Annotated in this window: 52 protein-coding genes and 1 other RNA gene (1 of these 53 running past the window's edge); 6 read left to right on the top strand and 47 right to left on the bottom strand. The window is 60.2% G+C overall.

Features of this window, described 5'->3' with window-relative positions:
- Positions 1-91: 91 nt before the first annotated feature.
- The 5 genes from E5K02_RS20600 to E5K02_RS20580 form a co-directional block, all read right to left on the bottom strand.
- On the bottom strand, positions 92-1249 hold the full coding sequence (locus E5K02_RS20600) for a PIG-L family deacetylase (RefSeq protein ID WP_135397450.1): 1158 nt from the start codon (positions 1247-1249) through the stop codon (positions 92-94).
- Positions 1250-1524: 275 nt separating this feature from the next.
- A complete protein-coding gene (locus tag E5K02_RS20595; protein ID WP_135397448.1) occupies positions 1525-2037 on the bottom strand; it encodes a hypothetical protein in 513 nt (170 codons plus the stop codon).
- 62 nt (positions 2038-2099) lie between these two features.
- On the bottom strand, positions 2100-3650 hold the full coding sequence (locus E5K02_RS20590) for a serine hydrolase (RefSeq protein ID WP_135397446.1): 1551 nt from the start codon (positions 3648-3650) through the stop codon (positions 2100-2102).
- Between the two features lie 183 nt (positions 3651-3833).
- Positions 3834-4493 (bottom strand): cytochrome b/b6 domain-containing protein, encoded by a 660-nt coding sequence (locus E5K02_RS20585; protein WP_135397444.1) that lies wholly within the window; start codon positions 4491-4493, stop codon positions 3834-3836.
- Positions 4494-4547: 54 nt separating this feature from the next.
- On the bottom strand, positions 4548-5777 hold the full coding sequence (locus tag E5K02_RS20580; protein WP_135397442.1) for a pyridoxal phosphate-dependent aminotransferase: 1230 nt from the start codon (positions 5775-5777) through the stop codon (positions 4548-4550).
- Between the two features lie 123 nt (positions 5778-5900).
- Here E5K02_RS20580 and E5K02_RS20575 point away from each other — a divergent pair, with 123 nt between their 5' ends.
- Both E5K02_RS20575 and E5K02_RS20570 read left to right on the top strand, forming a co-directional pair.
- On the top strand, positions 5901-6431 hold the full coding sequence (locus E5K02_RS20575; protein ID WP_135397440.1) for a DinB family protein: 531 nt from the start codon (positions 5901-5903) through the stop codon (positions 6429-6431).
- Positions 6432-6586: 155 nt separating this feature from the next.
- Positions 6587-8062, top strand: a complete 1476-nt coding sequence (locus E5K02_RS20570; RefSeq protein WP_135397438.1) for a L,D-transpeptidase scaffold domain-containing protein — start codon at positions 6587-6589, stop codon at positions 8060-8062.
- 289 nt (positions 8063-8351) lie between these two features.
- On the opposite strand, the gene E5K02_RS20565 is transcribed toward E5K02_RS20570, so the two are convergent.
- The 13 genes from E5K02_RS20565 to E5K02_RS20505 form a co-directional block, all read right to left on the bottom strand.
- Positions 8352-8807: a helix-turn-helix domain-containing protein gene (locus E5K02_RS20565; RefSeq protein WP_135397436.1), complete on the bottom strand. Its 456-nt coding sequence runs from the start codon at positions 8805-8807 to the stop codon at positions 8352-8354.
- Positions 8808-8845: 38 nt separating this feature from the next.
- A complete protein-coding gene (locus tag E5K02_RS20560; protein ID WP_135397434.1) occupies positions 8846-10132 on the bottom strand; it encodes a sugar MFS transporter in 1287 nt (428 codons plus the stop codon).
- A 41-nt stretch (positions 10133-10173) separates the two neighbouring features.
- Positions 10174-10932 carry a GDSL-type esterase/lipase family protein gene (locus E5K02_RS20555; RefSeq protein ID WP_135397432.1) on the bottom strand — a complete coding sequence of 253 codons (759 nt, stop codon included), beginning with the start codon at positions 10930-10932 and terminating at the stop codon, positions 10174-10176.
- Between the two features lie 29 nt (positions 10933-10961).
- Complete coding sequence (locus E5K02_RS20550) at positions 10962-12440, bottom strand: glycoside hydrolase family 30 protein (RefSeq protein ID WP_135397430.1); 1479 nt, start codon at positions 12438-12440, stop codon at positions 10962-10964.
- 82 nt (positions 12441-12522) lie between these two features.
- Positions 12523-14652, bottom strand: a complete 2130-nt coding sequence (locus E5K02_RS20545; protein WP_135397428.1) for an RICIN domain-containing protein — start codon at positions 14650-14652, stop codon at positions 12523-12525.
- A 130-nt stretch (positions 14653-14782) separates the two neighbouring features.
- Positions 14783-16282 carry a glycoside hydrolase family 30 protein gene (locus E5K02_RS20540; protein WP_240737377.1) on the bottom strand — a complete coding sequence of 500 codons (1500 nt, stop codon included), beginning with the start codon at positions 16280-16282 and terminating at the stop codon, positions 14783-14785.
- A 67-nt stretch (positions 16283-16349) separates the two neighbouring features.
- On the bottom strand, positions 16350-17459 hold the full coding sequence (locus E5K02_RS20535) for a T9SS type A sorting domain-containing protein (RefSeq protein WP_135397426.1): 1110 nt from the start codon (positions 17457-17459) through the stop codon (positions 16350-16352).
- A 51-nt stretch (positions 17460-17510) separates the two neighbouring features.
- Positions 17511-18938 carry a glycoside hydrolase family 30 protein gene (locus E5K02_RS20530; RefSeq protein WP_135397424.1) on the bottom strand — a complete coding sequence of 476 codons (1428 nt, stop codon included), beginning with the start codon at positions 18936-18938 and terminating at the stop codon, positions 17511-17513.
- 175 nt (positions 18939-19113) lie between these two features.
- On the bottom strand, positions 19114-20559 hold the full coding sequence (locus E5K02_RS20525) for a RagB/SusD family nutrient uptake outer membrane protein (RefSeq protein ID WP_135397422.1): 1446 nt from the start codon (positions 20557-20559) through the stop codon (positions 19114-19116).
- A 24-nt stretch (positions 20560-20583) separates the two neighbouring features.
- The gene (locus E5K02_RS20520) at positions 20584-23820 is read right to left on the bottom strand and encodes a SusC/RagA family TonB-linked outer membrane protein (RefSeq protein ID WP_135397420.1); all 3237 of its coding nucleotides are present in this window, start codon (positions 23818-23820) and stop codon (positions 20584-20586) included.
- A gap of 389 nt (positions 23821-24209) precedes the next feature.
- Entirely contained in the window at positions 24210-27014 is a 2805-nt protein-coding gene (locus E5K02_RS20515; protein ID WP_135397418.1) for a substrate-binding domain-containing protein, read from the bottom strand.
- A gap of 139 nt (positions 27015-27153) precedes the next feature.
- A complete protein-coding gene (locus E5K02_RS20510) occupies positions 27154-27885 on the bottom strand; it encodes an MOSC domain-containing protein (RefSeq protein ID WP_135397416.1) in 732 nt (243 codons plus the stop codon).
- Positions 27886-27956: 71 nt separating this feature from the next.
- A complete protein-coding gene (locus E5K02_RS20505) occupies positions 27957-28256 on the bottom strand; it encodes a DUF3817 domain-containing protein (protein ID WP_135397414.1) in 300 nt (99 codons plus the stop codon).
- A 203-nt stretch (positions 28257-28459) separates the two neighbouring features.
- On the opposite strand from E5K02_RS20505, the gene E5K02_RS20500 reads away from it, so the two are divergent.
- Positions 28460-29152, top strand: coding sequence for a ferritin-like domain-containing protein (locus E5K02_RS20500; RefSeq protein ID WP_135397412.1), 693 nt, complete (start codon positions 28460-28462; stop codon positions 29150-29152).
- A 73-nt stretch (positions 29153-29225) separates the two neighbouring features.
- Here E5K02_RS20500 and E5K02_RS20495 read toward each other — a convergent pair whose 3' ends face one another.
- Positions 29226-30152, bottom strand: coding sequence for a bestrophin family protein (locus E5K02_RS20495; protein WP_135397410.1), 927 nt, complete (start codon positions 30150-30152; stop codon positions 29226-29228).
- Positions 30153-30367: 215 nt separating this feature from the next.
- On the bottom strand, positions 30368-31195 hold the full coding sequence (locus E5K02_RS20490) for a M12 family metallopeptidase (RefSeq protein WP_135397408.1): 828 nt from the start codon (positions 31193-31195) through the stop codon (positions 30368-30370).
- A 118-nt stretch (positions 31196-31313) separates the two neighbouring features.
- On the opposite strand from E5K02_RS20490, the gene E5K02_RS20485 reads away from it, so the two are divergent.
- On the top strand, positions 31314-31754 hold the full coding sequence (locus tag E5K02_RS20485) for a hypothetical protein (protein ID WP_135397406.1): 441 nt from the start codon (positions 31314-31316) through the stop codon (positions 31752-31754).
- A 107-nt stretch (positions 31755-31861) separates the two neighbouring features.
- On the opposite strand, the gene E5K02_RS20480 is transcribed toward E5K02_RS20485, so the two are convergent.
- The 5 genes from E5K02_RS20480 to dnaX form a co-directional block, all read right to left on the bottom strand.
- On the bottom strand, positions 31862-32614 hold the full coding sequence (locus E5K02_RS20480; protein ID WP_135397404.1) for a hypothetical protein: 753 nt from the start codon (positions 32612-32614) through the stop codon (positions 31862-31864).
- Between the two features lie 63 nt (positions 32615-32677).
- Positions 32678-33469, bottom strand: a complete 792-nt coding sequence (locus E5K02_RS20475) for a DUF4145 domain-containing protein (RefSeq protein WP_135397402.1) — start codon at positions 33467-33469, stop codon at positions 32678-32680.
- 71 nt (positions 33470-33540) lie between these two features.
- Positions 33541-34806 carry an NADP-dependent isocitrate dehydrogenase gene (gene icd / locus E5K02_RS20470; protein WP_135397400.1) on the bottom strand — a complete coding sequence of 422 codons (1266 nt, stop codon included), beginning with the start codon at positions 34804-34806 and terminating at the stop codon, positions 33541-33543.
- 146 nt (positions 34807-34952) lie between these two features.
- Complete coding sequence (locus tag E5K02_RS20465) at positions 34953-37994, bottom strand: M16 family metallopeptidase (protein ID WP_240737375.1); 3042 nt, start codon at positions 37992-37994, stop codon at positions 34953-34955.
- A gap of 360 nt (positions 37995-38354) precedes the next feature.
- Positions 38355-40505: a DNA polymerase III subunit gamma/tau gene (gene dnaX / locus E5K02_RS20460; RefSeq protein WP_135397398.1), complete on the bottom strand. Its 2151-nt coding sequence runs from the start codon at positions 40503-40505 to the stop codon at positions 38355-38357.
- Positions 40506-40638: 133 nt separating this feature from the next.
- Between dnaX and ssrA the strand changes: the two genes are divergently transcribed.
- Positions 40639-41009, top strand: a transfer-messenger RNA (tmRNA) gene (gene ssrA / locus E5K02_RS20455).
- A gap of 116 nt (positions 41010-41125) precedes the next feature.
- On the opposite strand, the gene E5K02_RS20450 is transcribed toward ssrA, so the two are convergent.
- The 13 genes from E5K02_RS20450 to E5K02_RS20390 all read right to left on the bottom strand — a co-directional run bounded on the left by E5K02_RS20450 (position 41126) and on the right by E5K02_RS20390 (position 52430).
- A complete protein-coding gene (locus E5K02_RS20450) occupies positions 41126-41392 on the bottom strand; it encodes a hypothetical protein (RefSeq protein WP_135397396.1) in 267 nt (88 codons plus the stop codon).
- A 63-nt stretch (positions 41393-41455) separates the two neighbouring features.
- Positions 41456-42232, bottom strand: coding sequence for a T9SS type A sorting domain-containing protein (locus E5K02_RS20445; protein WP_135397394.1), 777 nt, complete (start codon positions 42230-42232; stop codon positions 41456-41458).
- 53 nt (positions 42233-42285) lie between these two features.
- Complete coding sequence (locus E5K02_RS20440) at positions 42286-43194, bottom strand: hypothetical protein (protein ID WP_135397392.1); 909 nt, start codon at positions 43192-43194, stop codon at positions 42286-42288.
- 4 nt (positions 43195-43198) lie between these two features.
- On the bottom strand, positions 43199-43711 hold the full coding sequence (locus tag E5K02_RS20435) for a hypothetical protein (RefSeq protein WP_135397390.1): 513 nt from the start codon (positions 43709-43711) through the stop codon (positions 43199-43201).
- On the bottom strand, positions 43704-44525 hold the full coding sequence (locus tag E5K02_RS20430) for a baseplate J/gp47 family protein (RefSeq protein ID WP_135397388.1): 822 nt from the start codon (positions 44523-44525) through the stop codon (positions 43704-43706). The genes E5K02_RS20435 and E5K02_RS20430 overlap by 8 nt, the downstream gene beginning before the upstream one ends.
- On the bottom strand, positions 44525-47758 hold the full coding sequence (locus E5K02_RS20425) for an Ig-like domain-containing protein (RefSeq protein WP_135397386.1): 3234 nt from the start codon (positions 47756-47758) through the stop codon (positions 44525-44527). The genes E5K02_RS20430 and E5K02_RS20425 overlap by 1 nt, the downstream gene beginning before the upstream one ends.
- 4 nt (positions 47759-47762) lie before the next feature.
- On the bottom strand, positions 47763-48068 hold the full coding sequence (locus E5K02_RS20420) for a hypothetical protein (RefSeq protein WP_135397385.1): 306 nt from the start codon (positions 48066-48068) through the stop codon (positions 47763-47765).
- A complete protein-coding gene (locus E5K02_RS20415) occupies positions 48065-48373 on the bottom strand; it encodes a hypothetical protein (protein WP_135397383.1) in 309 nt (102 codons plus the stop codon). Before E5K02_RS20415 ends, E5K02_RS20420 begins: the two co-directional genes overlap by 4 nt.
- Positions 48370-48564 (bottom strand): hypothetical protein, encoded by a 195-nt coding sequence (locus E5K02_RS20410; RefSeq protein WP_135397381.1) that lies wholly within the window; start codon positions 48562-48564, stop codon positions 48370-48372. Before E5K02_RS20410 ends, E5K02_RS20415 begins: the two co-directional genes overlap by 4 nt.
- Positions 48565-48566: 2 nt before the next feature.
- A complete protein-coding gene (locus tag E5K02_RS20405; RefSeq protein ID WP_135397379.1) occupies positions 48567-48989 on the bottom strand; it encodes a hypothetical protein in 423 nt (140 codons plus the stop codon).
- Positions 48986-49954 (bottom strand): hypothetical protein, encoded by a 969-nt coding sequence (locus tag E5K02_RS20400; RefSeq protein ID WP_135397377.1) that lies wholly within the window; start codon positions 49952-49954, stop codon positions 48986-48988. The genes E5K02_RS20405 and E5K02_RS20400 overlap by 4 nt, the downstream gene beginning before the upstream one ends.
- Positions 49954-50583, bottom strand: coding sequence for a DUF6046 domain-containing protein (locus E5K02_RS20395; RefSeq protein ID WP_135397375.1), 630 nt, complete (start codon positions 50581-50583; stop codon positions 49954-49956). The genes E5K02_RS20400 and E5K02_RS20395 overlap by 1 nt, the downstream gene beginning before the upstream one ends.
- Positions 50583-52430, bottom strand: coding sequence for a tape measure protein (locus tag E5K02_RS20390; RefSeq protein ID WP_135397373.1), 1848 nt, complete (start codon positions 52428-52430; stop codon positions 50583-50585). Before E5K02_RS20390 ends, E5K02_RS20395 begins: the two co-directional genes overlap by 1 nt.
- 55 nt (positions 52431-52485) lie before the next feature.
- Between E5K02_RS20390 and E5K02_RS25655 the strand changes: the two genes are divergently transcribed.
- Positions 52486-52647: a hypothetical protein gene (locus E5K02_RS25655; protein ID WP_167856511.1), complete on the top strand. Its 162-nt coding sequence runs from the start codon at positions 52486-52488 to the stop codon at positions 52645-52647.
- Here E5K02_RS25655 and E5K02_RS20385 read toward each other — a convergent pair.
- The 9 genes in view from E5K02_RS20385 to E5K02_RS20350 are tightly spaced (at most 28 nt apart) and all read right to left on the bottom strand, a layout consistent with a single transcriptional unit that may run on beyond the window.
- Positions 52644-52946 carry a hypothetical protein gene (locus E5K02_RS20385; RefSeq protein ID WP_135397371.1) on the bottom strand — a complete coding sequence of 101 codons (303 nt, stop codon included), beginning with the start codon at positions 52944-52946 and terminating at the stop codon, positions 52644-52646. The two genes, E5K02_RS25655 and E5K02_RS20385, sit on opposite strands and share 4 nt — an antisense overlap.
- Entirely contained in the window at positions 52937-53371 is a 435-nt protein-coding gene (locus E5K02_RS20380; RefSeq protein ID WP_135397369.1) for a hypothetical protein, read from the bottom strand. The genes E5K02_RS20385 and E5K02_RS20380 overlap by 10 nt, the downstream gene beginning before the upstream one ends.
- 12 nt (positions 53372-53383) lie before the next feature.
- Complete coding sequence (locus E5K02_RS20375; RefSeq protein WP_135397367.1) at positions 53384-54583, bottom strand: DUF2586 family protein; 1200 nt, start codon at positions 54581-54583, stop codon at positions 53384-53386.
- Positions 54583-54708, bottom strand: a complete 126-nt coding sequence (locus tag E5K02_RS26095; RefSeq protein WP_262709874.1) for a hypothetical protein — start codon at positions 54706-54708, stop codon at positions 54583-54585. Before E5K02_RS26095 ends, E5K02_RS20375 begins: the two co-directional genes overlap by 1 nt.
- 28 nt (positions 54709-54736) lie before the next feature.
- Complete coding sequence (locus E5K02_RS20370) at positions 54737-54973, bottom strand: hypothetical protein (RefSeq protein ID WP_135397365.1); 237 nt, start codon at positions 54971-54973, stop codon at positions 54737-54739.
- Complete coding sequence (locus E5K02_RS20365; protein ID WP_135397363.1) at positions 54939-55196, bottom strand: hypothetical protein; 258 nt, start codon at positions 55194-55196, stop codon at positions 54939-54941. The genes E5K02_RS20370 and E5K02_RS20365 overlap by 35 nt, the downstream gene beginning before the upstream one ends.
- The gene (locus E5K02_RS20360) at positions 55193-55795 is read right to left on the bottom strand and encodes a hypothetical protein (protein ID WP_135397362.1); all 603 of its coding nucleotides are present in this window, start codon (positions 55793-55795) and stop codon (positions 55193-55195) included. Before E5K02_RS20360 ends, E5K02_RS20365 begins: the two co-directional genes overlap by 4 nt.
- Positions 55792-56076, bottom strand: coding sequence for a hypothetical protein (locus tag E5K02_RS20355; RefSeq protein ID WP_135397360.1), 285 nt, complete (start codon positions 56074-56076; stop codon positions 55792-55794). The genes E5K02_RS20360 and E5K02_RS20355 overlap by 4 nt, the downstream gene beginning before the upstream one ends.
- A 2-nt stretch (positions 56077-56078) precedes the next feature.
- A protein-coding gene (locus E5K02_RS20350) for a DUF5675 family protein (RefSeq protein WP_135397358.1) crosses the window boundary here: on the bottom strand, positions 56079-56273 show its 3' end. It continues 210 nt past the right edge of the window; 195 of the gene's 405 nt are visible here — the last part of the coding sequence; its start codon lies off the right edge, out of view; its stop codon occupies positions 56079-56081.

Here is a 56273-nt window from a genome sequence, read left to right as displayed (position 1 = left end):
TGCGCCTGGTGCACGAAAGCGCCACGACTCCAGCCCTCACCACGTGCTGCTTGACGTTCTATTCGGCAAGGTGCTGGGCGCTGCCGGAGCCCTACGCGTACTGATGAACCGGCGGGGGCGAAGCGGCCACCCTCGCGTGCTGGCGGCGCGTGACGTACAGCCCGGTCAGAAAGCCCCCGAGCAACAGCACGGCATAAATCAGCAGGTGCACGTTGTTGAAGTGGCGCTTATGGAAGGTAATGTATTCGCTGACCCGGTCCATGGTTTGCATCACCAGGTTCTGGTCGGCATCGGAATGGCCGGGCGGCGACAGAAACTCCATGGTAAACAGGCTGGCCGTGGTGGTAGAGGCCGGTAAGCCCTCAAACGAAGGCAGCGTGCTCGACTGCAAACTCAGCGGGTCGAAGTAGAGCCGGTAGTAGTTTTTGCCGATAAAGTTTTTGTGCCACGGCTCCCAGGTGTTGTCGTAGCCCGCGTCGATGGTTGCGTTGACGGCCAGGGCAAACAGGGCCGATTCGTTGAGCTTTTCCTCGTTCGACAGGTTTTCGGGGTACATGCCCGTGGCGTAGCCTTGAAACAGCTTGATTTTGGCTTTCAGGCCGTGGCAGGCATCAATGGCAATAGCGCCGGCATTGCGGTGGTCGGGGTGGTCGTCGGGGTTGTAGCGGGCATCGGGGTCCAGGGCATTCAGGTTGAAATGATCTACGGCCTGGGTTTCCTCCTCCATGATTGCCCGCACCGTTTCCACCAAGTTGGCCCAGGTCGGATAAAGCGTCTTGCCGTCGATGGTGCGCAACGGGAGCGGGCCGCGGTGCATCTGGTCGAGGTGGGTCGTGCTCTGCCAATCCGTTACATCCGGCATGCGGATGAAGTAATGCACCGCGTTTTTGTAGGTGTACTTCGTAATGGGGTGATGATTAATCTGGACCTGCTCGACGCGGTGGTTGTTTGTGCCGGCAAACACAAGATTAGAAGCAAAGCTGCCCGAACTCACGGCACCGTTTTCCCGGGCCTGATAGAGCGGAATAGTTCCCTGCCCACCGGTGCGCAGGTTTTGGTCGCCGGAGGTCAGGTAGATGAATACAACTTTGCTGTTGGGGTTGGAAAGGTCCTCAAAAGCATCCGGATTCATGAACAGCTGCCAGTCATCGGGGTGACCGTTCATGTAAAACGTTACGTGGCTGGCAGCAAGGGGCAGAGAAAGCAACAGGAGCGCCAGCGCAAACAGGTTGCGTAGGGTAGTAATCATGGGTATGGGCACAAAAGCGTAGCGAGCAACAGCAGCAGCAACTCCAACGGCAACCCATCCGGTCGGCCGATGAGCTCAGTAACCGCTAATACCTAGTCGATAACGCGGTAAGTAGCCGCAGTATAATATTTATTATGCAAAAAATAAATAGAATAATGATATATATTTTAATGAGTATTTAATCTGCCGTTTTTTTGTTGAGCAGTGCTGATAGTGCAGCCTCCTACCAAAGGGCCAAGCTGTACTGTTGAGGTTGTCTTTGGCTGGCCCCTCGCTCATTGCGCAACATAACGGCCCTGAAAAGAACCTTCCATCACGAAGCGCCGCCGCTTGCTGCCCGCCCGGGATTCAGCATCGCACAGCACCGCCCGGAAAGTACCCCGAATGGTGTGCTGCTGGGCATCAATGGCCAGCACCTGTACTAGGCCGTCGTTGAGGCCGCAGGCGTTGGAGTAGGCCGTCGTATTGCCTTGGCGGTAGGAGGCGTCGCGCACCTGCCCGCTCAGGATTTCCTTGAACCGATACTGGCCCACGGTCACCGGAAACCGGTCGATGAGAATCGTCAGGCCCTGGTCGTCGGGGCTGTCGGTCCGCACCAGGTTGATGGAAAGCACCTTGTTGACGCCCGTACTCACCTCCAGGCGCGAAAAGGTCGTGTCGACGGCTACCGGGGTCCCGTTTACTTTCAGCGTTAGGGCCGTGGAAGTGGGCCCCGATGTGAAGGCCGGTGCCTGGGCCAGCGCCAGGCCCGTTGTAAGGCCAAAAGTGAGAAGAAAAAAACGCCGCATACGCCAACGGAATAAAAGCCAATACTGCCGAGCCTGCTGGCAGAAACCAGGCCACGAAAGCCCTACAGGCGGCTAAAGACGTAGGAATCGTACTCGATGAAGGGGTTGATGCGCATCTCTACGCCGGCTACCTTGTTGCCTTCCACCTGGAAAACCGCCGGAAAAATGCCGTAGGTCGGGTTGGAATACGTAGCCCGGAACTCCTGCCCGTCCATGTAGTCGAGTGTCGCCGTCAGGTTGGGGTGGTTGGGGAAGGTAACGAGCAGCTGCTTGCCTTTCTTGGCAATGGAAATCGGCCCGAACAGCGGGTGGGTAAACTGCCCGGTGTAGGCATCCAGGGCCATCGGCAGCTTCTTTTTCTTGGCCACGCGGGCCTGGAGCTGGGCTACTGCCGCGTAGGTTTGCTGGTCGCCGGCGCGGGCTCCCTTTAGGTAGGCGGCGCTACGGTTGGTGTAGGGCACGCCCAGGTAGCTGTCCAGAATCTGGTAGCGCAGGGCCTCGAAGAAGCTTTGGTTGTCATTGTTGGTCAGGATGGCAATGCCCAGGCCCTGTTCGGGCACAAAGCACACGTTGCTCACGTGGCCCGTGGCCCCGCCCGTGTGCCAGAAAATCTGGCTGCCGGCGTAGTCGGCTGAGAAAACGCCCAGGCCGTAGGTGGTATAGTGCGAAGGCAGCACCGGCGACTTGCGCGTATTAAGCAAGGTGTTGGGGTCCCGGGTTTTGCGCAGCGCGGCCCAGGGCATAATCTGCTTACCCTCGTAGCGGCCACTGTCGAGCTGGAACCGCAGCCACTTGGCCAGGTCCGTCACGTTGGAAACCATGCTGCCACAGGGCCCGATGTTGTCGATGTTGTCGAAGGGCATCGGGGCCAGGGGCCCGAAGGTGTTGGAGTAGGGCAGGGCAATGTTGGGGCGCTGTCCATAGCCGGTGGTGCCGGTTGAGGTGCTGGTCATGCCCAGGGGCTGCAGGAAGTTTTGCTGCACGTAATCGTCCCAGCTGGTGCCCCCCGTCACGACCGGCACCACAAGGCCGGCGGCCACGAAACCGGCGTTGCAGTAGCCGTAGTCGCGCCGAAACTGCCCGTTGGGCTTGAGCAGGCGCATGCGCTGCACAATTTCCTCCCGGCTCAGGCTGGAGTCCCAGAAGGTGAAGTCGCCCTGGAAGGTTTTGGTGCCAAAGTGGTGGCCCATCAGGTCGCGCACGGTCACGAGCTGAGTGCTGATGGAGTCGTAGAGGCGGAAATTAGGCAGGTACTTGGTAGCCCGCTCGTCGAGGGAGAGTTTCTTCTCGCCGTCCAGCTTCGCCAGGGCCGTGCCGGTGAAAAGCTTGGTGTTGGAGGCAATCATGAACAGCGTGTTGGCGTCTACGGGCTCGGCTTTGCCCACGGCCCGCACCCCGTAACCCTTGCTGACGACCACCTGCCCGTTTTTCACGACGACTACCGCCAGCCCCGGAATCTGCCACTGGCGCAGGCCCCGCTCGATATAGCGGTCCAGACTGTCGGTCATGAAGCGGTTAGGCCCTGCCGCCGACTGGGCCGCGGCGGGCGAGCTGGCAACCAAGGCCGCGGAGAGGGCCGAAAACGTGAGCAGACGGGAAACGAACGGGCGCATAGAGCGGAGAAAGCAAGGACAACTGGTAAAACAATGGGGGAGCAGGTTCCAAAAAGTGGCGGGAACTGCCCCGGCCCTTGAAATTGGCACTATAAAACGAGAAAACCGCTTTTACCCCGGGTAAAAGCGGTTTTCTCTCCCATATCTACGCTTGAGCTGTAGAGCAACATATACTGGGTGGTCTTATTTGCCCCCGTTAATCATATCCGACACAATGCCTTTGCCCTTGGTCAGCTCCGACCATACCACGCCTACCAAATGCAGGATGATAAAGGCAATGACCAGGTACATAGTGATGTTATGGACTTCCTTGACAGTGTGCTCCAGCTCGTGCAGAACTGCCACGTCGTCGGCGTAAATCAGTACCAGGCCCGTAACCACCATTACCGTGAGCATGAGGTAGAAAGCCAGGTAGGAATACTTCACGACGAGGGAGTGGCGGGCGTCCTGCATATCGGCGCCCACCTGCCGGAAATACTGCCGGGCCACGCGCAGCTTAGCCGAAAAACGCTGCTCGGCGGGCTGTAGAAACTCCAGTACCACCCGAAACAGCAGCAGAAACGACAAGGCCACACCCAGGTAGATGTGCCAGTCCCAGATGCGGTGGGAAATGATGCGCGTGAGCCCGCGCACCTGCTCCTTGCTCATCGTGACGCCCTCTTTCTGGAGCACCTCCTGAAACTGCGGCCCCACGGTCTTCATTTTCAGAATCACGAACAGAAACAGAATCGTGGTCAGCAGGCTGGAAATAACGGCGGCGCTGCTCCAGTGCCAGAGGCGCAGGGCCAGAGAGTTCTTACGGCCAACGAGCGAATCGGCAACGGGTAGGGTGGGGGCTTGCATCAGTACAGGGGGCGGTAGGTCAAGAAACAAATGGAAAAAAGGAGGGCAGCTTAGCTAGGCGCTCTGGTCAAGGGCGGCCTCGGCTACGGGCACCTCCCGGCCCGGATACACGGCCAGGGCTTGTTCCAGGCAGGTCAGGGCTTTGTCGAGGGCGTCGCAGTTGAGCACGTAGGCCATGCGCACCTGCTGCTGGCCCAGGCTTTTGTTGGCGTAAAAGCCACTGGCCGGCGAGAGCATCACCGTCTGGTCCTCGTAGCTGAACGACTCCAGCAGCCATTGGCAGAACCGGTCACAGTCGTCGACGGGCAGGTGGGCCATTACGTAGAAGGCACCGCCGGGCACGGGGCAGCTCACGCCCGGCATGGCCCGCAGGCGGCGCACCATCAGGTCGCGGCGGGCCTGGTACTCGGCCTTGGTATGGTCGAAGTAGGTATCGGGCAGCTCCAGGGCGGCTTCGGCCAGCACCTGGGCCAGGCCCGGCGGGCTCACCCGCATCTGGGCAAACTTAAAGGCCGTTTGCTGCAGGGCTTTGTTTTTAGTCACGAAGGCGCCAATACGGGCCCCGCAGGCGCTGTAGCGCTTGGAAATGGTATCGAGCACCACAATGTGGTCGTCGGCCCCGCTCAGGTGCAGGGCACTCACAAAGTCGCTGTCGTAGCAGAACTCCCGGTAGGCCTCGTCCGAGAGCAGGTAGAGGTTGTGGCGCACGCACAGGTCTTTGAGCTGCTCCAGTTCCTCCCGGCTGTAGACGTAGCCGGTCGGGTTGTTGGGCGTGCACAAAAGCAAGGCCTTGGTGCGGGGCGTGATGCGGCGCTCAAACTCCTCAATGGGGGGCAGGGCAAACCCATCGGCCATCCGGGAAGTGACAGGTACAATACGCACGTCGGTAGCGACTGAAAAGGCCGTGTAGGCCCCGTAAAAAGGCTCCGGAATAATGAGTTCGTCGCCGGGGTTGAGGCAGCTCATCAGGGCAAAGAAAATAGCCTCGCTGCCGCCCGTGGTTACCAGGATATCCTCGGGCGTGACCGAAACGCCCACCTGCTGATAGTAGCTGGCCAGGGCGCGCCGGTAGCTGGGAAAGCCGGCCGCCGGACTGTATTCCAGCACCCGGATGTTGGCTTGCTGGACGGCCGCAAGCATCGTGGGCGGCGTCTCAATATCGGGCTGCCCGATGTTGAGATGGTACACGTGTACCCCACGCTGCTTGGCGGCATCGGCGTAAGGGGTGAGCCGCCGGTAGGGCGACAACGGCATAGCGTGGCCACGCTGAGAGACTTCCAACATGCGTTAAAGGTAAAGGACCACCCTAAAATTGCGGGGCCGGGTAGGACAGAAAAGCGTTACGAATCAGCAAAAAGCAAACAAATCCGCGTTCCAACAACTTCCGGCCTGGCCGGTTAGCCCACTATGAGCACCATACCCCCTTTAGAAGTCTGGCTGCGTGGCCCCCTGCCCGCCGTGCCGCCCCTGTTGCAACCCGTGGCCCACGCCCTGCTGCAGGCCCGCGAAGAGCTGAACCAGGAACTGGCCGATTTTCCCCCGGACTTGCTCTGGCAGCGGCCGGCCGGGGTGGCTTCCGTGGGCTTTCACCTGCAGCACCTCGCCGGCGTACTGGACCGCCTGCTCACCTACGCCCGCGCTGAGGTCCTCACACCGCCGCAGCTGGAGTACTTAGCTCAGGAAGGAACGTGCCCCGGGCCGTCCTGCTCGGTAGCCGCGCTGGTGCAGGTCTTCAACGAGCGGGTAGACCAGGCGTTGGCGCAGCTGCGCGCCACCCCGGAAGCCACCCTGACCGAAGTGCGCGGCGTGGGACGGGCCCAGGTGCCGTCCACGGTGCTGGGGCTATTGGTGCACGCGGCCGAGCACACCATGCGCCACCTGGGGCAGGTGCTGGTCACGGCCCGTATCCTGGCAGCGCAGGCAGAGGCCCAGCGGTAAGTTTTGTGGCTGGTTGAGCTTGGTAATCAGAACAATATTGCCTATATTATTCGTGCGCTACCAGTAGGGTCTGGCTAGTAGCAGCTTACTTCTTACCGCGACTTGATGCGTTAACCGTTACCTGCCCGGCGTTTTCCACCCTTCTTACCTGCTCGATGATGAACTGGCTAAGAAGCAGTGTGCGGCCTGCCTTTGTTCGGCTGCTTCTTGTCAGCTGCGCGCTTTTCCTGCCCCTGGTTGCCGGGGCGGAAAGCGGCAAGAAGCCCGGTGCGGCTGCTTCCCGCAGCTCGGCGGCCCGGCTATATCTGCGGGCCCTGCTCGACACGGTAGCCCTGGGGCCGGCTGCCACCTATGCCCGGCTGCAACTGCGGGCCGGGCCGGTGGTGCGGGCTTTTTACGTGGAGCGCCGCTTTGCCCCCGCCTGGACCGATGCTGAGGCGGGCTGGAACGAGCCGGCTACGCAGGCGCTGCAGCTGCTCCGGCAGGCCCGGGAGTTTGGCCTTTCGCCGGCCTCCTATGCCAGTGCCGAGCTGCTGGCCCTGCCCGACTCCTTGCGCGTAGCCACCACCCTGGAAGCCCGCCAGCAACTGGTGGCCAGCTTTGAGCTGCGCCTGACCGATGCCTTGCTGCGCTACGCCACGCATTTGCGCTACGGGCAGCTGCAGGCGAGCACCTTGCAAGCTACTGCCGTCACTGGGCAAGCTAGTGCCCTGCTCGAACAGGCCCTGGCCGCCGAAACATTTGCCGCCACCTTTCTGCAGTGCCAGCCGAGCAGCCTGCCCTACCAGCGGCTGCAACAGGCCTGGAGCCGTAGCCTGCCGCTGACTCCCGACTCGGTGCCGGGCCCCGGCAACGAAGCTGATTTTCGGCGGGTAGCGGTGAATCTGGAGCGGCTACGCTGGGAAAATGCCGCGGCTATGACTGACTCTACAGAGTATGCGCTGGTCAATATTCCGGCCTTCCGGCTGCAGATTATCAAGGCGGGTCGGGTGGTTCAAACGCACCGGGTGGTAGTGGGCAAGCCGGAAATGCCCACGCCCACGCTCAGCAGCCGACTGATTGTTTTTGTCACGGCGCCCGACTGGCGGGTTCCCTACAGTATTGCCGCCAAGGAAATACTGCCCGAACTGCAGGACGACCCTGGCTTTCTCTACGACAACCACTACCGGCTCTACGACTACCGCAACCGGCTGGTAAACCCCTGGAGGGTACGTTGGAGCAAGGTGACGCCCGAGAATTTTCCCTACACCATCAAGCAGACGGCCGGCCGCCACAACGCCCTGGGCAACATTGTGTTCTACTTCGGTAATCAGCACTCCGTGTTTCTGCACGATACTCCGGCCCGCGCCGTGTTTCAGCGGCCGGGGCGGGCCCTGAGCCACGGCTGCGTGCGGGTAGAGAAGCCCCTGGCCCTGGCCGCCTACCTGCTGAAGCGTGAAAATCAGCAGGCGGCCTTGCCCGTAGTGCAGCGTAGCATTGCCCAGCGCGACAAATGCCGCTTCGACCTGGCCCAGGGCCTGCCCATTCACATTCGCTACTACACCTGCGAGGCCGAGCAGGGCCGGCTCCGCTTTTTCTCCGATGTCTACTGCCAGGATGAGCCCGTTCTGGCAGCTTTGTTCGGACAATAATCCCAGTCATTTGCCCCAAAGCTCGACCATTAGCAGAGCTTGGTCCTGCGTAAATCGGGGTTGGTGTAATATACTTTCGGGGAGTAAACGGGCCGCATACCTTTCTGCCATCAATGAAGTTCTACAGCGCATAGCCGGGGCCAATCTAGCTGGGCAAGTCTGCCGCCCGACTCCCCTTGGCCTCCGCCGGATATGCAGAAGTAAGGATTGCAATTGGTTTGGAAGGAAGTAAAAAAGGCACCCTGCTAGGGTGCCTTTTTTTGTAGTCCGGAATAGCGGGTCAAGCGGCCTAAGCGGCCTGGCGGCTACCGGCATACGGGGCCTGCTGCAGCCGCTTCAGAGCCTTGCTGACCGTGACGTGGCTGATAGAGGAAATGTAACCGGCCCCTACCAGGTATTCGGCCAGTTGGCGCACCGTCCAGGTCGTTTGTTGCTGGTCGGCCACCAGGTGGCTCAGGGCTGCTTCGGCGGCGGGCGTGAGCTTGGCGGGCGCGCCACCCTGCACCGGCATGGCCAGGTAGGTGGTCAGGCCGAGGCGGCGGAAGGCCCGGCGCATGGCATACACTCGGTCTTCGGTGGTGCCCAGCTGCTGGGCAATGGCCGTGGCCGAGTAGCCCGCTGCCCAGAAAAGCAGGGTTTGGGCGCGGCTGACTTGCAGGGGCTGCAAATCCTGCTGCCTTAGATAGGCTTCTAGCTGCTGGCGCTGCCGCGGGGATAAGGTTAAAGTCTGACGCTGACGTCCCATGGGAAAAGCTGGCGGGTAAGCAGAGCGAAGAGGCGGCGCTAGGCACGCTGGGGTACGTGGCCTTTCAGGCCGTACCAGACGATGTAGAGGTAGCAGAGCACGGGCAGGATAAACGCCAGACGCAGGGCGTGCACCCCCCTGCCGCCGCTGGTGCTGTCGGCGATAAGCCCAAACAGGGGCGGAATGATAGCCCCGCCCACAATGGCGGCCGAGAGCAGGCCCGAGGCATCCTCGGTGTGCCGCCCCAGCCCGGCCACGGCCAGCGTGAAGATGACCGGGAACATAATCGAGTTCATCAGCCCCACGGCCAGCAGGCTCCACATGGCGACCGGGCCCGACGTAGTAATCGAAAGCAGCACCAGGCCCACCGCCCCCACCGCGGCCACGGCCAGCACCCGGCCGGGCTGGAGCTTGCGCAGCAGCCCGATGCCCAGGAAGCGGCCCACCATGGCCGCCCCCCAGTAGAAGGCCACCTGCACGCCCGCCTCCCGGGCCGGCATGTTCAGCACCTCGGGCTGGCCCAGGTAGCTCACGATGTGGGAGCCAATGGCCACCTCGGCTCCGACGTAGGCAAAGATGCCCACCAGGCCCAGGCGCAGGTGCCGAAAGTGCCAGGCCCGCTCGGTGTCGCCGGCCGGGGCCGGGGCATGGGTGATGTGGGGCAGCCGCAGCAAAGCCAGCAGCAGGCTGATGAGCACCAGCACGGCCCCGATGCCCAGGTACAGGTATTGCACCGCCGTCACGTCCAGGGCCGCGGCCTGGGAGGCCGAGAGCTGCTTGAGGTCGGGCAGGTGGGACAGAATCAGGGCCGAACCCAGAATCGGGGCCAGGAAAGTAGCCAGCGAGTTGAAGGCCTGCGTGAGCGTGAGCCGGGAGGAGGCCGTGGCGGGCGGGCCCAGAATGGCGACGTAGGGGTTGCCGGCCACCTGCAGGGTCACGATGCCGGTGGCCAGCACGAACAAGGCGCCCAGAAACAGCTCAAAGGTGCGGCTTGCGGCGGCCGGAAAAAACAAAAAGCAGCCCAGGGCCGCCACCAGGAAGCCCACGAGCATGCCGCGCTTGTAGCCCAGGCGCTTGACGACCTGCCCGGCCGGGATGCCCATGACCAGGTAAGCCCCAAAAAAGCAGAAGTTGACCAGGTTGACCTTGGCGTAGCTGAGCGTGAAGAGGCCCTTGAGGTAAGGAATCAGGATGTCGTTCAGGCAGGTGATGAAGCCCATCATGAAAAACAGCACCGTCAGCGAGGCCAGGGCCGAGGTGTAGCGCGGCGCGTCCTGGCCCGTATCCGGGGAGGAGCCGACGGCGGAAGGAGCAACAAGAGCCATACGAAATGAAAATAAGGGAGAGAAAAAGGTAAGGCGGAAGGCTATTTCCGCTTCAGGGCCTGGGCCACTGCCTGGTTGAGCAGGGGTTCCATTACGCGGTAGCCGGCTAGGTTGGGATGCACGCCGTCTTCGCCGTACACCTTGCGCAGGCCCTGCTGCTCATCGGCCATGGCCGAGTGAAAGTCGAGGTAGACGAAGCGCTGCTGGTCGGCGTAAGCTTTGAGCTGCTTGTTCAGGGCCACGATTTTGGGCGCCGGATTCAGCCCCTTGCGCCACCAGAAGTCAGTAGCGGGCAGCACCGAGGCCAGCACTACCCGGATGCCATGGGCCCGGGCCAGCTCGGCCATCGACATGATGTTGCCCATCGTGCGTTGGGGCTCGTAGGGGCCCCGGTTTTCGGCCACGTCGTTGGTGCCCACAATCAGGACCACCACGGCGGGGCGCAACTCCACTACATCCTGCCGGAAGCGGAGCAGGGTTTGCCCCGTGGCTTGCCCACTGATGCCCCGGCCGATATACTCATAGGGCTTACCCGCAAAGAAGGCCGAGTCGGTCTTGACCCAGCCTTCGGTGATGGAGTTGCCGATGATGACCACCCGGGCCGGAGTGGCTTTGGGGGCGGACAGCCGCTTGTTGGCGGCGGCGTAGCGTTCCAGAAAGGCCCAGTCGTCGGGAGCTGCTTTGGGGGCTTGCTGGGCCGCAGCCGCCAGCGGCAGGGCCAGGGCTACGGCTACGGCCAGCAGCAAGGCGTGGCCGCGGCCCTGGCAGGCGGCTTTCCAGGTGCGAAAGAGGGTGTTCATGCCGAGCTACAGAAATAAAATGCCGCCGATTAGTTGATAACCAGCGTCATGATGGAGTGGGGCTGGCTGCTTACGGCGGCGGCTTGGCCCTGCATCCAGAGGTTGAAGTTCTGGGCCTGGTCGCCGTCGTTCATGACCACCACGGCCACTTTGCCGTCGGTGTTGAGGAAGGCGGTGGTGCTCAGGTGGTCCCGGTTGGAGGCGCTGACGATGCGCTTGGCCCCGGGGCGGATGAACTTGGAAAAGTGGCCGATGTAGTAGTAAATGTTGGTGTAGATCAGCTTGCCGGTGCGAGTGTCGCCGATGAGCGGGGCGTAGCAGTAGTTCTTGACGTGGTTGGGGCCGCCGTTTTCGTCGAGCAGGATGTTCCAGTCGGTCCAGCCCACGTTGCCGTTGTTGAAGTCGTTAATCATCGACATGCCGTACTTCTCGCCCAGCGCCCAGTCGTTCACTTTGTTGAAGTCGAACTTCTCGATGCAGGCCTCGGTGAGCAGCAGGTTCTTGTCGGGGTAGGTTTCACGCACGCGGCGCACGTTGTCGAACATCATGCCGCTGCCGGTCCAGGTTTCGTACCAGTGGTAGCCCACGCCCCACACGTACTGAGCGGCCTTGGGGTCGTCGAGAATGGTGCTGGCGCGCTGGTACACCTGGTCGCGGTTGTGGTCCCAGGCAATGAGTTTCCGGTCACCCAGGCCGCTTTTCTTCAGCGTGGGGCCCAGGTATTCCTTGATAAAGTCGCGCTCTTCGGTGGCCGTAAACAGGCAGGACTCCCACTTCTGCACGGCCATGGGCTCGTTCTGGGTGCTCAACCCCCAGATCGGGATGCCCTGGCGCTCGTACTCCTTAATGAACTTGACGTAGTGGTCGGCCCAGGTCTGGCGGTATTGGGGCAGCAGCTTGCCGCCCTTGAGGCGGTTGCTGTTGTCCTTCATCCAGGCCGGGGGGCTCCAGGGGGCCACGTACATGGTTAGCTTGCCGCCGGCGGCGGCAATGGCCTGCTTGATGAAGGGAATGCGGTACTGCTCGTCGTGCTTGACGCTGAAGGTTTTCAGGCTCTCGTCCTTGTCGGCCACGTAGTCGTAGGGCGCGGTGCTGAAGTCGGAGCTGGCAATGGGGGTGCGGGCCAGGGTGTAGCCAATGCCCTTGGTGGGGCTGTAGTAGGCCTGCATAAACTCCTGCTGCTGGTCCTTGCTCAGCTTGGCGTAGGTTTCGGCCGCCGCGTCCGTGAGAGCCCCGCCGATGCCGAGCACCGACTGGAAGGTTTTGGTGGGGTCCACAAACACGCAAACCTCCGTTTCCAGAGGTTGGGGCATGGGCTTGAACGACAGGGCTTCGCCGGCCGCCAGGCGCTGGTTGGTGTTGGCCGCAGTGGTATAGACCTGGGCTTTTTTGCCGGCTACGGAGTAGGCGGTAAAGTTGCGGGCCGGGTTGGCAGCCTTCTGAGCGGCGGCACTGCCTACGCCGAGCGCCGTCAGAAGAGCAAGAGAGGGGAGGAACTTGTTGAGCATAAGAATGAAATAAAGGCGGATAGATCCGCTGTATACGACCGGCCGGCCCGGGCAGCCGACCGGTCGTATGTGGGGAATCAGGCTAGTGGCTGATGACCAGGCGGCGCTGCAGCTGGCCTTCGGGCGTACCCAGGCGCAGCACATACATGCCCGTCGGCAGCGTGGCTACATTGAAAGAGAAGGTATTCAGGCCGGCATGCACCGGGCTGGCGGGTTGTTGCAGTACCGTTTTGCCCAGCACGTCAACCACCTGTACCTGAACGCTGTGCGACTGGTCGGCAGTATACTCGAAGCGAAGTTCCGAAGCCACCGTAGTGGGGTACAGCTCCAGGCGGGCATCCACGGCGGCGCTGGCCGTAGTCAGCACCGCGCGGGCCGCGCCCTGGTCGGAGAACCACCAGCGTTGGTTGTCGCCGCCGCCATAGGTCCACTGGTGCACGGCGGCGCCGTCGGCGGTGGAGTTGTTCTGCACGTCCAGGGCCTTGCCGCTGTACTTGTTGATGATGCGGTAAGTACCGTCGCCGTTGCCGATGATCTGCCAGTATTGGCTGTCCTGGCTCAGCCAGTCCCACTGGTGGGTCAGGGCGCCGTCGGCGGTGCTGGGGCCAGCCACGTCGAGGCTTTTGTTGCTGTTCAGGTTCACGATGCGCACGTAGCCGCCGCCGGCGTCGACGAGCTTCCACTTCTGGCTGGCTGCCCCGGCCCAGGCCCACTGCTGCACCCGGCCGCCGTTGGCGGTAGAGTTGGCCGAGACTTCCAGGGTTTTGCCGCCGTTCTTGGAGCTGATCTGGTAGATGCGCCCAATGGCCGGCCCGGATGGCGTGGTAGAAGTGCCGTTGTAGTTGCCGCCGCCGGGGTAGTTGATGATGCCGTTCTGATTCGGCGACACGGCCGCCACGGTCGTGTTGGGCACGCAGTTGGCGAAGCGAATGTTGGTCAGCACCTGATTCAGGCCGGCGGGGCCATCCACCACGTAGGGCGGGTTGATGTGCATAAAGGCCGGGTTGCTGCGGTCCTCGAAGCGCTTGTAGGTCCAGTGACACCAGCCGATGCCCACCGAGTTGAGGTTTTTGGCCGCGTCGCGCATCCAGGTATCGGAGTTTTCGCCGGTTTCCCCAATCCAGATCGGCACGTTGTGGGTCGAGCGGAAATTGCGCAGGTTGCCGATAAAGCGCAGGTCGTTGGGCCCGCCCCCGGTCGAGTTCACGCCGTTGTCCATTTCGTAGCCTGTGCCGCTGTAGCGGTGCGAGTTATACACCAGGTTGGAGCGGTTGGAAAAGGTAAACGGCTCCAGGTAGTTGTAGTCGTTGCCCCAGCCGTTGCCCTCCACCAGGATCAGGTGGTTGTCGCCCTGGTTGCGGATGGTGGTAATCAGGCGCTGAAATACGTCGTGGATTTTCTGGTTGCTGGGGTAGTTGTTGGGCTCGTTGATCAGGTCGTACATAGCCACCCGCGAGTCGTTCTTGTAGCGGGTGGAGATGAACGACCACAGCCGGTTGAGCACGTCCTGGTTGATCTGGCGGTTCCAGAGGTCATTGGCCACAATCTGGTCGGCAATGTTGGCGTCGGTGCCCTGGGAGCCGGGCACGGCGTGCATGTCGAGTACCACGTACATGTTGTTGGCCTGGGCCCAAGCTAGGGTGTTATCAATCATGCTCAGGGCCGCCATGTTGGCCGGGTCCACGAAGAGCTGATTGGCGTTGTACCAGCCCGTGAGCTGGCTCACGTAGGAGTCGTAGCTCACGGTGCCGCGCATCACGCTGTTGCGCACGGCCCGCTGGCTCGGCGTCAGAAACAGCTCGTAGTGCAGGGGCAGGCGAATGCAGTTGAACCCTTTCGAGGCGATGTAGTCGATGTCGGGCTTGGTAATGAAATTGGCGCGGTAGTTCTGGTAGAAGGTTTCCACGGCCGCGTCGCTCATACCCGCGTTGTAGAGGCTCTTTTTTACCGCGCCCTGCGTCTGCTTCGTGGCGCCGTTTATCGTGGCCCCAGGCCAGCCCACTTTCATCATGTAGCCTTCCTGCACGGCCCAGTTGCCCAGGTTCATGCCGTTCAGGATTACTTCCTGGTTGCTGGCATTGACGATGCGCTGCCCGTCGGCCCGCAGAAAGCTTTGGGCCGCGGCCTGCTGGCCCAGGGCTAGGCCGGCGGCCAGTACCAGCGCCGTGCGTAGCTGCCGCGCCGCACCCGCTAAAAAGGTAGTCTTGTTCATGTTCTGTGGGAATTTTGGTTGTGAAAAAAAAGGAGAGACAGAGCGAAGAACAGGTGTGTGTAGGGGGAGCGGAGGGGCGGAGAACAGGGAAAGTGGAAAGCGGAAAAAAGTGGTAGAAAAGGGTGGCAGCCTACCAGACGTAGGTGCCCACGGCCCCGGCGCTCAGCGTGGTGCTGACGGCCTTGCCGCGGTATTGAATGTCGAAGGTTTGGGCCTGGCTGCTGGTATTCTGCACGATGAGCACCTTCTTGCCCGCCGGGTTTTTGAAGGCCACGTTGGTCAGGTTGCTGGGCACGTTGGTATCGATGCGCACCGAGCCGGGCCGCACAAACTTGCTGGCGTGGGCAATGATGTAGAAAGCCGTGTTGCGAATAACGCTGTTGCCGTTGATGGTCAGCGCGCCCAGGCAGGTCGAGCAGCCGCCGTCGGTGTGGGGACCGTAGTTCTGGTCGGCGGCCAGGTTCCACTCCAGCACGTTCTTGCTCCAGTTGCGGGTAGCGCCGATAATCAGGTTGCTGATGTGCCAGCCAAAGTCCCCGGCAAAGTTGCCCGGGCCGCCAATCCACTGCTCGGTAAAGTACACGCCCTTCGTCGGGTAAGCATTGTGCACCGTGGTCAGGGCGTTGATGCTGCCAGCATAGAGGTGGAAGGCCGACCCATCCACGTACTGGGCCGTGGCCGCATCTGCCAGAATGGTCAGCGGGTAGTCGGTCCGGTCGGTGTTGTGGTCGTAGAGAATAATCTTGGTCGTCAGCCCGGCCGCGCGCAGGGCCGGCCCCAGGTTGTTTTTGATAAAGGACGACTGCTCCAGCGCCGTCATGTACATACTCGGGTTGTTGTCGGGGTTCAGGGGTTCATTCTGAATCGTAATAGCGTCCAGGGTGATGCCCTCGGCTTGCATGGCCTTGAGGTACTTCACGAAGTAATCGGCGTAGACGGCGTAGTACTCGGGCTTGAGGGAGCCGCCCTTCAGGCTGTTGTTGGATTTCATCCAGGCCGGGGCCGACCACGGGGAGCCCAGAATCTTAATCGTGGGGTTAACGGCCAGAATTTCCTTGAGCACCGGAATCAGGGCCGCCTTGTCGGGCGCGATGCTGAACTGCGCCAGGGTCGGGTCGGTCTGTCCGCCCGCCAAATCGTCGTAGGTAAAGGGCTTGGCGTCCAGGTCGGAGGCCCCGATGCTGATGCGCAGGTAGCTGGTGCCGATGTTGTTTTCGTCGGTGGCAAACAATTCCTTCACCAGAGCCGTGCGCGTGGAGGCGCTCAGCTGGCTCATCAGCGTGGCACTGCCGCCCGTGAGGGTGTAGCCGAAGCCGTCGATGCTCTGATACGTCTTGGTGGTATCGACAATAATGGTGGGGTTGGAGCTGGCCGGGGTCTGAAAATTCAGCGTCAGCGTGCTTTTCTGAAACAGGGCCGCCTGGTCGGGCGTGGTAAGCCACAGCGCTACCTGGGAAGGGCCGGTAGCGGGCGGGTTGCCCCCGCCGCCGCCGCCACCCGTACCGCCGCCCCCGCCCGGCGCGGGTGTGTCTTCCTTGCTGGAGGTGCAGTGCGTCAGGAGCATGGCGGGCAGCAGCAGCAAGCTGAGGCCGTGGCGGAAGTAGCGGGAAATAGCGGGGGAGAAGTTCATAGCAGAATCAGGGGAAAAGGGCCCGGCCGGTAGCAGCCGGGCCTGAATCAGGAGTTGGGAGCCGGTGTTATTCCACCACGACCCGGTGGGTGCTCAGCTGGGAGCCAACGCGCAGCGTCACGAGGTAAGAGCCGGCCGTAAGCTGGCGCAAGGGGCTCAGGGCTACCGTGTGGGCCCCGGCGGCCTGCGCATCATTGAGCAGGTTCAGTACTTTCTGGCCCAGGCTGTTGTACACGTCTACGGCTACGGCAGCGGCGGCGGGCACGTGGTAAGCCAGGCGGCTGGTAGCGGCCACGGGGTTGGGGTAGGCTGCCGCCTGCAGGGCCTCAGCCGAGGAGCGGCTGGCCAGCACGCCCACGCCTACCTGATAGGTATAGCTCTGGTTGCCGGGAATAGTCGTGAAGTTGGGGTCGGCGCCCAGGGCTGTGGCCTGGCCCGTAATCTGGGGCAGCACGTCGGAATGGAACTCGGCATTGTCGCCCACGTAGGCCACCATCACCCGAAACAGGTCGTTGGCCGTGGCCCCGCCCAGTACTGAGAGCGGGTATTCGATTTCCCAGCCCGTGGTGGTGTTGGCCGCCACGCTGCCCGTGGCGCTGGTTTTGAAGGATACTTTGGCTCCCACAATGCCGCTGTTGGCATCCGTTACGGTGAAAGCCGTGCCGGTTTTGTTGGTCGAGCCCAGGTACACGTCCGGGAATTTGCCCGCGCTGTTGACGGCTGCCGTAAAGTCAATCTTGCTGTGGTAGGCGTTGGCATCGGTGCCGGCCAGGGGCGAAACCGTCAGGCGGAAGCCGTAGTCCACGGGCATGTCCAGGGTGGGCTGGCTGCGGAACTGCGAGGAGTTGTCGGAGCCCCCGGCCAGGCGGGTGCCGGCCGCCACGCCCGTTTTGTTGGGCGCATCCAGGTAGAGCAGCAGGGCGTTGTAGTCACCTTTCTCGGGCGAGGCCACCACCATGATGTTGAGCGTGGTGGCCGTAGTGCCCATGTACAGGGCCTTCAGGCCCCGGTCGGCGGCCGAGTGCGCGCCGGTGTAGGTGCCCATGAGCTGGTACTTGCCCGTGCCCGTCCCGATTTCGGCCGGGCTCAGGGTGCCATCCACCGTTATCTGGGCCTGAGCCGTCAGGGAAGCCGCCGTCAGCGCGGCCAATGCAGAGAGAGTAAAGAGTTTCTTCATGGGAATTTTGAAATAGAGTGTGAGAAAAAAGGTTGGATCAAGTCAGGGCGCTTACCACACGTAGGTCCCGACGCCACCGGCCGGCAGCGTGGTAGCAAAGGCCTTTCCGGCCTGGCGCACGTGGAAGGTCTGGGCCGTGGGGCTGTCATTCTGCACCACCAGTACCTTGTCGCCGTTGGGAGCTTTGAAGGCCACGTTGGGCAGCTTGTCGGGCAAGGTGGAGCCGATGCGTACCGAGCCGGGGCGGGCAAACTTGCTGGCGTGGGCAATGATGTAGTAGGCGTCTTCGCGGGTCACGTTGTTGCCGTCCAGGGTCAGGGCGCCGCGGCACTCGGTGCAGCCCCCGGGCGTGTGGGGGTTCTGCTGGGGGTCGGCGGCCAGGTTCCACTCCAGCACCGTGCGGCTCCAGTTGCGGGTAGCCCCGATGATGAGAGTGCGCACGTGCCAGGGCACATTTTCCGCAAACTTGCTTTTCGAGCCTACCCACTGCTCCGTGAAGTAGAGGTTCTTGTCGGGGTGGGCATCGTGCACCTTGCTCAGGGCGTCAATCTGCCCGGCGTACATGTGGAAGGCCGAGCCATCGACGTACTTCTTGGCCTCGGGGTCGTTGAGAATGGTGATGGGGTACTCGGGCTTGTCGCAGTTGTGGTCATACACGATGATTTTCGTGTTGAGCCTGGCTTTCGCGAAAGCCGGTCCCAGGTGCTTTTTCACGAACTCGGCCTGTTGTTCGGCCAGCATTAGCAGGCTGGGGTTGTTGCCCGGGTGCAGGGGCTCGTTCTGCACCGTAATGGCGTCGATACGGATGCCCTCGGCCTGCATGCCCTGCACGTACTTGACGAAATAGCGGGCGTAGGCGTCGTAGAATTCGGGCTTCAAAGAGCCGCCTTTCGAGTTGCCGTTGGTTTTCATCCAGGTCGGGGGCGACCAGGGCGAGCCGAGCAGCAGAATCTTGGGGTTGATGGTCAGAATTTCCTTGAGGACCGGAATCAGGTGGGGCTGGTCGGGGGCCAGGCTGAACTTCTCGAGTTGGGGGTCGGTCTGGCCGGCGGGCAAATCGTTGTAGCTAAAAACCTGGGCATCGAGGTCGGAAGCCCCGATGCTCAGGCGGAGGTAGCTCACGCCGATATTGGTGCCGTCGGTGGCAAACAGCTCCCGGAGCAGGGCCTTGCGCTCGGCCGCACCCATGCGGTGCAGCAGCTCGGCCGAGCCGCCGGTGAGGCAGTAGCCGAAGCCGTCGATGGGCTGAAAAGTCTGTTTCTCGTCTACCTCTATCACGGCCCCGGTGGGCTGGTCGGTGGTCCAGGCCGGGCGGGCCTGGGCCTGAAACAGGGCCGACTTATCCGGGTTGGTCAGCCAGAAGGCGGCGCCGGTGGTGGCGGCCGTGCTGGCCTGGGGCACCCGCTGGCAGCCACTGCTGAGCGTCAGGCTCAGCAGCAGGGAAAGAGCAGAAACAGAGAAAGAGGAAAAGCGAAGCATAGGGAAAGACAAGGGGGAGAAGCAGTAAAAGGGAAAAGCTTGCGGGCGGGGGCCCGCTAAGCCTGCGGGCCGGTTTCGTTTCTCTCCCACACCGAAACCGGCCCCGGCTTCGCGCGACCAGGCCAGTCCTCAGCCGCGCAAAACAAGGTCAGGGGCGTTGCAGCGCCCCCGACGGTTAGTACCCAGGGTTTTGCGACAACTGGGCGTTGTTGTTCCGCTCGTTCTGCGGAATCGGGAACAGCAGGTAGTTCACGTCGCGGTTGCCCTGGCGCTTTTCAGCAATGATGTCCAGAGCCGTCTTGGCGTGCTTGGCCGAGGGGTCGGCCAGTTCGTGGCGGGCGTAGCGCAGCAAGTCGTACCACCGCTCCCCCTCGAAGGCCAGCTCCAGGCGGCGCTGCTTGTCGATTTCGGCCCGCAGGCTCTCTTTGGTAGCTCCCGTGGCCGGGAAATCGGCCAGGCCGGCGCGGCGGCGCACTTCGTTCAGTTTGGCCAGCACGTCGGTAGCGGGGTTGCCCTGCTCGTTGGCGGCTTCGGCGTAAATCAGGTACACCTCGGCCAGCCGGATGACATACGTATTGTCGGGGCTGTTGAAGGCGTTGGGGTTGCCGGGCCACTTGTACACGAAGGGCCCGTTGTCGTTGCCCGAGCCGGGGCCGCCATCAACGTAGCTGGCGTGGTCGACGCCCCCGGGCACGGGGCCAATGGCGGCCCAGCGCTTGTCGTTCTTATCCGCCAAGCCCAGGTTAACCAGCTCTGCCGTGGGGATGTTGAATTTCGGGAACGAGTACGTAGCCGGCGGGTTGGGCAGCAGCAGATCGGGCAGGATGTTGTTGCCGTCGGTCGTGCCCGAGTTCTGAATCTCGAAAATCGACTCGCCGGTGTTGTTGGCCGGGAACAGCGACTTGAAGCTGCTGTTGAGCGAGTAGCTCCGGTTGTTGAGCACCTTGGTAGCGGCGGCCATGGCCGGGCCCCACTGGCGCTGGGTCAGCTGCACGCGGGCCAGAATGGCGTTGGCGGCAGCCTGGCTGGCCCGGAAGTTTTTGGCAGCCGGCGCTTTTTCGGCGGCAAAAGTCAGGTCGGCAATAACCTGGGCGTACACCGCTTCTACCGAAGCCCGGGGCAGGGCCACGACTTCCGGCGCGCCGGTTTCGGTGGGCTCCAGGCGCAGGGGCACGCCGCCGTAGAGCTTCACGAGGTTGAAGTAGTTCAGGCCGCGCAGGAAGTGGGCCTCGCCCAGAATTTCGTCGCGCCGCTGGGCCGACATAGAAATAGTGGGAATGTACTTGATAACGGCATTGGCGCGGTTGATGCCAATGTAAGAGTCGCGCCAGATGTTGGTTACCTGGCTGGTCGAGGGCGTCCAGGTCAGGTTTTCCATGGCATTGACGTCGCCGTTGGCACTGGTGCAGTTGTCGGAGGGCATTTCGCCGGCCACAATCAAGTCCTGGCTCCAGAGGCCGGTACCCTGCAGGGCGTCGTAGGCGGCCGTAATGGCGGCTTCGGCGTCGTCAGCGGTTTTAAAGAACGTGTTGGGCGACACGGTGGGCAGGGGCTCCTTGTCGAGCACGTCGCAGCTGCCCAGCAGCATTAAAGCAAAAACGGGAATGAATATCTTTTTCATGGGAGTCGTCGGGGTGGGGGCGGGTTAGAAGCTGGCGTTCAGACCGATGGTGTAGGTGCGGGCCTGCGGATACACCCCAAAGTCGCGGCCGAAGCCGGTGTTGGAGAAGGGGTCGGCACTTACTTCCGGGTCGTAGCCCGAGTAGTCCGTCCAGGTCAGCAGGTTCTGGCCGGTCACGTAGAGGCGCAGGCCGCTGAAGTGGGCTTTCTGCACCAGCGTCAGGGGCAGGTTGTAGGCCAGCGTCACGTTCTTGAGGCGCACGTAGGAACCGTCCTCCACGAAGCGGGTCGAGAAGCGGTTGTTGCCGTTCGGGTCGCCAATCACCGCCCGCGGAATGTTGGTGTTGGTGTTGGTCGGCGTCCAGCGGTTCAGCACGGCCGTGCTCTGGTTTTCCGGGCCGGCCATGCCCTCAATGGTCTGGCGGTTGATGTTCTGGATGTCGTTGCCGAAGCTGCCCTGGAAGAAAGCCGTCAGTTCCAGGCCCTTGAAGGTGAACGTGTTGGTCACGCCGGCCACGGCCTTGGGGTTGGGGTTGCCGATGATGGTGCGGTCGTCGTCGTTAATCACGCCGTCCTTGTTGAGGTCGGCAAAGCGGATGTCGCCGGGCTTGGCATTAGGCTGCTTCGGGGCCGAATTCACTTCGTCCGTGGTCTGGAAGATGCCCTGCACCACCAGGCCGTACATCGAGCCCAGGGGCTGGCCCTTGCGCAGAATCGTGTTGGTGTTGCCGTAGATAACCTCGCGGTCAACCAGCTCGTTTTTGGCGTTGGTCTGCTGGCCGAAGTCGATAACCTTGTTGCGGTTCACCGTGAAGTTCAGGTTGGTGCTCCAGCCGAAGCCCCCGTCGGTACCCTGCACGTTGGTCGTTACCAGGCCCAGTTCGAAGCCCTTGTTTTCGATTTCGCCCACGTTCTGCAGGATGTTCAGCGTCTGGGCGCCGGTGCTGGGCGCCAGCGGCACGTCGGTCAGCAGGTCAGTCGAGCGTTTGCGGTAGGCGTCCAGGGTCAGCGTGGCGCGGTCCTGCAAAAAGCCCAGGTCCAGGCCCACGTTGTACTGCTTGGTGGTTTCCCACTTCAGGTCGCGGTTGCCGATGCGGCCGGGCCGGATGCCGGCAATAATGGCCTGGCCCGACGAGGCGCCGTAGTTGGAGCCGGTTTCGTAGCGGCTGAAACGGTCGTAGGTCGGAATTTCCTGGTTACCGTTCATGCCGAAGCTGCCGCGCACTTTCAGGTCCGACACCACCGCGTTCTGGGGGAAGAACGACTCCTTGGCCACGCGCCAGGCCAACGATACGGCCGGGAAGTAGCCCCAGTGGTCGTCGAAGCGGCTGGTGCCGTCGGCCCGCAGGCTCAGCGTCGCTAGGTAGCGCTCATCGAAGTTGTAGATGGCCCGGGTGAAGTAGCTCATCAGGCCCCACTCTTCCTCGTAGCTGCTGGAGCCGGTGCGCGTCACGCCCGACGAAATGTAGGGGTTGGCGTTGGAGGCGTAGCCGACCGTGGAGGCATTGGAGGCGAAGCGGTTCGACTCCTGCACCGACTGGCCGGCCAGCAGCGTCAGGTTGTGCCGGTCGCCGAGCTTAGGGTTGTAGGTTAGCGTGTTTTCCCACAGCCAGATGGTTTGCAGGGTGGTGCCGGTCCGGCCGCTGCCCTTCAGGTTCTGCTCGGGCGTCGAGCGGGACGTGCCGGGGTATTCGCGGGTGATAAACTCGTTTTCGAGCTGGGTGCGGAAGTCAATGCCAAACGAGGTCCGGAACTTGAGGTTTTCCAGGACGTCGGCCTCCCCGTACACGTTGCCGATGGCCTGGTAGGTAATGGCTTTGTTGTTGGTTTCGAGTAGGTTGCCGATGGGGTTGTCCGAGAAGGAAAACGTATTCTGGCCGTAGGTGCCGTCGGGGTTGCGCACGGGCACGGTCGGAATCTGGGCCAGGGCGCCGAGCACGGTGCCGGAGTTGCCCAGAGCCTGCTCGCTGCGGACGCTGCCGTTGTTGTGGGTGCGGCTCAGGTTCAGGTTGGTGCCCAGGCGGAACCGGTTGCCGGCCTGCTGGTCTAGGTTCAGCTTGAAGTTGTAGCGGTCGAAGCCCGAGTTCAGAATGATGCCATCCTGCTTGAAGTAGCCCCCCGACACGTAGTAGCGGGTTTTGTCGGTGCCGCCGCTCACGTTCAGCTGGTAGTTCTGAATGGCGGCCTTGCGGTACATCTCCTCCTGCCAGTCGGTTTCGGCCGGTAGGTTGTTCAGGTCGGTGAAGGCCGCCGTGCCGCCGTTGTTGATGCGGGCCTCGTTGTAGTACTCGGCAAACTGGCGGGCGTTGAGCACGTCAATCTTCTTGCGTAGCTCTTGCTGGCCGAAATACATGCTGAAGCCCAGCTGGGGCTTGCCCACCTTGCCGCGCTTGGTCGTAATCACGACAACACCGTTGGAAGCGCGCAGGCCGTAAATGGCCGCGGCAGCGCCGTCCTTAAGCACGTCGATGCTCTCGATGTCGTTGGGGTTGAGCGTGTTCAGCGGGTTAGGCTTCTGGTTGCCGATGCTCAGCTCCCGGTCGTAGGTCGGCAGCACCGGCACCCCGTCGATAACGTAGAGCGGGGAGTTGGTCAGGCTCACGGAGTTGTTGCCCCGAATCCGCACGTTGATACCCGCGCCAGGGGCGCCGGTGGGGGCCGTTACCTGCACGCCGGGGGCCTGGCCCTGTAAGGCCTGGTCGAAGCCGGCCACGGGCTGGCGCTCAATAGCCTTGGCATTCACCGACGTCACGGCCGTGGTCAGCTCCTGGCGGGTCTGGGTGCCGTAGCCTACTACCACTACTTCCTTCAGGGCCTGCACGTCTTCGTTCAGGGTGGTGTTGCCGACCTGCGTGGTCTGGCCATCGACTACCGTAATCTGGGTGCGCACGGTCACGTAGCCCACCGAGGAAATAACCAGGGTGTGGGTACCGGCCGGGACGTCCGAAATCAGGAAGTCGCCGTTGGGGTTGGTGGCCCCGCCCAGCGTGGTGCCGGCCACTACCACGGTCACGCCGGGCATGCCTTCCCCATTCGCATCAACCACACGCCCCGATACCGGACCGTTCACAAAAAAGTAGGTAGTAAGGCCGGCCGCAGCCGGGGCGGGGCGGCCCGGTATAGACGCCCAGGTGTGGGTGGGGACAGTTCCCGAAACCGGGCTGGCCGCGGCAATGCTCGTAAGCATAATGCTACCTAGCGCCGGGGTCACGAGCAACCGGAGGGGCCGGGTGCCGTGGGGGAATTGGAGTAGAAACGGCATAGTAAAGTGGGTTAAGTGAAGGGAGAGGGAGCAGCGTGAATGCCTGATGAAGCGCCCTGAGCAGAGACGAGCACCAGCCCAGACATCCGGGAAAAAAAGAGGTACTTCAGGAAAGTGAGTGAGCGGTTAATCAGACCCTCGGAAGAGGAGTTAAGGGCTGGGAGCCGGCCGCTGTTGTGCTGCAAACGTTTGCAGGTAGAGCACACAGTCAGGCAGAGGGCTTACACAAAAGTCCGTGACTGATGCAGCAAGGCCTTGCTCATTTATTTCAAAATTAGTGCAGAGGCTAAAGTGGAGTTAATGAGCTGATTTTGTGGGTGTTAAAAATGAAAAAACCGACTCTGTAGCAGAGTCGGTTTCGGTTTTGTTGCAGGACTTTTAAGATTATTTCAATGCTGCGGCGCTATATGCAGGCTGCGAAATTCGGAAGGCGAAATCTGATACCGCGTCTTGAAACTGGTCGAGAAGTAGGAGGGCGAGGAGAAGCCCAACTCGTAGGCTACCTCGGCAATACTGAGGCTCTCCTTCAGCAGCAGCTCCCGGGCCTTGGTCAAGCGCAGGCCCTGGATAAAGTCGGTGACGCCGGTGCCCAATACGGCCTTCATCTTGCGGTAAAGCTGCATGCGCGAAATGCCCAGGCCCCGGGCTATGTCTTCCACGCTCAAGTCGGTCTTGGTCAGATTCGCCTCGACAATGGCCGTCAACTCGTTCAGGAATTTCTGGTCGGCATTGCTTGGGGCCACCGTGGCCGAGTCGACGGACAGCTCGCGCCGGAAATGCTCCCGCTGCCGGGCACGGTTGGCCAGCAGCGTCCGCACGCTCTCCAGCAGAAAAGTGGGGTTGAAGGGCTTGGTCAAGTATAGGTCGGCGCCGGCCTGCACGCCCTGTACCTGCTGCTCGGGCGCGTTGCGGGCCGTAAGCAGCACCACCGGAATATGCGAGGTGCGCCAGTCGGCCCGTAGCTGGGTCACGACTTCCAGGCCGCTGAGGCCGGGCATCATCACGTCGCACACAATCAGGTCCGGAATCAGGTCGGTGGCCATGCGGAAACCCGAATGGCCGTCGGTAGCGGTCTGCACCCGGAAATCCTGGCGCAGCATGCGGGCCAGGAAGTTGTTGACCTCGGAGTTATCCTCGATGACCAGCACCAGAGTTTCGCTGCCGCTGTCGGTGGTTACGGAGTCGGCATCGGGGCCAAAGTCGGTCGGTATGGCTTCGGGCTCGTCCAGGGTCAGCAGGGTAGGAGCGGCCGGCTCGATGGAGCGCAGCTCCTGGGGCAGCTCCCGGGGTAGCGTCACGACGAAGGTGCTGCCCTGGCCCGGCTGGCTGCTGAATGTGAGCTGGCCCTGGTGCAGACGCACCAAGCCCTGAGCCAGCGCCAGGCCCATCCCCGAGCCTTTGGCCACGGCCCCCTGGTCGCCCTGGTAAAACCACTCGAAGATGTGGGCCCGGTCCTGGTCCGAGATGCCGCGGCCGGTGTCGGCCACGCTGACCCGCAGCGTCTGGTTGTCGCCGGGCTGCAAGCTGATGGTAATCTGCCCCTGGTCGGGGGTGAATTTGAGGGCGTTGCTGAGCAGGTTGAAAAAGACCTTGTCCAGGATGTTGCCGTCAAACCAAGCGTTGAGCACGGGTTCGGCGGCCAGAAAGCGCAGATTCACGCCCCGCAGGTGGGCCGGCTTCTCGAAGGCATCCACGATTTCGCGCACAAAAACCACCAGGTTGCCTTCCGTAGCCCGCACCGACATCTTACCCACCTCAATTTTGCGGAAGTCCAGCAGCTGATTCACGAGCTGCAGCAGGCGCTGGGTGTTGCGCCGCACCAGGGCCAGGTCCTGGCGTTGGGTTGGGCTCAGGTCGGGGCTGCTGGTCAGCAGCTCTTCCACGGGACCCAGAATCAGGGTAAGCGGGGTGCGCAGCTCGTGGCTGAAGTTGGTAAAGAAACGCAGCTTGGCTTCGGTATCGGCCCGGGCCTGCTCGGCCAGGGCTTCCAGCTGGTTGCGCTGCAGCCGGATTTCCTCGTTCTGGCTGACCAACTGCCGGTTTATCTTGTCGTTTTCCGCGTTCTGCAGGGCCAGTTGCTGGTTAATCAGTCGGTTTTTGCGGGCCGAGTTCCAGGCTACCATGCCCAGCACCGTAGCACCCAGCAGCGTAGCCAGCAAGCCGTACAAAATCGTTTGCTGACTGGCGTAGGTGGCCTGCAGCCGTTGCAGCAGGCTTTGCTGCCGCTCGATATCCTGCTGCTGGGTCACCATCTTGTCGGTCTGCTGCTGCATGGTCCGCACGTTGGTCGAGTCGATGACGATGGTGCCCAGCGTGTTTTCGTGCTTATAGGGCTGTTTGTTCAGGATGCTAAGCGCCGTCCGGATGGCGTCTTCCCCGCCGGGCGAGTACAGCACCGAAGCCGTCAGCACCCCGCGCTGCACCAGGTCCAGGCCTTCGTTGGGGCCCGCCAGGCCATCTACCCCGATAATTTTAATCTTCTTCTCCAGGCCCAGCTGCCGGCACACCTCGGCCGCGCCCCGGCCCATGCCGTCGTTGTGGGCGAAGATGAGGTCTACTTCGGGGTGGGCTTTCAGGGCGGCCGCCAGACCCGGCAACGGTTTTTCGGTCCAGTCGCCGTTCACCTGGCTGACCACTTTCAGGCCGGGAAAAGCCGTCAGGCTTTGGGCAAAGCCCTGGTGCCGCTCAGAAGTAGCCGAAGAGCCGGGCGTGCCCAAAATCTCAATGATGGTGCCGTGCTGATTGAGCAGGCGGGCCGCGTAGCGGGCCGCCGTCTGGCCCACTTCCAGGTTGTCGCCGCCCACGTAGGCCGTATACTGGCGGGAAGCGGTGCGCCGGTCGAGCAACACAACCGGAATGCCCTGGCGGTAGGCTTCCTCTACGGCGGGTGTCACGGGGCCGGCTTCGTAGGGCGACACCACCAGCAAATCGATACCCGTGCGCAGCAGCTCCCGAATCTGCTGCTGCTGCACCTGGCTATTATCGTGGGCGTTCAGCATGTGCAGCTGCACATCGGGGTGGAAGCTGAGTTCCCGCTGCATGCCCGCCAGCATGGCCTGCCGCCAGGGCCCGGCGGTACTGCACTGCGAAAAGCCAATGCGGTAGGCGGGTTTCGGTCCCGACTGGGCACAGCTGCTCAGTAGCGCCAGCACGGGCAGCAGCAGAAACCACCAAAAAGCACGAAGTCTGTTCAAGGCTAAAATGGCGTTAGCGGGCAACGCACCCCGTAACGCATACCAAATATACACTTGCTGACGCTCAGTTGCTGCTAAAAGGATAAAGCCTCTGACGGGTCAGGTAGTTATGCTGGTTGTTTTGCCTGTTTGGGCCGCCCTATCCGGCAGCCGGCCCCTGCAGCCGATTGGCATCGTCATAGAGCGGTAGGGCTCCCGAAACCCGGCCCTGCATTTTACGGCGCCACTGCTCGCCCAAGGCCGGGCAGGCGGCCAGCTTAGCGGCCAGGGCCAGGTCTTCGCGCTGCTCATATTTCACCCGGTTTACCAAGGGCAGCGGCCATTCCGGATAAGGGCGCTCGAGTAGCGTCAGCGCATCGGTAGAAGCTACCTGGCCGGGTTGCAGCACGCGCATGTACCAGCCCGTCCGGCCCGAATCCTGCAGCCACTTGGGTAGCAGTGGGGTGTGCCAGCGGCGGCCGAGCTTGTAACAGGGGGAGCGGGGTTGGGAAATCTGTACGACGGCCGCGCCAAAGGCAAAGATGTCGCCCAGGCACACGTCTTGTTCGGTATAGGGGCCGTCCAGGGTTAGGTTTTCGCCGAAGCTGCCAGCCTGCATAGGCTGGCCCAGCTGCGTGGTCCAGAAGGCGTAGTGGCTACCCGGATACACGCACAGGGCCTGGTCGGGGCCGCCGTGGTTTTTTAAATCGGCCTGCGCGTCGCCGGTCAGGTTTAGCGCGTCGAGCCACACCGGCGCCGTTATTTCCTGTTTGCGAATCGCCGAGGTCCAGGGCCGGGCTACGGTTTCGTCCTCAATCGAGTCAAATGTTTCGGGCTGGCCAACTCGAACCGAGAGCAGGGGTAACGACAGGGGAAGAAGGGGCGCTGCCATAGCAGATGCAGGGTAGGGTATGGAAAGAAGGGCCCACTTTCAACCGGTAGCAACGGGCCCGGCGCTGCAAGCTACTCCTGAAACAGCTTCTTATCTGCCCAGAAGGTGCCGAAAGGAATAACCGACACGGCCAGGGCCAGCAACGCCTTGCGCCACGACCAGCTGCGGGCAATGCTGACCTGCAGCACGAGTAGCACATACAGCACAAACAGCAGCCCGTGGGCCATACCGACCAGGCGCACCGCTTCGGGCTGGCCGGCCAGGTATTTCAGCGGCATAGCAATGCCCAACAAAACCAGAAAGGACACCCCTTCCAGAAACCCAATAGCCCGCAGGCGGCCCAGGGAAGTGCGCAACAAAGAAGCAAGCATACCAACAACTCTACATGAGGCCGCAAGGTACGCCGGAATTGGGCACCACCGCTGGGCAGCAGGGCTACAGCACCTCCGCGGCCACCCGCCCGAGGCTCCTAAAATAGTAGCGCCGGCTCCAAGTATTCTTAAGCTCAACCTAACTCATTGAGTAAGCGCGTCGTAAGGCAGGGGATAATTCACCAACCTTATTCTCGCCAACCATGAGCACTTCACACCAACCAACTCGCAGCGGTTCTGCTTCTTCCTATAATTCCGCGTCTTTGGGCACTTCCAACAACGACGGCTCTTTGCTAAGCCAAGCGGGTAAGTGGCTAAATAAAGGCAGCGTGGGCGACATGTTCGGCCGCATGACGACCACCCAGAAAGTAGTGGGCGGCGCGTTGTTGGCCGTGGGCGTCGGCGCGTTGTTGACCAATAAAGCGGGCAAGTCAAAAACGGGCAAAGCCACCTCGAGCGACGCCCAGACCGACACGCTCAACGAGCTGCTATACTTCGTCAACGACCGGATTGAAGGCTACCAGCGCGCCGTCGATGAAAGCAAGGACCCGCAGCTGAGCGGCTACTACAAGCAGCTGGTAAGCCAGAGCCAGCAGTTCTCGAATGAACTCAATGGCTACCTGCGGCAGCAGGGCGGTGGCCGTCAGGAAAGCACCACGGTCAAAGGCAAGTTCTACCGCGCCTGGATGGACGCCAAAGCTGCCCTGACCGGTGCCGATGAAAAGGCCATTCTGGGCTCCAACATCTACGGTGAAGAGTGGGCCATCAAAGCCTACGAGGATGCCCTGAGCGACCACACCCTGTCGGGCACGCTGCGCCAGGCGGTTGAGCGGCAGTACCAGCACTCGCAAAACACCTACAAAGAACTGCAGCGCCTGCAAGGCAAGCAGGAATAGCGCCCATTCAAACGAGGCAAGTAGTACGCCCCGGCAGCCGGACCCCAGGGTCCGTGCTGCCGGGGCGTACTGGTTAATGCACAATGGTATAGGGTAAGTCGGCCAGGGCTTTTTTGTAGCCGGGCAGGTCGACGCCCAGCGCCTCGTGCACGCTCACCCGAATCCGGTTGGCCAGCTGAGTAAGCGGCAAGTCGTTGCTTTGCTTGCGAAAGGGATTTTCAATTTCTTCCCCAATCAATTCCAGCCCGAGCAGGGCATAGGCCCCAATGAGCACGATAGGGATGGTAAAGTAGCCGTAGGTGTCGAGCAGCACGAAGGGCAGCATCAGAATGAAAACGGTGATGAAGCCTTTGATAAAGAAGCTGTAGGAAAACGGAATAGGCGTCGAGCGGATTCGCTCACAGGCGCTGGCCGCGTCCAGGAGGGTGCCGTGGTAGGGCTGCAGCTGCAGCAGGTGTACGGGTTGCAGCTCGCCCGCATCGTGGAGCCGCTCGTAGCTGGCTTGTAGCAGCGTGGCTAGCTTGGTGGGCAGGTGGTCGGCGTCGCGCAGGGCTTCGGGCGTCACGCCTTCTACCTGTTCGAGCTTGTCGTACTCCACGTTTTCGCGCAGGTGGCCTTCCAGGGCCAGGGCAAAGTTGGACAGCATGCGGGCGTAGAAAACCCGGTGCCCGGCAGCCTCGGCGGGCAAGGCCGCCCCCAGAATGGCGGCCAGGTTGCGGCAGGCGCTAATCAGACTGCCCCACTGCCGGCGGCCTTCATAATACCGGTCGTAGGCCGTGTTGGTGCGGAATACCAGCAGCAGGCTCAGCAGAATGCCCAGAAAGGAAAAATACTCCCGCTCTACCTCGAACTCGAATTGAAAGTAATGCAGCTGAGCCACCGCCACGGCGGCCACGTACAGGCCCACCAGCGCCACTCGCCCTAGCAGGACCCACAATGTTTTCGACTTATGAAAGTGCCACAGGGCCTTCCACCAGTCACCGGGTTCGTAGACTATCATACTCAGCAAGGGTAGTGGATCGGGAAAACGGACTCAGGTAGGCTCAGCGCGCTCCGTACTTCTGCTAACGGGATTCCGCCGCTTTTAGCTAGGTAAGTTGAGTGCTACTGCCCTGAATACGATGTCGGGGGGCGGCCCAAAAAAGCAAACAGGGCCCCCGCTGCCGGAAGCCCTGTTTGGGGTAAGCGCAACGATAGGCCGTAGCCTGCCGGAGCTTAGTACATCACGTCGATACCAGCCCGGTCGCCGGCTGAGAGGCCATTGCGCTGGATGTTGAAGGTCGAGCCGTCTTTCTTGGTGATGGTCGGCTGCCCGTTCGAGGAGAACGAGAACGAGCCGTACATCATGATGGAGCCAAAGTCGAGGGCGCCGAAGTCGGTGCCGCTGTAGCCCGAGACGCCGTACTTGGTGAAGTTGTTTTCGTAGCCGGCCTGAATGTTCTGGGTCAGGATGTTCACGTAGGTGTCCCGGTCGTTGCGGGTCTGCTCGTGGAACAGGCCCAGGGCGTGGCCGATTTCGTGGATGGTATTACCCGTGGAGCAGCCCGAGGCCAGGTTGATGTACTGGCGGCCGCCAATCATGCCGATGTTGGAGGAGCAGCCCGAGCCCACGCGGAAAGTCACGTAGTTGGCCTGAGTGGTGCGCTTCACGAAGCGGACGGGCGTATAGGTCTGCCAGTGGGTAATGGCGTCGGTGACGCGGTTCTGGCTGGGCAGAGCGGCATCAATGGTGTAGTACACCACGGCGCTGGGCCACTTGCCGGTGTTGCGGCCGGCGCTTTCGGTCTGCGGACCGGTGGGGTTCACCTGGGCCGCCGTCAGGATGATGTCCCCTTCCAGGATGTTCTCCCCGTTGATTTGCTGGTACACCCCAAACTTGCCGGGCAGGGCGGTGCCGGTCTGGCCGGGGTAAGCTTCTTCCACTTTGGCATCCTGGGCGGAGGCCGAGCCGGTTGGAACAGCCGTTTCCTGTTCTTTCGAGCAGCTGGTGAAAACGCTCATTCCTACGCCAAGCATCAGAAGGGAAAGATTGGTCTTTTTCATGGGAGAGGGTATGGTTTGGTTGGTAAGGTTTTGCCAAATAAGCGAACTACTTGGCAGTATACCTACTACATAATTATGATATTAATAATTCCCGATTGATGATGTTGAAATTATTTCAATGAAGCTTCTATTTGTGCTATTCCCGCTTTGTTGTCTGAAAGTCAGGGAAGTACTTCTCGGCTGGCGGCAGGCCCGCAGCTCCGGCGACATGGAGCGCCTGGAAGCCAAGCTCAAAACCCTGCTCCAGAACCTGGACGTCAACCGCGAAGCCCTGCAAGCCAAGGGCCACCCGGAAGCGGATACCCAGGCCCTGCGCACCCTCTACACCGACCTGACCCAGGACTCAACCCTGCAGGACCTGCACCAAATCGGCAGCCAGACCCTCACCGCCGACAACATGGCGACCCTGAACCACCTCTACACGCTGATGAAAGAGGTGCTGGCCGACGGCAAATGCCTTTACGGCCGCTCGGATAAGCTGAAGGCGCGGATGAATTACACGCTACGGCAGCTGCTGAAGCGGGTGCGGACGGAGCGGGATGGGGAGAGTGAGGCGTAAGTGAGGCGCTAGTGGAAAAGAAAAGGGCATCCGTGGTGAATGCACTTTTTTGTGGGGGCTAATGGATTAGAGACGGGTGCATGTCATATACACACTATCAGAAAGAGCTATTTTCTTTGGATAGTAGGCCATATAGCAGAAATGTCTTCGCAAGCAGCTTGGATCTCCTTGATTTTAGTAGTATAACTAGTTGAAGCAGAGTATATAGTGGTGTTTATGACGTCATATACAAAGCAGTGTTTATTATCTGCATCGTTAGAGAATTCTTTTATATGTTCATATAACATTGAAGATATTGTTTTGCCCATATCTTTAGTTATCTTATTTGACTTAGAGAAATAGAGTTTAATGGCCCCTGTGTATGGCTTTTTTCTTTTATGTCCTGTTATAATTATGTCTGGTTCCACAGATATTTTTACTCCATTTATTTCTATCCAATTTGTATAAATATTATTAGTGAATTTATGTTCTTTGTATTGGTCTAATATTGTTGTATTGTCTAAGAAAATTTCAAGTGCTTCGAGGCACGATTCTTTTCTTTGTATCTTTATCTTGTGTTTGCCTTGTTGATCTGCTGTTTCTGGTGGATTAGCTATTAAGTCTATTATTTCATTTCGTAGCTTATTGATCATTTTATTAACTGCGCTCAACTCAAATTCAGAAGTGGTAAAGCATTTCTTTATAGGTTGTTTGGCTTCGTTATAATATGTTGTTTTAAATTCACTCTCTTTAGGAAATTTTTGTTCCCGAAGTATGGATCTGCGCTTTGTTGTAGATGGCGTTGCCAAGTAATCAGCAAGCTTGTTAACAGAAATTCTAGGTTCTCTTTCAGTGCTTTGTGCTTCAGGGTTTTGTTTCATTGATTTGTATTTTTAATAAAATTGTTTTGCAATATGTGTGAGCTGAAATTTTTTATTCGTTGTCTACTTACTTCTAGGTCCTTTTTTAGTGTTTATCTCTTTTGCAATAGTTCTTACATGCAAGATTTTATTTTTTCTAATAAAAAGTTCGTTAATAATATGTTCTACTATTTCGTAGGCATCTATTATATCTGGTTTGCTTAGGTTTTCCATGTGGCTGCCAGAGTTACCTATCCATTTTATAGCAAAAAGATTTGCTGATAAATTTTTTTGTTTCTTTTCAAGAAGGGTTATTCTATTGTGTAATGTGTGTCTATTGCCTGCTTTATTATGGGTCGGTATCTTTAATACTGATAATAGATGTTCGATTGCTACTCTTATTCTGTTTGCTGCTGCATTAGTATCAGTAAAATATAGAGAGAATGATTTTCTGATTTCTTCTGAAATATTATTCGGAAGATTTGAATCTATTGTGAAAATGTCTATAGATGGATGAAAGAATCTAGGGTAGTATTGTTTATCGTATCCATCAAAGGTCTCCTCATGGCTGTATTCATCATAACTGCGCATTTCTTCGAATATAACATCTCCGGAAGCCAAGTGTATTTCACGGCACTTTGCATTATTACATCGAAATAAGATAGAGAATTTGCCTTCATATTCATCCTGATTGGCATATGGCATCACCTGATGCCTTTTGGAAGAACTAGTTTCTTCGTCTACAACCTTGTTTGAATCAGCAGTTAAACGTCCCGTATTGCAGAATCGACAGCCAATATTGATTGTGTGGTCTTTTGAAAAATAGAAACGTATAAGTTGCTGTCTGGTGAAGTTCATTCTGTTGGATTTTTCCAAATAATAAACAAAAAACCCCGCGCTGACCAAAGCCAACGCGGGGTTTAGATTAATTGGCTACTGCCAAGCTACTACATCCGGGCGATAATCTCGTCGCCGAACTCCGAGCATTTCAGCAGGGTAGCGCCTTCCATGAGGCGTTCGAAGTCGTAGGTGACGCGCTTGGCGGCGATGGAAGCTTCGAGGCCTTTGTAGATCAGGTCGGCGGCTTCCTGCCAGCCCAGGTGCTCGAGCATCATGGCGCCGGAGAGAATCACCGAGCCGGGGTTAACCTTGTCGAGGCCGGCGTACTTGGGAGCCGTGCCGTGGGTCGCTTCGAAGATGGCGTGGCCGGTCATGTAGTTGATGTTGGCACCGGGCGCAATGCCGATACCACCTACGATGGCAGCCAGGGCGTCGGAGATATAGTCGCCGTTCAGGTTCAGGGTGGCAATAACCGAGTACTCGGCGGGGCGGAGCAGGATCTGCTGCAGGAAGGCATCGGCGATGCTGTCCTTGATGAGCAGCTTGCCGCTTTCCAGGGCCGCCTTCTGCTGGGCATCGGCTACCTCCTGGCCCTGCTTAGCCACGATCTTATCGTACTGAGCCCAGGTGAATACCCGGTCGCCGAACTCGCGCTCGGCCAGCTCGTAGCCCCAGGTTTTGAAGGCACCCTCGGTGAACTTCATGATGTTGCCTTTGTGCACGATGGTCACCGAAGGCTTCTTGTGGGTCAGGGCGTACTCGATGGCGGCGCGTACGAGGCGCTCGGTGCCTTCCTTCGAGACGGGCTTGATGCCGAACGAGGACGACTCGGGGAAGCGGATTTTCTTCACGCCCATCTCGTCCTGCAGGAATTCCAGCATTTTCTGAGCCTGGGGCGTGCCGTTCATGTACTCGATGCCGGCGTAGATGTCCTCGGTGTTCTCGCGGAAGATCACCATGTCGGTCAGGTTGGGCTGCTTCACGGGCGAAGGCACGCCTTCAAACCAACGCACGGGGCGCAGGCAAGCGTAGAGGTCCAGCTCCTGGCGCAGGGCCACGTTCAGGGAGCGGATACCGCCGCCCACGGGCGTAGTCAGGGGGCCTTTGATGCCCACCAGGTATTCGCGGAAGGCATCCAGGGTTTCGTTGGGCAGCCAGTTGCCGGTTTGCTTGAACGACTTCTCGCCCGCCAGCACCTCTTTCCACACCAGCTTGCGCGAGCCACCGTAAGCCTTTTCTACTGCGGCGTCGAATACGCGCACGGAAGCGGCCCAAATGTCCGGACCGGTACCATCGCCCTCAATGAAAGGAATTACGGGTTGATCCGGTACGCTCAGCTTACCGCCTTTGATGGTGATTTTGTTCTCTGCCATTGTTAAAAGTTGTCAGTTGCGAATTGACAGTTATTTAGGGTGTTTAAGTTGTTGTTAGAGGTAATAAACCCGCCTGCCTTAGCTTTCTAGGTCGTCATGCTTCGACAAGCTCAGCATGACAGACGAAAAGACATAACGAATGCTTTTTAATAGCCGAAAATCTCTTTCAGCGTGAGTTGCTGGACCTGGCCGTACTTGGCTAGCTCCTTGAAATTGAGACGGTCTTTGGAGCCAATGACCAGGATGGTCTGGCTTTGGCCCTTTACTTTGGCTTGCTGAAACTTCTTCAAGTCGTCGAAGCTCATGTTCTGGGTTTGCTCGTACACGTCGCGGCGCAGGTCGTAGTCCAAGCCCAGGCGCTTGGCGCGCTCGTAGCTGAAGAGGATGTCGGACTTGGTGATGCGCTCGGTGGCGATGCTGTTGCGGATGCTTTGCTTGGCAATCTGCAGGTTGGCTTCGGCCACGGGCAGGTCGTTGAGCAGGGTTTCCATGCCGGCCATGGCCTCGCCGAGTTTGTCGCTCTGGGTGCCGATGTAGCTCAGGTTGTAGTTGGAGCGGCCCAGCTTGTCGGCGTTGGCGTAGCGGGAGGAGGCGGAGTAGGCCAAGGCCTTGGATTCGCGCAGCTCCTGAAACACGATGCTGCCCATGCCGCCGCCGAAGTACTCGTTGTAGAGGCTCACGGTGGGCACCAGAGCCTTGTCGTAGACGTCGCCGCGGGTCAGGAACAGGATTTCGGCCTGCACCATATTGTAGTCGACCCAGTACACTTTGCGGTCCTTAAGCGGCTGCTCGGCAAAGTCCTTGTTGGCCGGCACGGGCGTGAGCTTGGCGGGCGTCTGGTGCAGGGTATTCAGCGTTTCCGCTACGCCTTTGTCAGTTGGAACAATACCGTGATGGTCGCGTAAAACTTGCGCTTGAGCCGCCTTATTTGGACCAGACTCAATGGCTCGCGGGCCATAGTACAGCACCCGGTGCTGGTAGCTGGTCAGCTTCTTGGTCAGGGCGGTAAGGTCCGTGGGCTTCAGGGCGCGCAGCTCTTTCTCGCTCAGCTGGCTGGTGAAGGGGTTTTTGGGGCCGTACTTGGCGTAGCTCAGCATGGCCTGGGTCAGAATCACCTGCTTGTTGAGCTTGGCATCCTTGCGAGCCTTGAGCACCCCGTCCACCATGTCCTTCAGCGCCTTGGCATCGGGCTTGGGGTTGGCCAGCAGGCTTTCAAACAGCTGCAAAGCCGGCTCGAAGTTGCTGTCGAGGCCACTGAGGCTGACGTAGACCCGGTCCTGCCCGCTGGATACGCCGAAGGAGCAGCCCAACTTGTAGAACTCCTGCTGCAATTGGGCGGCCGTGAACTTGTCGGTGCCCAGGTACTGGAGGTAGTCGGCGGCCAAACCCAGCTTGGGGTCGTTGTTGGTGCCCAGGTCCAGGATGTAGTAGAGGTTGAACAGCTCGTTTTCGGTGTTGCGGGTGTAGTACACCGGCACGCCCGAGGCGAGCTTGAACTCCTGAATATCCTTTTTGTAATCCACGAACACCGGCTGAAGCTCGGGGCTGGGCTTGCTCACCACTTCCTTGTAGAAGCCGGAGGCTACTTCGCGGTTCACGGGCACGGGCGTAATGGCGGGCTTCACCACTTTGGGCGTGCTCGTGTCCTTGCCGGTTTTCTTGTAAATCAGGGCGTAGCCGGGGCCGTAGTACTGGTTGGCCACGCGCAGCACCTCTTCCTTGGTGATTTTGCCGAAGTCCTCGTACTGCTGGAGCACGTCTTTCCAGCTCTGGCGCGAGACAAAGGCGGCCACGAAGGCGCCGGCCCGGGCCTCGTTGCTTTCGTAGCTCTTGGTGCGCTGCAGCTTCTCGTTGTTGATGATGGCCGGAATCAGCCAGTCGGGGAAGCTGCCCTTTTTCACGAGCTCCAGCTGGCCCAGCAGCAGGTCGCGCACCTGGGGCAGGGTCTGGCCCTGGCGCGGGGTGGCGTAGAGCACGTGGGAGGAGTAGTCGTTGTTGATATCCGTGAACGAGGCGGCCTGCAACACGCGCTGCTGCTGGTTCAGGTTCAAATCAATCAAACCAGCCTGGCCGTTGGTCAGAATCTTGTCGATCATGCGCAGCACCAGCGCGTCGTGGGTGGCGGCACCGGGGAAGCGGAAGCCGAGCATCACGTTTTCGGCATCGGGGCCCACGACTTCCTTGACCACGGGCGCCGTAATGGGCGCTTCCTGGGCGGCCACAAAAGCCGGCACCGGCTTGCTTTGCAGCTTGCCAAAGTACTGGTCGATGAGGCGGATGGTCTGGTCGTAGTCCAGGTCGCCGGAGAGGCACAGGGCCACGTTGTTGGGCACGTAGTACTGACCGAAATACTTCTTGATTTCGGTAATCGACGGGTTTTGCAGGTGCTGAATGGTCCCGATGGTCGTCTGGGTCCCGTATTGGTGCTGGCGGTACAGGCTGGCGTTCAGCGCCTCGTATTCCTTCGAGAAGTCGTTGTCGAGGCCCCGGTTTTTCTCCTCGTACACGGCTTCTAATTCTGTGTGAAACAGGCGGGGCACCAATTCGCCCAGCCGCTCACTCTGAATGGCGGCCCACTTTTCGAGTTGGTTCGAGGGAATATCCTCCTGGTACACCGTCTGCTCGACCGAGGTGTAAGCGTTGGAGCCCTTGGAGCCGATGGCGCCCATCACCTTGTCGTACTCGTTGGCTACGGCGTACTTGGCCGCCACGCTCGAAATCGAGTCGATCTGGTGGTAGAGTTTTTTGCGCTCGGCCGGGTCGGTTTTCGAGCGGTACACTTCGTAGAGGGCCTCAATCTTGTCGAGCTCGGGCTTTTCGGCGGCCCAATTCTGGGTACCCAGCTTCGAGGTGCCCTTGAACACCATGTGCTCCAGGTAATGGGCCAGGCCGGTGGCGGTGCTGGGGTCGTTTTTGGAACCGGCGCGCACGGCCAGGTAAGTCTGGATGCGGGGCGCGTCGTCGTAGTCCGACAGGTACACGGTCAGGCCGTTATCCAGGGTGTAGATGCGAGCCTTGAGCGGGTCGCCCTCCACGGTTTCGTACTTGTATTCCTTCTGCTGAGCTTGAGCCGTTGGGGTCGGAGCGGTGGTAGCCGCCGTGGTGGCGGCGGGCTTGCTCGTCTGGCACTGGGTGGTAAGGCCAAGTGCCGCAATGGCTGGAAATAGTAGCAGAAAGGGTTTTTTCACGAAATTCCCAGGGCAGAAAGCGAGGCGTAAGGACAAGGTTTCAAAGATAGGCGGCCGGTATTGCAATTAAAAACACAATGCGCTATTGGATTGATTATGAGCATATTTTAAGTTGGGCGCAAAGTCCGGAATAATTAGTATGTAAGGGCGCCTGGTTTGGGGTAGGAAAGAGTAAGTCGGCAGCAGGCTGCGTGCGGGGCTTGGCCGCCGCGGTGGCGCCGAAATAAGTGGGGTAGATCAGAACGGGCTAAAACGCTAGTAGCGCGAACGTTGTAGTGCGCGTGCCGGAACGACAACCGTGGAAACGGCGCGGGGCACGCGCACTACAACGTTCGCGCTACTACTGGCTGGCTCTACTTGTTAGTCGGTATCCAGGCCCAGGCGCTGCTTCATGGTGAGCAACACCGGGAATTTTTCGGAGAGGTACTCGAATTTGTCGGCCGAGGTGTAGAGCATGCGGCCAGCGGGGGCTTTTTCGGCCAGCACCACCTGCACATTGAGGTGGCGGTAGCCGGTGCGGCGGCGCAGCTCGGTGAGCAGCTCGGCCCGGAAGTCGTTGAACTGGTCGAGCTGCACGGGGTTGTCGACGGTGAGGTGAATAACGTGCTGCTCATCGACCAGCATGGGCCGGTTCAGCAGTACGTACTCGGTCATGCGCTCCGCTCTGCGTGACTCCTTGATTTCGTTCCAGACCTGGAGCAGCTTTTCCTCGTCGATGGCCGGCAAGCCCGCGACGGGGCCCGTAACCTCTTCCTCCACCACCGCCGGCCCGGCCTGGCTGGCCGATACCTGCTGGGCCACCTGCGCCTTAAGGTCCTTCAGGCTCGGAATAAGTTTGGCGGCGGGATTGAGCGGCTTGAGCACGGGGGCAATGCGGCGCGGACCTTCCGGCTCGTGGCCCTCGAAGCTGGGCGCCCCGATTTCCACGTGCGGCGTGGTGTCGCGAAACTGACGGACGGGCTCCACCACTTCCGGCTCCTCGATGCTAGGCGTGTCGTGCAGCTCCTCAATGCCGCTTTCGATGGGCACAATGGGCTCCGGGTCGGCGGGAGCCGACACGACGGGCGGCGCTACCGTGGCCGAAACCGGAGGGGGGGGCGTGGTTTGGGTAATGGCTGCCGCTACGGCCCGGGGCGCCCCGTTCAGGGTGGGCGCGGGTGTGCCGTTCACGGCCGGGGCCACGTGGAAAGTCTCCTTTACCGCAGGAGCCGGAGTTGCTGAGCCGTTCGATGTAGCCGCAACGGGCGCTACACTAGTTTTTTTTTTAGCCTCGCCGTTGGAGGACGAAGGGCTCATGTCACGGGCGAACTGTACCGCCCCATTAAGGTAGGCCAGCTTCATCAGCATGAGCTCCACGTGGAGGCGCTGGTTTTTAGCCTGCTTGAATTCCCGGTCGCACTGGCTCACCAGGTTCAGGGCCGAGAGCAGAAAGGCCAGCGGGGCGGCCTGGGCCTGCTGCACGTAGCGCACCCGAATGCCCTCCGACACTTCCAGCAGCTGCACCGTCACCTGATCCTTGCACACGAGCAGGCCGCGCAGGTGCTCGGCAGTGCCCACCACGAAGTTGTGCAGGTCGAAGCCGTTCTGCATCACCTCGTCGAGCAGCAGCAGGGTCTGCGACAGGTTTTCGCCTAGCAGGGCGTCGATGAGGCGGAAGTAGTACTCGTAGTCGAGAATGTGCAGGTTCTGCACCACATCCTTGTAGGTCAGATTGTGGCCCGAGAAGGTCACCATCTGGTCGAACATGCTCAGCGCGTCGCGCAGGCCGCCGTCGGCTTTCTGGGCCAGCAGGTGCAAAGCGTCATCTTCGGCCTGAATCTTCTCTTGGGTAGCCACGTGGCGCAGGTGCCCGCGGATGTCGTCGACCCGAATCCGGTTGAAGTCGAAAATCTGGCAGCGCGACAGAATCGTGGGGATAATCTTGTGCCGCTCAGTGGTAGCCAGGATAAAAATGGCGTAGGATGGCGGCTCTTCCAGCGTCTTGAGAAAGGCGTTGAAAGCCGCGTTGGACAGCATGTGCACCTCGTCGATGATGTACACCTTGAAACGACCCTGCTGGGGGGCGTAGCGTACTTGCTCTACCAGGCTGCGGATGTCTTCCACCGAGTTGTTGGAGGCGGCATCCAGCTCGTGCACATTGAAGGAGGCATTTTCCTGGAAAGCCCGGCAGGAAGGGCACTGTCCGCAGGCTTCGAGCTCGAACGGAGTGTTATCGGGGTCGGCAGCCTGCTGCAAAGCGGTGGGCACCAGCTCGGGCTGGGTGCGCAGCAGTTCCGACACGGGCCGGCCCTGGCGCACGTGCTGCTCCACGAATTCGCAGTTGATGGTCTTGGCCAGAATCCGGGCGCAGGTGGTCTTGCCCACGCCCCGGGGGCCGCAAAACAGGAAGGCCTGGGCCAGGTGCTGGCTGGTAATGGCATTCTGCAGCGTGGTAGTCACGTGCTGCTGCCCCACCACGCTTCTAAACGTGGCAGGACGGTATTTACGGGCCGAAACGACGAAATTTTCCATACTCCTTCCTGCAAAGATACCCCGAAAAGACGGTCTTTGGAAGGGAACAAATTGCAGATAACAGAACGTTATTACCCCTGAATGCGTACATTCGCACCCCGCCGAGCATGGCGGGCATCGTTCTTTACCATTTGGGGCTGACCGGAATTGACAGCTTGCGCAAGTCGCGAGTAAGCGTGCCAGGAGTTGAATGGATCTTCTGCGACCAAATCATTCGAACAATAACTGGCGAGTATAGCTACGCCATGGCTGCTTAGTCTAGGTACTAGGTAATGTCATCGTCCCGCACCCGTTTTCTTTTACACGGGTGAGTTCGGGGCGTCGTAAGTAGAAGATAGTTAGGAAGGAGGTGTGACTTTCTAGCGAAAACCAACTGCATCTAAGGAGACTCTACGGGCCTGATGCGCGCCCGGAGTTTCACGAAAATCCAAGCGTAGATACGCACGTAGAAAGCTCGACGGTTTCCTTGTCTGGACCAGGGTTCGACTCCCTGCAGCTCCACTGAAAAGCCCTTCCCGGCAACGGGAAGGGCTTTTTTTGTGACTTGCCAACAGTTTTGCCAACAGATTGGCGTAAAAAGCACAAAAGAGTAGTAGAACAAAGCGGGTCTATTTGTGCTCTTATTCACTGTCAGGTGCCAGCACCTGAAGCACTAAGGCCGTGATGAGCTGCCGCCCTACCGCCACCAGTTGGGTGGGATGGTCGAGCAAATACCGCTCAGCTACAAATGCCGCCGCTTCCTCTGGGCCGAGCTTCTTGGCTATTTCGTGATATAGCTCCATCTGCCAGGGTTCTTCATCAAAACCGGGCCGAATCTCGATAAGGCTGTATCCGCCAGTTTTCTTAGCGACTCGAGCAGAAAGTTTAACGCGGGCGTTTGATTCCATCACAGAAAGGTAAAAAAAAGCCCCGGCCAGATGGTCGAGGCTTTTTCCTTACTGGGGCTTGCTCTATCGAGTTACCACAAACTTCTTTCCGGCCGTGGCTCCAGTGGCGGAAGTCACCCGGTACACGTAGGTGCCGGCGGGCAACTCCCGGGCTTTGAGCTGCAGGTGGTCAAACGTGGCGTCTACTTTGTAGGACTTCACCACTTGGCCCGTCATGCTGAGTACGTCGAGGGTGGCTACTTCGCCTTTTTTCACCGAGTAGGGCAGGCGGATGGATTCTGCCGCCGGATTGGGGTAGGGGGAGGCGGTAAGCTCGTCGAGTTTGTTGGTGGCTTTCAGAGTCGTGTAGGTGCCTGGCAGGTTATACACCCGCACCCCCTCGTTGGCCCGCTTCAAGTTGAAATTTCGAGCGGCTAACATTTTAGCGCCTGCAGGTGTGTTGTAGAACTCTACACCGGCAACAGAGTCAATGCTTGCAATCAGGCTTCCAGACTCTGAGATAATCTTGTAAGCCGAATTCGTATCAGTGGCATTGCGCACACTTACCCCAAATTCTAGGGCTGCATCCTGGTTGAACAGCTTATCGGCTATCGTTTCCACGTAAAAGTCGGTACCAATCAGAGCAGTGGGCAAAGTAACCTGCCGAAAAAGCGAGTGGTCCAAGTTGTACAAGCGCACCGTGGGAGATTTATCCTCAGCCGTAACATATTTTACGGCGCCAGTTGAGAGCTTGATTACGTCGAGACGAAGTGTGCCAGCTGCATACTCTTTTTCCAACGTTATCTGAGCGCTAGCAGTCAGAGCAGTAAAGGACAGAAGGAGCGTAAATAACTTTTTCATAAAAGGAATAAGGGTGAGAAACAAAGCTACACATTGCCTCTCACCCTTACTACTTAAAACCCTATCCACTGCCGAAAAGCCAATACATAAAAGGGCGGCCGGTTTTCGTGGAGCTGTCCCCCCCCGGTTTCAGCCAGCTCGTGGGTGTGCTCCCCAGCCTCGGATGTATCGAGGTAGTTACCGTCAAACTCAGGGTTACCTGAACGCGTAGCACTGGCCTTCTCGCTGGAAGTAGATTTGGTGTTTCGCTCCTGCTTGTGCCGGTGCTTACCTGCCCTGCCCACGTCATGGGTGTGCGCTGGCATATGCTCAACCTCGATTTTTACCTGAGCAGCCCCCCCCGTTTTACCGGGCTGGCTATAGTCGTTTGCCTGCGGGTGCATGCCCACCACAAACCGCTCTCGTAGGTCGGCTGTGCCGTTCTGCCCATTGCACAACGCCCAGCCCCGGGTGTCAAGGTCCGTCCAGCCCTTGCCCGTGTTGTCGTAGTGGCGAGAGTCGAATATGGCCAGCATCTGTACCTCCCCCACGTAGCGAGTTTTGCTTTCGATGTATTTCCAATAGGTCAACTCTGGCCCGGAAATAAACGTGATGCGGGCCACGTCGGCCGCCGCGGTACCGGCGGGCTGGGTGATGAACTCCCGTTCGGTCATGCAGGCCTTACTACCGCCGGTCTGATAGGCGCGGAAATCAGTGTCGACATACTCCCCCGCAATGATTTCAGCCGGAAATGTCACGTCGGACGCTCCGTCATAGCGCTGAATATTGCCCGCCAGCCAGATAAAGCCGGGGCTGATGCTACCGAAGCCGGGCACTGGCTGCTCAGCCTTGCACCCGCTAAGCACCATAGGTGGTGCCCCCTGCAGCGTGGATTGGATGGCGGCGTACACCTCATCCTGGAGTACATCTAAATCATCGTTAGCCCATGGGCGGCCTCCCGATTCAAACTTTACATATTTCATGTTGCTAGAAGTAGACGATGCGGTGGCGAATCAGCGCCAGTTTCAATTGTTTAATGCGGGCCTGCAGCGGGGCCTCTTGATTTTCCAAAGACCGCGGCACCCGCACGGTAAAGCCGGTTTGGTTCATGAAATCTATCCAGCTGGCCATGTAGAGCAGCGGCTCCCCTTCATAAGCGAAGTAGGATATCGGCATCGGTTGCTGCTCGCTGACGAAGTTGAGGTAGACCGGGCTCAGGTCCGTATCCGAGTTGATAATTCGGATGCGGGTAAACACTGGGTCGAACCGGTCATTCAGGGCCTTTTCCAGCAGCATGGTTTGGCCGTTGTAGCTCAACTCTGTGGCCGTTGTGGCCACATGCTGGGCGAACTGCTCGTAGAGGTCGAGCAGGGGCGTGTGCAGCACCTGCAGCCAGGCTATCATCTTCGGCCGGCGCAGCAGCGACGGGAGTAAGGAGGTGAGCAGGCTAAATACCTTCACCCGGTAACGGGTGGGCATTTGCTCGGAGAAACTAGGCATGGGGCAGGAATTGGAGGGTATCGACGAGCGTACTACCGGCGGCCTCGTCGGTCACGATGTAGCCGGCTTCCGTCTCATAAAACCGACTAATGACTTTCGGGGCGCCAGCACCCGCCCGGGCCGATACCCGCACCAGCTTTACATCTTTCACACCAGGTACTGACTGGATGGCGTCCTCGATGCGGGCCAGGTATACTAGGCCATTGAATTCGAGGTTGGCCAGGTACCGCTGCACGGCCGCCTGCACGAGCAGCTGCAGGGCGGGCACATTGATGAGTGGGTCGTAGTACACTTCGGCCTCGACTTTCAGCCGGTCGGCCGCGCGGCTAACTACTTCCTTGCGTACGCCGGCAAAGCCTTTTCGGTCAAAGTAGCCGCGCACCTGGGTGAGTTGGGCCGGGGTAAGCGCGGCCAGCGTGCCCGGCGTGGGGCCATCGGTGGCCACCTTAATAAAGAGCTTGCCGCTGAGCTCGTTTTCGATGGCTACGGCTCGGGTGATGATTTTCGCCCCCGTGCTGCCGGCCAGGTAATGAATGCCGGCATCGTCGGCTACGAGCGTATCACCCTCCTGGAACAGCAAGGCCTGCTCAGCGTACCAGCCCGCCGTACCCGGCTTAGCCCGGGCCAGGGTCGCGTCTACGTCGGCCTTGTGTTGGTCCCAGAGCACCTCGTGGGCCCAATGCACGACAGCCGTGATATAAGACCAGAGTCCCATCAGCGACGTGGCCGAGTTGGATTTGAATTCAGCTAGGGCGGGCGTGTTGGCCCGCGCCTGCTGAATGGAAGCTAGAATTTCGGTTATCGTTCTGGCCATTATACAGGAGCTGAAAAGTCTACAATCGTCACGGCCGCCAGCCAGATATCTTCAATGCGGCAGCCCTGCCACAGCCAGGCAATGGTGGGTGTCATCACAATGCTCGGGCCGGTTTCCATCCGATATTTTTCCACCGACAACACTACGTCCTGGGCGCGGGTGGGGCCCTCCAGGAGCAGGATGGTGCGGGTCTGCTCATAGACAATGCGCAGGTACTTGCCCACTAAGGCCCGCGGGTCAAAGGCCGGGCTGTTGTTGACCGTGAACATATTGGCGCCCACATCGACCTGACCGGCCGAGCTGCTCACTTTCACATAAGTACCGAAGTGAATATCCTCCAAATCGTTGCTGTAGTTGGGCGTACCGGTGCGGGCACCGTACAGGAATTGGTTTACTCCCTGGTTGGCGTACTGGCCATCGGTTTCGGGGCCAATGAGCTGAGCAATGTCTACCAGCTTGAAGCGCTGATAGGCAATAATCGGGTGCTGGGTGTTATCCCGCCAGCCGTAGCGGTGCTTGGCAAAGCGAGGCTGGGTGCTCCCGTTGCCACCTACAAAGCCGGTAGCGGTAATCGTGTTGGTGTTCGTTACCGTGATACCCTGCGTGGCCGTGATTTCCTGCTTGCGGACGTGCAGGTACGGATAATCCGGGTCGGCATCAGACACAACCACCTCGCACTGCAGATCCGCGTTGGCCAGGGTCTGGGCCTTGGTGTTAGCGTCAGCCAAGTTCACCGTGCTGAAGGCCTGACGTACCACGTCGGGGCCCGTGGTACCCGCCCCACACGAGGCCGTTTTCCGCTCAGATACCCATGTTTTGGTGATGGTTTCTCCCATCCACAGGGCCACCATCTGCTGCGCGCGCAGCACGTGGCTGGGGAAGTCGTAGTGGTGCTTTTCCGGCTCGTCCTGCAGATTCATGCCCTCGGCATCCCATACCAGCACGTTGTGGCGGGTATAGGTCGCAGCAAACTGGGCGATGTTCACGCGGGCCTGGGCCACGTTGTGGAAATCCGTCTGCGTTTTGGGCAACACTACAATCAGGTCGCAGCCATCGGGCAGCCCCACGTCGTCGGTGAAGTTGTCCGTCCACTCCGTTGCCGTTGGAATCCAGTTATCCAGGTCAGCCCAGGTTTCCCCCTGCCAGATACCTAGCTTGATGTTTTCTGGAAGCAGTTGACCACCCGCCGCCACGAAAGCCTCCTTGGTTTCAATGGACGCGGATACGGCACTGTTGTAGTAATAGGTATCAGGCGCTGTTTTGGCGAAATCGGTAATCGGGCTGCCGTTCTTCCAACGGTTGTTGTAGAACAGCTTGCCCGTGCTCCGCTTCTCGAACTCAATAGCCAGTAGTTCAGCACCCCCAATCAGCGCTAGCTCGGCCTCCGAAGCGGTATAGCAACGGCCATTGCTGCGGCTGATGGGCTCAATTGCCTGCGTCGTTTCATTGAACAGGAAAGCGCGGGTGCGCGGCGTTTGCATGGCCGTGTACTCCGTCTCGAACTGCCCGACCGGGCGCGTGTCCATCCGTCCCAGCGTACTGCCATTGCTCTGGCTGATGATCAGGGCCAGAATGGTTTTGTTGTAGGTCGAGGGTACTGCCTGCGTCGTGGCGTTGACCTTCACTGAGTAGGGCGAATCCGCGTTTGCACCGGTGCCCAGGGCCTTCACCCGATAATGGCGTGGTGACGATGCGGGCAGGCCACCGTGGGTGTAGTTAGTGCTGGTGTTGCGGTAGATTTCGGTATAACTGCCATTGGCAGTCAGGGCCGCCTCCAGTGCGTAGCCAGTGGCATTGGGCACAGGGGACCAGGCTACCGAAATAGCCGAGCTGCTAATAGCTGTAGCCTGTACGTTTTGCGGGGCCGGTAGCGCCGTGGCCACGGCGGCCTGAATCGTGATGCTCACGGCGGCCGTGTTGGTCAGGCCGGCCCCGTCGAGGGCCTTGGCCGTGATGATGAATGCGCCGGGCGTATTGGGCACGGTGATGCTGGCCGTGTACTGGTTGCCGTTTTTGACACCAGGCGCCAGCAAAGCCCCCGCCGCGTTATAGAATTCTACGCTGCTTACGGACACATCATCGGTGGCCGTGGCCGACAGAGGCAGTGAGGTACCGGCCGTAACGGTGGCCCCTGCAGCCGGCGAGCTGATACTCACCACCGGCGCGGTGTTGGCCGGCGTAGCGGCCTGAATGGTAATGTTGACCGTAGCCGTATTAGTCAGACCGGCCCCATCTGTTGCCTTGGCTGTAATACCAAAGGTGCCCGGCGTATTGGGTACCGTGATAGTGGCCGTGTACTGGTTGCCGTTTTTCGTGCCGGGGGCCAGCACCACGCCGCCGGCATTGAGAAAGTCCACACTGCTCACCGACACGTCATCGGTGGCCACGGCCACCAGATTCAGTAGTGTGCCCGCCGTGGCCGTGGCACCCGCAACAGGCGCGCTTAAGCTCACCACTGGGGCGGTATTGCCCGGGGTAACGACGACTGAGGAAAGCGAAATCTTGAGCTTGCCATTCTCAACAGCCGCCGTGAGTCCGGTACCGGTGGTAATGAGGTTGCTCAAATTGGCCGCGGTCAATGCGTCGCCCGCATCAGGGGAGGTATAGCGCTTGCGCCACCGGGACGTAAGCTGCTGCTCGTCGCCTTCAAGAACGGCGCCCTGCAGGCTGGTATAGCACTCGTAGAGGGCAACCTTGCTTTCGCTGATGCTGTGAAACCAGGCATCTCCTGGGTTGCCAGCTTCCGTCGTCGGAGCATAGCTCTCCCAACGCATGACGTTCCCTGGTGCTCCGTCTTCGCCATTGTCACCATCTTGGCCCTCCAGGCTAGCCAGGTATTGCTTTAGCGTACCGGTATTGCCATCGGCAAGCCACAGCTCGTAGTTGTTTGCCCCCCGGGGCCCGGGTACGGTGCTGTCGGCACCAGGCCGGCCACGTGGCCCGGGTACCGTGCTGGCGGGACCCTGCATCTTAAATTGGAATGCCCACTCGTCATTTTCCTTCAGAAAGAAATCTGTGGTAACGGTATTGATATAGGCGTCTCCATTCTTGCCCAGGCCGGCCGCCGGCACTACAGTGCCCTTCAGAATTTGAGCCCCCTCGGCTAAACCCTCCAGGGCTTCCACGGCATCGGCTACGGTACCGACAACGGCGAGCATATCAGCCGCGGAGGTGTCGCTCTGGCCGGCCCGGATGTGCGCCGAAGCGGAGTCACGGATATTGTCAGCGTACATACTCTTAGTTGAAATCGTTTTTGGAAAAATCTCGGATATCGAAGTCGAGCAGGCGGTCCACGGGGTCCGGCTCGGCTTCCTCCAGCTCACTGCCCAGGCTGGTATTGATGCGCTGCTGACGAGCGGCGAAGTAGGCGGCCACGTCAGGCCGGGCAGCGATGCTAGCCGGCACGACGAGCAGCTGGCCCGCACGGAGTGGTTCGGTAATGGCCAGTCTGTTGGCCAAGGCCAACTCGTGCAGCACGGCCACCGTGCCCAGTTCCTGCAGGCAGATATCGAGCAGGCTTTGCCCGTCGCTTATCTGGATCATAGCCGTTCTGCGTTGAGGGTGATATCGGCCAGATCTGCCACGTCAAGCTCCAGTATCCGCAACCCGTCGCGCTCGAGCTGAATGGTGATGTCGCGGGCCAGCATCGCGGCCTGCGCCGGGCCGTAGGGGGCTTTCAGGTAGCGGGCAATGCCGACGCCCACGAGCGGATTTTCGCGCCAGTCGCCTTGCCGGCTCTGGAGCAGCAAGTCCACGTGCTGGGCCTCCGACTCCCCCAGCACAAAATCACCCTGGGCCGACACCGCTAGGTCGAACGACTCGTCGAGCAGAATGTCGAGGCTCTTCATAGGATAGTGCCGGTTTGGGCCGCAGCGGTACCGGTGGTTTGCACCTGGCCGGTTTTGATGTGGGCGGTGATGGCCTCGGCCAGTTGCTGGGCAAAGTCCTCGCGGGCCTGGGCGGGGTTATCGGTGCGCTTGGCCTGGTCGTCGAGGATGCTTAGAATGGCCGTTTTCAATAGGGGTGTGTTCAGAGCCATGGCTACTTGATAAAGAGATTGGGCAGGCGCTCGGCCAGTTGCTGAAAAGCGGGTAGGTTGATGGGCACTCCGCTCGGGCCGGCCGGCGTGGTCACGGTGAGCTGCATGATGGCCTGCAGAAAGTCCTGGGCCCAGGTGAGGAAATTCTCCTGCTCGGTGGCCAGGCGGTAGTGCGTCACCTTGTCGGCTGCGATGAGGAAGGTGTCGACGAGCCGGTTTTCCACCAGCCCGATCAGCACTTCGGCGCCCTCGGCCGGATAAATGCCATTGAGCAGGGCCACATCGAATACCACCGCATCGTCGCTGTTGGGCTGCACGTCGCAGGTATCCTCGTCCGGCCGCACGGCTACCACCGTGCCGCTGATGACGGCCACTGGGATTTGGCCATTCATCAGCCGCTCGAATTGCTCTTTCAGGTTGCTCATGCTTTCGGGCCTAGTGTGATGACGCGCCGGCTGCCGCCCACGCCAAATGATTTGACCACCTTATCCACCGCGTAGGCCCCTTCCCGCTCCGGGTAATCTGGGTCCTGAATCACCACCACGTCGCCATGCTCCACGTAGGGCGCGCCGAAGGTGGTCAGCGTGCCGCGGTAGCCATCGAAGCGCAGGCGGGCTAGTTCGGCTTTGGCCCGGGCCTCCAGGTCGGCTTCGGCCACCCCCACGAAATTGAGTGTGCGCAGCTCTCCGTCGAGCAGGTCCCCGAATTCCTTCACGATGCGCTTGCGGCCCTTTTTCTTGCCCTCGATGTGACTGATGGCCCGCACCTTGATGCGCACGTCCTGAGCCCGCACATACTGCAAATCGTTGCTGATGACGTTGCGGCTGAAGGTGAGCAAGTGGCGCGGGGCCTGGGCCACGGCCTTGTAAGGGTCGCCAGCAATGAGCACCCCCGCCCGGAAAAAGGAGCGGATGCCATAATCCTTGCGTAGTGCGTCGAGGGCCTGGGCCCCAGTGGCCTGGTTGATGGTGAATTTGCCCAGGTTGGCCGCACCCAGCGTCTCGATGCCGAAGCTCAGCCCGGCCTGGCTGCGGATGTACTCCAGCAACCCCTGCAGCGACACCGACCGCCACGAGTGGGTAATCGGCTTGCGCTTGAGCAGGTACATTTCATCCTCACACTGGATTTCGGCCGGCGGCCCCGTCTTCACGCCCACGATGTAGCCGACAAACTCCGTGCGCAGCACGCCATCATAGCCGTATTTGACCTCCACCCGTTCCCCCACCTTCAGCACGTCGGGTAGCAGCTGGCCACCCAGCACCAGCGCTTTCCGGGGCAGCCGGATAGAGCAGGTGTCGGTGAGCTGCTGCCAGGTGCTTTCGATTTGGATATCGTTGACGAAATCCAGGGTAAAGCGCCCGATAGTAAGTTGGCAGGTGAGGCGGAGCATTAGGTCGTGGGCGAGAAAGCGAAGCCCAGGGCGGGCAGAGAAGCGGTTTGTAGTTCGATGGGCTCGTCGCTGAGGCAGCGCAGCTCGTAGGCCTGCAGGTTGGTGAAGCCCGGCAGCGCGGGCCAGCTATGGCCTTTGATCACCAGGTTGCGAATGCCCAGCAGCTTGAAGAGGCGGCCCGTTACGGGTATGGCCTCCTTGGCATTGATGACTGCCTGCAGCGCCTGCACTTCCCGAGTGGGGTAGCGCCGGGCGTAGCGGCCATCGGTGGGGTCAGAGGCCAGCACGCCTTTGATGGTCACGGCATAGTCGCCGTTGCTGATAAACTCCTTGACGGAGCCATCCCGGCCCTGTATTTCGGTGGTCACGATGAGCTTGTCGCGGCTGATTTCTACGATTGGGTCATTGAGCACCACCTGGGCCCAGCCGGCGGCGGCTAGGAACTCCACCCGGGCGAAGACGGGTAAGCCCAGCAGGCCGGTACCCTCAAAATCGGGCGGCAAGGGCGTGCCATAGAGTTCGGTTGACGGGCCTTCTTTCTCGGGTTCCTCCGGCAGCTCGTAGCGAATCAGGGGCGCGTAGCCGAAGGCCTCGGCAGCCAGGGCCCGCAGGTTGATATTGTATTGCATCAGGTCGTCATGGCGTTAGCATCGTTGAGCACGCTGAGCAGGGCCGTGCGCACGGCTTCTTTCTGCTCCTGCACGCCTTCGCGCACCGAAGTGGAGTGAATGGTCGTTTGGCCCAGGCTCTGAATGTTGATGGTGATGTGGGTCACGCCCCGGCCGGCCCCGGTGGCCCCACCGCTCTTGCCCTTGGCATTGGGCAGGCCCACGCCACCACCGGCAGGCATCGGGCCACTGGCCGCCATCTGCTGGTCGGGAGAAGTGCCGCCGGCACCGGGTGCGTTGCCAGCCCGGAAAGCCGCCACACCCTGCGCATAGCCGCCCCGCGCTGCCTTGGCCACGTTGAGCAGCTCCAGGTGCCCCTGGATAAAGCGCTTATGGTCGAGGGTAAGGGCGCCCATCACGATATCACCAATGCCCTTAAAAATCTGCTTGACCGAAGCGGCAAAGCCGTAGAGGAAGCCGCGGAAGCCCTCGAACTTGTTCCAGGCGTAAATAATGCCGGCAGTCAGCGCGGCAATGCCGGCAATGACCAAGCCCACCGGGTTCAGCATCATAGCGCCATTGAGCAGCATTTGGGCCGTAGTCCACAGACCGGTTACCATGGCAGCCGTGCGCACGTAAGCCGAGTAGGCCATCACGGCCGCTACTACTGGCAGGATAAAGGTTGCCAGGAGCTTGAAAGCGGTGGCATGCTCCTGCACGAAGCGGGTGGCCGCGCGAACTACTTCCATCGTGCTGCGCACGCCGGCCATGAGCTCCATCACCGTGGGCAGCAGGGCCTCCACCAGAATGGTTTTGGTTTTGAGCCAGTCGTTATCGAAGCGGTTCAAGTTGGCCTGGGTGCTGTTCACCGCTTTGGCCAGGCCGGGCCCGAATACTTTCTGCAGCTGGGCGGCGAAACGAGGCAGGAACACGTCGGAGGTGAGCTTGCCATCGTCCATCATTTTGTTGAGCGCGGCCTGGCTTACGCCCATGGCATCGGCGGCAATCTTGAAGGCCCCCGGAATCCGCTCCCCAATCTGGCCGCGCAATTCTTCCGCCTGCACTTTGCCCTTGCTCATGATCTGGCCTAGCGCCAGAAAAACGCCCTTTTGGTCTTCGCCGCTGGCGCCCATCACGGTGGTAGCCGTGGCCACCTGCTGAAAGATGCGCCGGGTACCTTCGCCCTGCAGCTTGGTACCCATCATCGAGCCGGCCAGCGTGCGGTAGCCCTCGGTGGCGCTGAGCAAATTCAGGCCCAGCTTATCACTGCTGCGGTCCAAAAACTGCAGCGTGGTAGCGCCTTCCTTAGCCGAGCCGGCGGCAAAGGTGATGGCGTTATTCATGCCCTGCATCTGGGCCGTATCGCGCACGCCACCCATCAAGCCAGCGACACCGCCGGCAATGGCCAGGCCACCGATGAGCCCACCCAGCCCGAAGCCCCCACCACTGCGGCGGCCGTGGTTTTCGAGCTGGTCCATCTTCTGCTCCACTTCCTGAATGGCGCGGTTGGCGCGGGCCAGGTCGTTGAGATTAAGCGCTACACGGCGTTCCTGCTTGAGCGTGTTGAGCTTTATCTCCAGTGCATTCAAGCTGCTGGTAGCGCGGGTACTCGTGCTCAGGATACGCTGATTGGCAGCCGAAAAGGAGCTACCCATCTGCACGGCCTTGGCGGCGGCGCCCTGGGCGGCCTGACTGAGTTTACCCAGCGAGGCGGCCCCACTCGTGCCAGCCTTGCCGGTAGCGGCCTGCACCCGCTGGGCGGCGCGGGTCACGCGGCCCATCGACGACTCCCCATCCACAGCCGCTTTGCGGAGCGGAGCCGTGAACAGGTCGACGATTTTAAGGGTGTAGGAAAGCAGGTTGGCCATGGTGGGAAAAGCGAAGGGGAGCCACCGTGGCGGCCGCTCCCCTTACCTATTGTTCTTGAATGATTCGGTGCAGCCAGTTGGCTTGCCCGGCTTTGTCCTGCCACACGTCATTCGGAAGGGCTTCCGGATGCGGGATATGGAGGTAGTAGCTAATCAGCGCATCGGCTTTGCGCAGGCCATCTTTGCCCGTACGCTCGTCGATGGGCAGCGGCGTTAGTTTTTTTTAAGCTCCCCGTCAAGCATTTCCACCAGCTGCACGGCCTGCATGCAAGCCGACATCTTCACCTTGGGGGTGTTGAGGATGGCGTCATCACCAGCAACGAGGCAGTTTTCTAGCAGGAACTCGCCGGCCTCAAAAACCTTGGTTTGGGCAATCAGCGACATGGCGCGGGCCACCTGGTTGCGGTCCGGCTCTTTGAGGTAGGCCGTAGCTACCACCTTGCCGGCCTTGTCGTTGAGCGTGAGCGTGTGAATGTCGCCGTGCTCTTTCTTGAGGGCTTCGAGGTTTACTTCCACTGGATATGAGAGATGATAAGAGTGTGTTCGACTTCAATTTTGGTGTCACCCGATTTCACATCCCGCTTGTTGCCCTTGAACTGGCAGTTCATGAGCTTGTGCGTCACGGTTTTGTTAGCCGGGTTGACGTAGGCCACCGTGATGGGGAAGGGCGGAATGTCCTGAATCCGACCGCTGGGCACAGCTTCCACGAGGCGCTCGGATTCCTTAGCCTCAATGGTGATGCTGGCTTTGGATTCCAGCTTGCCGTAGCCGCGGCTGGTAGGCATCATGCCGGCGCCGTAGTTATCCTCCATCGCCTGCTCATCCTCGTAAGAGATGGCCGTGATGCCGTACATGGTTTTGCCCAGAATCTGAGCGTTGATATCGGCCCAGCTATAGGCCACGCCGTTGATGAGCGGTTGTAGTTCGTTGAGTCCAGGCATTGCTAGGAAGGATTAAAGGCTCTTGACAAAGCCGATGGTACCCACGATTTCGCGCGCTACTCCCACCGGCACGATGGAGTAGTCGACTTCCACCCGGCTCGTGGCCAGCACGTCCTGGGCGGGGTCGATGTAGATGTCGCAGGCCGAGAATTCCCCGGCCCGGCCCATGTTGGCCTCCAGCGCGGTTTTACTCTTGGCCTCCAGATCACCTACCACCTGCGGCTGCAGCAGGCCATCGGCCGTGAGCTTGAGCGGACCTTTGAGCGAGGGCAGCAGCGACTGGCGCACCACGCGGGCCACCTTGTTAAGCGTGCGGGTGTTCTCGATGTAGGCGTAATCACTATCCAGCGCCGTGCAGGTGTGCGAGTCGTTCCAGTACAGGCCATCGAAACCGGTATGCTTCAGCGCAAACAGGTAACCTTTGCCATCGAGGGCGCCCAAATCGGCGGGCAGCGTCTCACCCACGGTTTTACCGTTGGTCAGGCCTGCTTTGAGGAAACGGCCATCGGAGGCGAGGTTGAACTTGTCGAGCCAGCCGATATCCTCGTGCACCTGGGCAAAGCTGAGCGTGCCCAGCAGCGTACCCACGGCTGGCACGCCGGGCTTGGTCAGGTGGTCACAGCCGATAACTACGGCAACATTCTCGGCACTCTGGGCGCGCAGGTCCAGTACGCCAGCCAGGTTAGTGGCCAGGCCGTGGCCACCGAGCAGCACCAGCACCGGGCGGTGCTCGGTGAATTCCTCGGCTGCCAGGGCCTGGGCCTTGGGCAGGGCGGCCACCACGTCGCCATCGAGGCCGTTCACGGTTACGGCGGCGTAGCCATCGGCCGAGTCGAGGCAGATAGCCAGCTGCTTGATTTTCCCGTCGGCTTCGACGAGCAGGCGCTTGGCGTGGGTGAGGGCTTTATCAGCCATCTGGGCCATGGTGACCGTGCGAGCCACCACGAGCAGGTAGAGCACTCCGCCTTGGCTCATGCGGAAGAATTCCGACACGTGGTAATGCAGATCTGCATTATTGGTGGTGTCGTAGTCAGCATCCACGCCCAGGGCTTCGAGCTGACGCAGGGAGCGGATTTCGTAGACGGTACCGAGCTGCAGGCCATCGTCGACACTGACGCCTTGGGTGACCAGGCCACAAATACCGTCCTCGGTGGGGCGCTGCCGGCCCAGGCCTCCGCGGCCTTTTTGAATACGAACGTCAGGCGTTGCCATTAGTCGAGCGTGTAAGTAAGTAGGGTTGAACTGTTGCCACCATTGTAGGCGGTGGCGGCCTCCGGGGTAGTGAAGTAGGCACCATCCCCCGTGCCGTAGAGCACCGCGACACCCAGCTTGTGCATGGTGTCGCGGGCCCGGGCAACGTCAGCCTTACTGGGCTGGGGTTGCTTCCTCTTCCGGCTCGGCATCGGCTTCGTCGCGGGTCACTTTCGACACTGTATTGTCGCCCAGAAATTTGGCGTGGGACTTCGCCGGGCCTTCTTTCAGGAAGGCTTGACCGTCGCTGGTAGTATAGATTTCCTGTGCTTCAGGGTTGGCTTCAAACGTGGAGCGGAAATCAGACTTACCCGTTTCAGCTGGGGTTTTCGGAGTTTTCTTGGGAGGCATCTTTGCAGGTGAATTGCGCCGTACCGGCGACGGTGGTAAAAAAGACAAAAGCGTATTTGAGGTAGCCCATCACCACGTCGGGCACGAGCTCAGGCTCCAGCTTGAGGGCGGCAATCACACCCAGGCCAAACAGAGCCAGTTTTTGGGCGCGACGCCAGAAGGTGGGCATTTCGGCCTGTAGCCGATGAATGGGCACCAGAAGAGTGGCAAGCAGGTTTTTCATCGAGTGGCGCGTAACACGAGGGAGCAAATGACTAGGCAGAAGCCGACGCCCACCACGAGGCCGGCCAGGAACGACATCCACCAGGGCCAGCCGCGCGGGTCGTACCAGAGGTATTCCGGCGCACTAGGACAAGGCACGAGTTTGGTGGCCACCACGTCGGTTTTACCGGTGGCCTCAATCGACTTGCGCACCACCCAGATCTGGTAGGTCGTACCCGTGCGCCATACCCAGCCTTTCACGCCCAGCGTGTCGAAACACAGTGTGTCGTTGAGCACTGGGCGGCTCCGGACGTATGCCGCTACCTGACTGCGGGCCGCAGCGCGCTGCACGCTGTCGAGCGAGGCATCCATGTGGCGCAGCAACGAATCCAGGCCCAGGCCTTCGCGCTGTTCCCGGAGGGTGTCGCGCACCGGCACGTACTTGATTTGAAACTCCACCTGGGGCACAACCACAGGCACCTCGACACGAATGGTTTCCTTGGCTGTCAACTCAGGATGCTGCTCGACGAGGGTTGCCAGTTTTTGCTGCGGCGTTGGCTGATGCCCGGCGACGCAGCTGGCCAGGCCAACCACACAGGCCAATAGTAGCGTGCTTCTCATTTGACGGATGCTTTTGGTATGCCCAGGGCCCCACGGATGGCGGCCATATCCACTTTCACGTCGTTGACTGCCTGCAGCACCTCCTTTTGGGTCTGGTCCTGGGTGTTGAGCCGCTGGTACACATCGGCCTTGGTTTCCTTAGCCTCATTGATATGCGCCTGCAGCGTCTGCTCCGCGCTCGTGAGCCGGTGCTCGGTGTTGAGGGCGTACCCAAAGGCGCCGCTGCTGAGAGCCAGAGCGACGCCTAGGGCCCACTTCACCCATTCACTAGTTGATTGCACACTCACGATATAGAAATAGTGACCTGGTTGCCCCGGTCGATAGCAGCCTTAATTTTCATGTAGAGCCGCGCATAGGCAGTCCGGCTGTTGCCCACGAAGTCGCGGGCCTGGGTCGTGCCCACTAGCAAACACCCTTCGGTATCGGCGGCCGTGTTGCCGCTATGGATGCGGATACCAGCAAAGCCGGGCACGCCGCC

Source organism: Hymenobacter metallicola, from assembly GCF_004745645.1.
Classification (GTDB): Bacteria; Bacteroidota; Bacteroidia; order Cytophagales; family Hymenobacteraceae; genus Hymenobacter; species Hymenobacter metallicola.
This window is presented reverse-complemented; position numbering and strand designations above follow the sequence as displayed.

What these genes read in the sequence shown, in the direction of transcription:
- E5K02_RS20600 (WP_135397450.1), bottom strand. Translation starts at nt 1,249, where the DNA reads ATGATTACTACCCTACGCAACCTGTTTGCGCTGGCGCTCCTGTTGCTT.
- E5K02_RS20595 (WP_135397448.1), bottom strand. Translation starts at nt 2,037, where the DNA reads ATGCGGCGTTTTTTTCTTCTCACTTTTGGCCTTACAACGGGCCTGGCG.
- E5K02_RS20590 (WP_135397446.1), bottom strand. Translation starts at nt 3,650, where the DNA reads ATGCGCCCGTTCGTTTCCCGTCTGCTCACGTTTTCGGCCCTCTCCGCG.
- E5K02_RS20585 (WP_135397444.1), bottom strand. Translation starts at nt 4,493, where the DNA reads ATGCAAGCCCCCACCCTACCCGTTGCCGATTCGCTCGTTGGCCGTAAG.
- E5K02_RS20580 (WP_135397442.1), bottom strand. Translation starts at nt 5,777, where the DNA reads ATGTTGGAAGTCTCTCAGCGTGGCCACGCTATGCCGTTGTCGCCCTAC.
- E5K02_RS20575 (WP_135397440.1), top strand. Translation starts at nt 5,901, where the DNA reads ATGAGCACCATACCCCCTTTAGAAGTCTGGCTGCGTGGCCCCCTGCCC.
- E5K02_RS20570 (WP_135397438.1), top strand. Translation starts at nt 6,587, where the DNA reads ATGATGAACTGGCTAAGAAGCAGTGTGCGGCCTGCCTTTGTTCGGCTG.
- E5K02_RS20565 (WP_135397436.1), bottom strand. Translation starts at nt 8,807, where the DNA reads ATGGGACGTCAGCGTCAGACTTTAACCTTATCCCCGCGGCAGCGCCAG.
- E5K02_RS20560 (WP_135397434.1), bottom strand. Translation starts at nt 10,132, where the DNA reads ATGGCTCTTGTTGCTCCTTCCGCCGTCGGCTCCTCCCCGGATACGGGC.
- E5K02_RS20555 (WP_135397432.1), bottom strand. Translation starts at nt 10,932, where the DNA reads ATGAACACCCTCTTTCGCACCTGGAAAGCCGCCTGCCAGGGCCGCGGC.
- E5K02_RS20550 (WP_135397430.1), bottom strand. Translation starts at nt 12,440, where the DNA reads ATGCTCAACAAGTTCCTCCCCTCTCTTGCTCTTCTGACGGCGCTCGGC.
- E5K02_RS20545 (WP_135397428.1), bottom strand. Translation starts at nt 14,652, where the DNA reads ATGAACAAGACTACCTTTTTAGCGGGTGCGGCGCGGCAGCTACGCACG.
- E5K02_RS20540 (WP_240737377.1), bottom strand. Translation starts at nt 16,282, where the DNA reads ATGAACTTCTCCCCCGCTATTTCCCGCTACTTCCGCCACGGCCTCAGC.
- E5K02_RS20535 (WP_135397426.1), bottom strand. Translation starts at nt 17,459, where the DNA reads ATGAAGAAACTCTTTACTCTCTCTGCATTGGCCGCGCTGACGGCGGCT.
- E5K02_RS20530 (WP_135397424.1), bottom strand. Translation starts at nt 18,938, where the DNA reads ATGCTTCGCTTTTCCTCTTTCTCTGTTTCTGCTCTTTCCCTGCTGCTG.
- E5K02_RS20525 (WP_135397422.1), bottom strand. Translation starts at nt 20,559, where the DNA reads ATGAAAAAGATATTCATTCCCGTTTTTGCTTTAATGCTGCTGGGCAGC.
- E5K02_RS20520 (WP_135397420.1), bottom strand. Translation starts at nt 23,820, where the DNA reads ATGCCGTTTCTACTCCAATTCCCCCACGGCACCCGGCCCCTCCGGTTG.
- E5K02_RS20510 (WP_135397416.1), bottom strand. Translation starts at nt 27,885, where the DNA reads ATGGCAGCGCCCCTTCTTCCCCTGTCGTTACCCCTGCTCTCGGTTCGA.
- E5K02_RS20505 (WP_135397414.1), bottom strand. Translation starts at nt 28,256, where the DNA reads ATGCTTGCTTCTTTGTTGCGCACTTCCCTGGGCCGCCTGCGGGCTATT.
- E5K02_RS20500 (WP_135397412.1), top strand. Translation starts at nt 28,460, where the DNA reads ATGAGCACTTCACACCAACCAACTCGCAGCGGTTCTGCTTCTTCCTAT.
- E5K02_RS20495 (WP_135397410.1), bottom strand. Translation starts at nt 30,152, where the DNA reads ATGATAGTCTACGAACCCGGTGACTGGTGGAAGGCCCTGTGGCACTTT.
- E5K02_RS20490 (WP_135397408.1), bottom strand. Translation starts at nt 31,195, where the DNA reads ATGAAAAAGACCAATCTTTCCCTTCTGATGCTTGGCGTAGGAATGAGC.
- E5K02_RS20485 (WP_135397406.1), top strand. Translation starts at nt 31,314, where the DNA reads ATGAAGCTTCTATTTGTGCTATTCCCGCTTTGTTGTCTGAAAGTCAGG.
- E5K02_RS20480 (WP_135397404.1), bottom strand. Translation starts at nt 32,614, where the DNA reads ATGAAACAAAACCCTGAAGCACAAAGCACTGAAAGAGAACCTAGAATT.
- icd (WP_135397400.1), bottom strand. Translation starts at nt 34,806, where the DNA reads ATGGCAGAGAACAAAATCACCATCAAAGGCGGTAAGCTGAGCGTACCG.
- dnaX (WP_135397398.1), bottom strand. Translation starts at nt 40,505, where the DNA reads ATGGAAAATTTCGTCGTTTCGGCCCGTAAATACCGTCCTGCCACGTTT.
- E5K02_RS20450 (WP_135397396.1), bottom strand. Translation starts at nt 41,392, where the DNA reads ATGGAATCAAACGCCCGCGTTAAACTTTCTGCTCGAGTCGCTAAGAAA.
- E5K02_RS20445 (WP_135397394.1), bottom strand. Translation starts at nt 42,232, where the DNA reads ATGAAAAAGTTATTTACGCTCCTTCTGTCCTTTACTGCTCTGACTGCT.
- E5K02_RS20440 (WP_135397392.1), bottom strand. Translation starts at nt 43,194, where the DNA reads ATGAAATATGTAAAGTTTGAATCGGGAGGCCGCCCATGGGCTAACGAT.
- E5K02_RS20435 (WP_135397390.1), bottom strand. Translation starts at nt 43,711, where the DNA reads ATGCCTAGTTTCTCCGAGCAAATGCCCACCCGTTACCGGGTGAAGGTA.
- E5K02_RS20430 (WP_135397388.1), bottom strand. Translation starts at nt 44,525, where the DNA reads ATGGCCAGAACGATAACCGAAATTCTAGCTTCCATTCAGCAGGCGCGG.
- E5K02_RS20425 (WP_135397386.1), bottom strand. Translation starts at nt 47,758, where the DNA reads ATGTACGCTGACAATATCCGTGACTCCGCTTCGGCGCACATCCGGGCC.
- E5K02_RS20420 (WP_135397385.1), bottom strand. Translation starts at nt 48,068, where the DNA reads ATGATCCAGATAAGCGACGGGCAAAGCCTGCTCGATATCTGCCTGCAG.
- E5K02_RS20415 (WP_135397383.1), bottom strand. Translation starts at nt 48,373, where the DNA reads ATGAAGAGCCTCGACATTCTGCTCGACGAGTCGTTCGACCTAGCGGTG.
- E5K02_RS20410 (WP_135397381.1), bottom strand. Translation starts at nt 48,564, where the DNA reads ATGGCTCTGAACACACCCCTATTGAAAACGGCCATTCTAAGCATCCTC.
- E5K02_RS20405 (WP_135397379.1), bottom strand. Translation starts at nt 48,989, where the DNA reads ATGAGCAACCTGAAAGAGCAATTCGAGCGGCTGATGAATGGCCAAATC.
- E5K02_RS20400 (WP_135397377.1), bottom strand. Translation starts at nt 49,954, where the DNA reads ATGCTCCGCCTCACCTGCCAACTTACTATCGGGCGCTTTACCCTGGAT.
- E5K02_RS20395 (WP_135397375.1), bottom strand. Translation starts at nt 50,583, where the DNA reads ATGCAATACAATATCAACCTGCGGGCCCTGGCTGCCGAGGCCTTCGGC.
- E5K02_RS20390 (WP_135397373.1), bottom strand. Translation starts at nt 52,430, where the DNA reads ATGGCCAACCTGCTTTCCTACACCCTTAAAATCGTCGACCTGTTCACG.
- E5K02_RS20380 (WP_135397369.1), bottom strand. Translation starts at nt 53,371, where the DNA reads ATGCCTGGACTCAACGAACTACAACCGCTCATCAACGGCGTGGCCTAT.
- E5K02_RS20375 (WP_135397367.1), bottom strand. Translation starts at nt 54,583, where the DNA reads ATGGCAACGCCTGACGTTCGTATTCAAAAAGGCCGCGGAGGCCTGGGC.
- E5K02_RS26095 (WP_262709874.1), bottom strand. Translation starts at nt 54,708, where the DNA reads ATGCACAAGCTGGGTGTCGCGGTGCTCTACGGCACGGGGGATGGTGCC.
- E5K02_RS20370 (WP_135397365.1), bottom strand. Translation starts at nt 54,973, where the DNA reads ATGCCTCCCAAGAAAACTCCGAAAACCCCAGCTGAAACGGGTAAGTCT.
- E5K02_RS20365 (WP_135397363.1), bottom strand. Translation starts at nt 55,196, where the DNA reads ATGAAAAACCTGCTTGCCACTCTTCTGGTGCCCATTCATCGGCTACAG.
- E5K02_RS20360 (WP_135397362.1), bottom strand. Translation starts at nt 55,795, where the DNA reads ATGAGAAGCACGCTACTATTGGCCTGTGTGGTTGGCCTGGCCAGCTGC.